Origin of the sequence: Lactiplantibacillus sp. DA1, assembly GCF_032681335.1 — a bacterium.
Lineage (GTDB): Bacteria > Bacillota > Bacilli > Lactobacillales > Lactobacillaceae > Lactiplantibacillus.
This window is the reverse complement of the sequence record NZ_JAWHTQ010000003.1, coordinates 57,672-115,342: the sequence shown is the minus strand read 5'-3', so window position 1 is coordinate 115,342 and position 57,671 is coordinate 57,672. Positions and strand designations below refer to the sequence as shown.

Genomic DNA, 57,671 nt, shown 5'->3' with positions numbered 1-57,671 from the left:
TTAAGTTTAAAGTTAGACCGGGTGACCAAGTCGTTGCCGGTCAGATGCTGGTCGAAGTGATGTCAATACTGGCACAACGTCGCCGACTATCAACAACAACAGTTGCATTGACAATCAGACATGCCGTTATACGAATTCGTGAACAATTATTGGCGGCCAGTAATCATGTTGATCCAACGGGGACGGTTATTTCAGGGATTACAACAAGTATGGCCGGTAATCACCGGGTGGCGACGATTGGGCCACCTCAACTAGATTAACTTCTTTGATAATGAGCAATCGACGTTTCTAGATACGGGGTGTGTCTAGACGTCACGCTTCGACGCAGTCCATTTATTGGATAGTAGTGGCTGAGGTGTGCGTTGTAATAACGCAGTTAGGGGCAGTGCTGGATTTTTAAATCAGTACTGGTTCACAAGGTCGTCGTACTGGTAGGTATGGCGTCGCTGATGTTATAAGGTATTAAGATAAGCAGTTTAGTGTAGCAGTAATTGGTCAGCGATTAAGTTTTGGCAGACTTATAAGCACAACTGTTACCATAAGTGAAATAATACCGGGTGGTGCCTAAATCAATAGCAGTTATTGTAATCACTTGGTAAATTGAAATTACGACGGTCAAAGGTTAGGCCAAGTTTACCAAAATGGTTGTGGGGGTATAACTATTTTGGCAATGTTTTATCGTCGCGTTAAATTAAGGTAGAATTAATTGTTTGGTTTACGAACAAATCACTTGCTTTTACTTGGCAGTCCAGTTTATTATGACGATAAATTGTGAAGGAGTGATTCGTATGGATACAACGACGTTTAATCAAACTGAATTAGCCAAATATAATGGTCAAGATGGTCAACCCGCATACGTTGCGGTTGATGGTGTCGTTTATGATGTAACGGGGGTTGCAGCATGGGCTGGCGGTAAGCATCATGGTAATCTTGCTGGGCAAGAATTAACCGCAGTTATTGATACCAAATCACCACACGGTCGTAAAGTTCTAACGGGATTGAATGTCGTTGGTCAATACGTGACTAATTAAGGTATTGAAGACTTGTTGAACAAGACCAGTCTTTTGTTAGCAGTAAGGCAATTATTAAGTAGCTACTAGTGTAAAATTAATTGTTAGCGGATCATCGTTTAAAAGCAGATGTGGCTGATAAGATGAACATACTGGACCGACATTACTGAAAGCGAATTTCAGTAATGTCGGTTTTTTGATGGTAACGATAGCGTTAGGCCAAATGATGGTATTAAGTTGTGTTTATGAAAATAAAAGTGTAAACATCGAAATACATGATTCAGTATTAGTTGTAATCAGGCTTATCGAATCAATAGTAAAAACGTACTTTGTCAAAGTGTCAGACACCCCAGTGATTGTTTATACAATTGTTTTTAGGGCTTTATTGTTTATACAGCCATATAAAATAAATTATATAAACAGTTGAATGTTCTATGTAAAAGAGTGAAAATAGAGTTGAATTAAAGGAAAGTTAATAAACTATGTTTAGGTGGGATTAACGATGGAACGTAAACGGACGCATTTTAAAATGTATAAAATTGGTCGGCGGTGGGCGTTTGCTTGTGCGGTAATTTTAACGTTAGGGACAACAACGCTTATGGCCAAGGCCGATGATGGGGCGGCTGAGGCGACAACAGACTCAAACTCAACGAGTTCAACTATAACTAAATCAGTTACAACTAAAACACAGACGTTAAAATCTTCAGCAACTAAGAGTTCCTCGCAAGCTAGCACGGATACGGCTAGTCAAAAGCAACCGGTTTTGGCTGGTAAGGATACTGAGCATTCCACGGTCATGACTAGTTCGGTTGCTAATTCGACAGTGGCTGCGGATGCCAGTGCTGATTCAAATTCGACTAAGAACGCAAGTACTACGAGTCAGGCGGATGAGACTAATGCGACTATAACGACTAACGTAAGTACAAAGTCAATTGACGCCACGAGTAATGATACTAGTTCCAAGACTACGGCTAATACGGTGGCTGGCACAGTTAGTGATCAATTAACCACTAAGCCAGCAACCGTGGATGCTGTGACTGATCAGAAAAATACCAATACAGTGACAACTCAAACGACTAATGTCAGTACATCCGCTGCAGTAGCTAAAACAACTGCGACCACAACTGATAAAATAGTTAGCCCGCAAACGGCTGCGAGGGCGTTGACACAAGTAGTAACGCAAACTAATGACGCCGTTGCCGATGGTGGTAACGTGACGGATGACTACCCTGATTTACATAACATGCTCGGTATTTCGTCCCAATTCCATATTTTTGCACGTGAAGCTGAATTACATGCACATACCAATGGCAATATTGCTGTTCAGAACTTGGTCGGCAATGTTAATTTTGGGACAAACATTATTGAAGAATTATTGGATAAAGATATTTCTTATATTCAAAATATTAGTAATATTGCTGGTAGTTCTTTTGTTTCAGCTGGTGAAACGCGGAGTAATAAAGTTATTTTTGGTGAGAATATCGATATCGATGTTTCGAATCCTAATCGGCCAATGGTCAACGGTGTCTATATCGATCATCTATTAGCATCTGAAGTTTATCAAGATAAAGCTGGCAATGTTTATATTGATTTTGATGGAGAGTTTGCTAAGTTGGAAAAGTTGAGTACAAGTCTCAGCGAACAGCCAGCTAATGTAACTTATACTAGCGATAGTTTTGAAGATATGAATCAACGGGTTATTGATGTAACCGACATGCAGCCTGATGCGAATGGTCATATTGTGATCAATCTGTCAGCAGATGTCTTAAATACGAGTACGCCTTTGACGATCAAAGGACTGTCAGCTGATGCTGATGGTCATACGGTGATTATTAATGTTGATACAGCTGGAGCAGCAACTTATCAGGTTAATTCACAAATTAAAGTTATCTATGATGATGGAACGGAACGTAACAATAAAGAAACTGAAGATTTTGGTGACAACCATTTGCTTTGGAACTTTTACGATTCAACTGCGACTGACAAGCTGGCTAGCGGTGTAATTAGCGTGGATCGTCCGTTCCAAGGGAGTATTTTAGCCCCGGCGGCAGAAATTGATGCAAACCAAAATATAGATGGCAACTTAATTGCCAATAAAGTCAATGTGCGAGCGGAAACGCACCGTTGGGATTTACAGGATAATGTCGACAACGGCAATGGTGAAGAACCTGGTGACAACGGCAATGGCGAAGAACCTGAGCCAGACTACGATAAGCCAGTACCGCCAACGATTGATGTTGAAATGCCAAGTGATGGCGGCAATGAAGAACCGGAATATGAAAAGCCAGTCCACCCAAGCATTGATATTGAAATGCCAAGCGATGGTGACGAAGCGGAACCGGAATATGAAAAGCCAGTCCACCCAAGCATTGATATTGAAATGCCAAGCGATGGTGACGAAGCGGAACTAGAATATGAAAAGCCAGTTCATCCAAGCATTGATATTGAAATGCCTGATTTTGATGATATTGAAGATGAAACCGAAGCTGAAGAGGCCGAAGAAGAATTTGAAGATGACATTGAGGATGAAATTGAAGCTGGTGTGATTCCTGATGAAGTTGTTGACCAAATCGAAGAAGAAGTCAAAAATGAAGTTACATCAGACTGGGTCACGGACGAAACAGTGACTGAATTAGAAACGGCATTTGAAGAAGTTCAAAAGGAAGCAGTCGTCGGTAATCAGATCAAGGATGAGAGCAGCCTGATTAACTTGATTGATCAAGCAATTGCGCGGGCCAAGGCTCATCACAATACGGTGTTAGTTGCACAATTACAAGCCTTACGGACTAAGGTTGCTGCTGCGTTAGGGGTTGCTCAAGGCCAATCGCTACCACAGACTGGTGAAAATACTAATCAGTTGATTAGTTTGGCGGGTATCGCATTAGCTAGCACTTTGGTGTTAGGTGCAACGATTGTCAGCCGACGGAAGCGGCAGAGTTAAGAACTAGAATAATATTTTGAAAAACTGTTGATTTGACGAGGGTAACCTAGCGAACCGACAGTTTTTTTGAACTAAAAAAGTCACTAAACCAAATTGGCCTAGTGACGCTCAATTCTATCTACTCCATGACCGACCTAATTCCTTGACCCCAAATGCGCCACTAGTTAAACGTGGTATAAATACTAACCCCCATTAGTATTTATAATAATCATTATAAAGATTTTAGCATATTAGTCAATATTTATTCGAATGTATATTGATGGTATGTTGAAATCTATTTACGGATTATTTTCGTCAACTAAGTTAATCAGCCTAAAGTTAAGTGGGCGTAGGCTAAAAATTGAATGATGTTAATGCTCATCCAGTTAATTGGGGTTAGTAATGTTTAATTACGAATTAATTCGTTGAAATTGAATTTGTTAGGAATGAAGTGCGATTCAGTGTATTCGAATTGCCGACCTTCATCATTAAAGGCGATGCTAATCATGTTACCGATACAGTTGTTATCGTCGAGCGCTAGTTGTGCTTTATCAAGTTCAGTTGCGGTTTCGACACGAAGCATTCTTTTAACAACCGCAATTTTGAGCCCGTTTTTTTTGAAATGTTGATAGATTGAGTGTTTAGCAATCGCCATAGTCAGTGTAGGCGTACGTTGTGCATTGAAATAGTTAATATCAAGAACGGCGCGAATACCATCAACGATTCGGACGCGTTGGATGGCATATACTGGAATACCGACCTCAAAGGCGGTGTGTTCACTAAGAGCTTGATCCACAATTTGCTGGTGAAAAGCAACGACCTCAGTCTGATAATCAAGATGCCGCTCTGCGTTGAGACTTTGTAGGCCGTCAAGATTATTTAAGGCCAGATTGAATTGTTGTGTTTGTGGTGTATGTTCCAGTAGGACTACGCCACGGCCCTTAACACTATAAACCAGGCCTTCTTTTGCCAGCTGAGCAATGGCTTTACGAACCGCATAGCGGCTACTATCAAATTCTGTTATTAATGCGTCTTCAATTGGAAGACGCATTTTAACGCTATATTTACCTGTTAGAATACGTTCTCTTAAAATGTCATAGATTTCATTGAATGTTTGACTACCCATTTGAATGCCTCCGACCATCATGTGATTAATTTAATTATAACAAATAATGATTGCCAAAAACTAAAATAACGAATAAATATTAATATTTATTCGAATAAAATTGACAATCGTTCTAGCAACCTTCTATAATAAAATCGAAATTAAATCGGTAATACGGGAGTAGGAGGAAACCATATGCGAGTTGAACAATGTACATTAAGTACCGCGGAACATCCTTTTCAAGTGACTGCCTATTGGTTAGACCAGATCAGTGACTTTGGGACGACGGTCGATTATCCTGTCATGATTATCTGTCCGGGCGGCGGCTTTACTTATCATTCTGGACGCGAGGAAGCGCCAATTGCTACCCGGATGATGGCTGCTGGAATGCATACGGTCATCTTAAATTATCAATTAGTTGCTGGAAATCTACTGGTCTATCCAGGGGCGTTACAGCAATTAGCTGCAACGATTGATTGGATCACCACCAAAGCGTCCGCTCACCATGTTGATTGCCAGCGGATTATTCTTGCAGGTTTTTCGGCTGGTGGACACGTGGTCGCAACTTATAATGGCGTTGCAACTCAACCTGCTTTACGAGCACGTTATCACTTAGATCGTTATCAGGGCCAGCACGCTGCTGTTGTCCTCGGTTATCCGGTAATTGACTTGACAGCTGGTTTTCCCATGACCGCCGCGGAACGGCAGCGAATTACAACCGATGACCATTTGTGGGCTGCGCAGCGGTTAGTGACGGCAGCTAGCAAGCCCGCATTTGTCTGGCAAACGGTGACGGATGAATTAGTACCACCCGTAAATTCGTTAATATATGTGCAGGCGTTGTTACAGTATCACGTTGCAACCGCGTATCATTTGTTTGGTAGCGGGATTCACGGTTTAGCGCTGGCCGATCATGTGACGCAGAAGCCTGGTAAAGCTAAATACTTGAATGAGCAAGCGGCAATCTGGCCGCAGCTCGCACTACGATGGTTACAAGAACAATCGTTATTAGCGGGTACTTTTTGACATAATCAGTGTGGCAATCAGTAGACTGACAAGCGGTCAACTGATTGCCATTTTTTGTCAACGATCCTGACACCGTTTAATTATCTGCGGTATAATAATACGAATAAGCTTATCAAGAGGGAGCGATTGAGATGGCAACGAATCAACACCTAGTCATTATTTCTTTAGATGCACTAGGGTTCCGGGATTTACGGGAACACCAAGCAGAATTACCTGTACTGAATGGTTTAATGACTGGTGGTACTTGGGTCAAGTCAGTGACGGGAATCTACCCAACGCTGACTTACCCGTCGCACACCACGATTATTACGGGGCAATATCCAAGCGTACACGGTATTGTCAACAATACTAAGTTACAGCCGACTCGGCGATCACCAGATTGGTACTGGTACCAAAAGGATATCCAAGTTCCGACATTATATGATTTGGCGCGCAAGCAAAAGTTAACAACGGCGGCCTTCTTGTGGCCAGTGACGGCCGGCAGCAAGATTACATATAACCTTGCCGAAATCTTTCCTAACCGCATTTGGACGAATCAAGTTTTGGTTTCATTGAAAGCGAGCTCACCGCTGTTCTTACTAGAAATGAACCATAAATACGGTCACTTACGCAACGGCATTAAACAACCACAGTTAGATGAATTTATTACGGCTTGTGCTGTTGATACCTTGACCCATAAAAAGCCGAACCTAACGATGATTCACTTAGTAGATATGGATAGTATGCGTCATCGCTATGGCGTGCGTTCCAATGAGGCTATGGCAGCTTTACACCGCTTAGACCGTCACGTGGGCCAGTTAATTGATGCGACTAAAGCCGCGGGGACGTTTGCAGATACCAACTTTGTCATTTTAGGTGATCATTATCAAATCAATGTTGATCATATGATTCACCTAAATACGTTATTTGCTCAACAGGGGTGGTTAACGCCACGCCAAGATCAGACGTTTGAAGATGACTGGTCCGTGATGGCGAAGACGGCGGATGGGTCAACGTACATTTATACTCGTCCAGGATTTGATCAGTTAGATGAACTAAAGACTTTGATCAGTCAAGTGGAAGGCGTTGAAACCATTATTACCGGTGATGCAGCTGCTTTACGTGGTGCTGATCCAACTTGTGCGCTGATGGTTGAAGCGAAGGAAGGCTATTACTTTACTGATGAAAGTCGGCGGCCAGCAGTGGTTGAGCCTGTTCATCCAGCAACACTCGGTCAACCGGACCGCTATCATGGTGTCCATGGTTATGATCCAACTAAGCCTGACTACCAGACAACGCTGTTATTCAATGGGCCAGCGGTCAAAGCTGGTGGAACAATTGAAACGGCCAATTTAGTCGATGAAGCACCAACCTTTGCTCGACTACTCGGATTGAACTTCGATGAGCCCATGCCAGGACAATGCCTCGATGAGATTTTTAAGGCCTAGATAAAAAGAGAGAAAGGAAAAGCGGGCGGACTGAAGTATCACTCATCATATGGTTAGTGATTATTCCGCCTCTGGTTACGATCAGAGGTTCCCGCGAAGTAACTTAATGAAATTTAATAAACAGCAGTGGGGTTGGATCTTTTACGATTGGGCCAACTCGGGCTATGGCATTATTGTCACAACGGCGGTGCTACCCGTTTACTTTAAGGCAGTTGCCCAAAGTAGCGGTGTGACGCCGGCTAATGCAACAGCTTACTGGGGTTATGCCAATAGTATTGGAACCTTGCTAGTTTCGATTTTGGCGCCCGTCCTAGGTGCACTAGCAGATTATCCCCATGCCAAGAAACGTATGCTCAACATCTTTTCGATACTTGGAATGGTGATGACGCTAGGGCTGAGTGTTGCCCCGACTAGTGCCTGGAAGTGGCTATTAGGTATTTATATTTTATCAATTATCGGTTATTCCGGTGGTAATCTGTTTTATGACAGTTTTCTGACTGACGTGGCACCAAACGATCAGATGGATCGATTGTCGTCATATGGTTATGGGTTTGGCTATCTCGGTGGTGTCTTGGCGTTTATCTTATTCTTGGTCTTACAATTAACCAGTGGTTTTGGTCAATTATCAAGCTATGGGGTCGCGCGGTGGAGTTTTGTCTTAGCCGCTGCGTGGTGGATTATCTTTTACATTCCTTTGTTGAAAAACGTTCACCAAAAGTACGCGTTAGCACCCAGTGCGCATCCGGTGCGTTCAAGTTTTCAACGGGTATGGTCGACTTTGAAACACATCCGGAATTATCGCGCTGCGGCGTGGTTCTTGGTGGCGTACTTCTTCTACATTGATGGAGTCGACACGATCTTTACAATGGCAACTTCGATTGGGATGGATATGGGAATTACGACGACCACGTTGATGATTGTCTTGCTGGTTGTTCAGCTAGTCGCGTTTCCGTTTTCACTACTTTACGGGTGGTTAGCGAATAAAACGTCGACCCGGACGGGCATCTTGCTTGGCATTATTATTTACTTAGGTATCTGCTTGTACGCGTTGCGGTTGAATAGTACGACGGATTTTTGGATTTTAGCCATACTAGTTGGAACCAGTCAGGGCGGGATTCAAGCGCTCAGTCGTTCGTACTTCGGTCGTTTGATTCCTAAGACTAGTGGGAGTGAGTTTTTTGGCTTTTACAACATTCTCGGTAAGTTTTCAGCCGTGATGGGCCCCGTTCTAGTTGGAATCGTGACTCAAATGACGGGTAAATCGACGATTGGTGCCGCTTCATTGAGCATTTTGTTTGTCGTCGGGTTAGTGATCTTTTTGGCATTGCCGCATTTGAATCAGACAAAGTCGGTTTAATTAAATACTAAGCAAAAATGACATTGAAACTTTTCAATGTCATTTTTTATACATACTGTTGGATCGTTGACCATATGATTATGGCTACTGTCTTTGTTGTAACTTTGGGTTATTGGTTGTGTTTACTTACGATTAGACTTTCACAATTTGAAAACTAAATAATACCTTCCTAGTGATTGCGGTTATTTGTTTTTGACCTTAAAGACTGCCGCGTTAATTAACATGATGAGAGCAAAATAAGTATCGTTGGTAAGTTTTGATTCAGTTCGGTTAATTAGCAAGGCATTTTAAAACTAAATTGCCTGTTCATTACTGGCGACTAATTATGCCAGGTATGAGAACAGGCTTTCGTTGTTAAAAATGATCATGATGAGGGCTTGATTGTCGATAAGTTTGGGCTTGCTTAGTGCGAACGTTACGAATTGCAAATAACGTATTATCAATCCGCGGGTGATGATGTGCTTCTAAGGCGACAACTTCATCAAGTAATTGATTGCCAGTTTGCCAGTCGCCAAAGTAGAGGGCCCAGATGCCCGACCAGAATTGCTGGCTCAAACGGCCATCCCAATTTAACTGATGACTGTCGATGGCAGCGAACTTTGTTTGCAGTTTTTTGGCCGATTGAAAATCATGAAAGTTCAATTCTCCTTGGAATAAAGAGCCATAAAAATCAAGTAAGTCATTGCTAACGTGAAAGGGATCACCCCAAGCCGTTTGATAACGGGCACAATTGGCCTCCATATGAGTCGTTAGTGGCGCTAATGCGGCTAGGCCGTCGACGGTAGTAATGATTGGAATCAAGACGGGTACCAATTTTAGTTCCTGCAAGGTCCAAGTCTTGGCTTGACGAAGATGGTCAAAAGCAGGCTGGGTTGCGGTTGTGACGCCGATTGAACGATGGTCATAGGATAGCAACAGAATACTGGCGTAGCTGGCAATAAGTTGTTCGTAGGCGTGGGGACTGTGTTGATGGTTGCGAATCCAGGCTGCTAGGACGGGAAAATTCTGTGTTTCGTAAGCGTGACGAATGGTCCAAAAGGCTTGGTCGTACGACGATGGCTGATAATTCTGGTGTATGAATCGTAACTCATCAGCTGAAATGGCCAAGTTATCCAGAATTGCAAAGAGCTTGCTGGCGCCAATATCGTTGGCGCCGCTTTCGAAGCGCGAAGCAAATGAACGTGAGATAATGCCGCTGTACACTTCTTTTTGGGTCAAGCCCTTCGTTAACCGAATCTGATGAATGGTTTCTCCGATTGTTGTCATCGCATTCTCCTTAATGTGGCATATATGCAACCTACTTACTAATTGTATCACGGTATTTGAGGGTAAGCTAAGGTCATTATCTTGATGGGAGATGGGTTAATGCGTGTTCTTTTAAAGAATCGGACACTTCAAACGATTGCTAGCGCGAACTTCTTCACAACGTTGGGTGTGAGCTTGTTCAATATCATTTTACTGACGTATGCTAAAGATTTTCCTGATCCACATTGGTTTGTTTCGATAGTTTCAATTGTGACGGTCGTTCCTTACGTGTTCGGGGGCTTGACAGGCCGATTAGCCGACCAGACACGTCGGAAGACTAACTGGCTGATTAGCACCAAGCTCATTCAGGCAGGGCTATATCTTGTGTTGGCCCTAATTATCAATCGACGAACTGCCAGTATCTTTTACACGGTCGTAGCGATTAACTTCATTTCAGACTTGCTGGGGCGCTATGGTGGCAACATCTTGACAATCGTTATTCAAGACCGTGTTACGCCTGATGATCGCCAACAAGTGATGGGAATTAATACGAGTGTCAGTACGATCATTGAACCATTAGGGCAGACGTTGGGCGTACTAATTATTGCATGGTGGCAGAATTACGCGCTAGCCGGAGTCGTTAACGCGCTGACCTTTATTTTAGCGGCAATTTGTTTATTGGTGGGGCGTTCAGCAATCCGCACGACACCCAAAGTGGCTGTTCAACCACGACATGATCGGGTCTGGCCCGTGATTCAACGGGTGATGATGACAACGACTGGGATGGGAGCGGTGAGTTATCTGGGAATTCTGATGATTTTAAACGTGGCGACGATGAGCAGTGATGCAATATTGAACTTGATGTTTATTGACTTGGCCCCCCGCATGCACGTGAGTTATTCAGCAGCGATTTTAATGGTCAACGTGATTTTTGTTGCTGGAAGTGTGTTAGGTGGCATCACTAAAAATACTTGGTTTGATCGGTTCTCATTGTTTCAATTGTTGCTAGCGGCGATTTTAGCACCAATGGTAACGTATCTGATCTTATTGGTATTGCCGCGGCTGCTCCTGATTCTTGGGGGCATGTTTGCGGTTGGGTTCATGAGTGGCAAACTAAATCCGAAGATGTTCGCCATTATGATGCCACAAATTGATCCACACTTAACGGGTACGGTTTTTGGAACCATCAGTTCGATTGTGACGTTGGCCGCACCAGTTGGTAGCGTTGGTATTGTCTTACTATATAACTTAGTTGGTGCAACGGCGGCGTGTTCACTAGTGATTGGTATGAGTGCGCTGGCGTTGATTTGGGCAGTGATGGCGCATCATGGTGATAGTATGCCTTTGAATAAAAATATTTAAAAAACATACAAAATTGGTATATGTATATAGGCGAAAGGTGAGACTGCTCATTAAAGAAATAGTATTCTAAAATGCTTTTTGAGTAGCGTTTGAAATATAAGCATGTTTCTTTAAATGATTAGTCCGTTAATGTTCAGGTCAAATTATTTAGAGATAGTGCCAAATTTTATTGATGTGGTAACTCGGGTAGGACGTGGTTCGTTGCATTCTACCTTCCTAGCATCAGCTCAGTAAAAAAAGCGTGTCCAACACTAGGTCAGTAGTTAACTGGCTTGGTGTTGGACACGCTTTTGATTAAATATTCAACTAAGACCGTTGTGATGGATTAGGTGAGTTTGAAGTGCATTAGTTAACCGCGAAACAGCGCCAAATGCGCCTTCAAGTACTTGCCCGTCACGCTAGCCGGATTTTCACTAACAACCCGTGGGGTACCAGTGGCGATAATGTTACCGCCATTGATACCGCCAGCGGGTCCCATGTCAATAACGTAATCGGCGTTAGCGATAACGTCGAGGTCGTGTTCGATAGCAATAACCGTTGCGCCCTGCTGAATCAGCTGGTCGAAGACTTTGACGAGTTGTTGAATGTCGAGCGGGTGCAAACCGACTGAGGGTTCATCGAAGACAAAGAGCGTTCCCGTTTGGCGTTTGCCGATGCGGGAGGTGAGTTTCAAGCGCTGAGCTTCACCGCCAGAGAGTGCCGGTGTACTTTCACCTAACAACAAGTAGCCTAGCCCCATATCATGCAAAATCTGGAGCGTATTAGCGATGGCGGCTTGATCTTTAAAAATCGGTAGTGCTTCGTCAACGGCGAGATCTAAAATATCCGCAATCGAATAGCCATGCCATTTAACGGTCAGGGTCTGCTGATTGTAGCGTTTGCCGTGACATTGTGGGCAGACTTCGGTGATGTCTGGCAAGTATTGCACATCTAATGAGATTTGGCCCGTACCACCACAAGTTGGGCAAGCCCCCGCAGCGACATTGTATGAAAATTGGCTAGCGGTCCAACCGTTTGCTTGTGCTACTGGGGTGGCGGCGAATAATTGGCGTAGGTGGTCGAGAATATTAGTATAAGTGGCGACCGTTGATCGCACATTTTTGCCGACGGGGACCGAATCGACGGTAACGACATGCCGAATGTGGCCGTTGTCGAAGGTCTTAACGTGAGTTGGTAGCGGTCGCTTTTGGGCTGTGGCTTGCAGTGCCGGAATCAAACTATCCAGTATGAGGGTCGTTTTACCAGCACCACTCATACCCGTGACGGTCGTGAAACGGTTCTTCGGGATGTGTGCCGTAATATCTTGAATATTAAAATGATGGGCGACTTCAATGGCGAGGGCGCCTTTTTGCCAGAGCGCATCGTCTGTCAGCACGGGACGCTCACGCAGCGTGGCAGTACCGGTGAGAAATGGGGCAATCAAGGAGTTTTTATCCTGCTTGATTGCCGCGACAGTTCCTTGGCCAACAACGGTACCGCCGTGTTTGCCAGCCCCCGGGCCAATTTCAATCACATCGTCGGCTGCACTGATAATACTAGTGTCATGGTCAACCACGACGACGGAATTCCCCTGAGCGACTAGTCCGCGGAAAGCTTTAATTAAGCCCGCCACGTTAGCGGGGTGCAGTCCCACGGAAGGTTCATCTAAAACGTATAGCACACCAGTCGTGGCACTTCGCAAGGTGCGTCCAAGTTGAATGCGTTGTAATTCACCAGTTGACAAGGTCGCACCGGGGCGACTGAGCGTGAGGTAATCGAGACCAAGTTCTTCCATGGGCTGCAGACTGAGTAACAGTTCATCGACTAGCGATCGCCCAAGATGGTGCATTTTAGTAGGGAGCCACGGGACAATCGTGGCCGCAAAGTCATGTAAGTCAGCGACGGTCATATCACTAACCGTTGCAATATTTTGGCCATTCAATTCGTAGTTAAGCAATTGCGGATTGAAGCGCGACCCGTGGCAGTCTGGACAAGTATCAAATTTATAAAAGCGATTCAGCCGAGTAATGGCCCGTTCATTTTTAGTTGTTGCCATGCTATCTTCAACGGCGGCAAAGGCATTCTCATAAACCGCGTTATCCATGTGAAAGATTTTGCCCTTAGAACTCGGAATGTTAATGGCGACGGTTTGTTTTGGGCCGTGTAGTACGCGCTGCTTATCAGCTGCACTAAGGTCTTTATACGGAATGTCAATAGGAATACCAATCTCACGCGCGACGATGGGCATAAAGTTACGACCAGGAAGGTGCCAAGAAGCGACAGCACCTTGTTCAATCGTCTGGTCTTCGTCGGCGATAATGAGCGTTGGGTCAATTTGGCGGACCTGGCCTAAGCCACCACAAGTTGGGCAGGCCCCGGCAGAGTTAAAAGCAAAATCTTCTGCGCCAGGTGCTCTGAATTCAACGCCACAAGTCGGACAAGTCACGTACCCGTCGTTTTCAGCCACATCGAGTGTTGGCGACATACGGTGACCATTGGGGCAAACTGCCGAACTGAGTCGCGAAAAGGCCAGTCGTAAGATGTTCAGGCTTTCCGACATCGTGCCGACAGTCGAACGGACACCTGGTACTTGTGGTCGTTGCCGGAGCGCGAGGGCGGATGGTAAGTATTGCACTGAATCAACGCTAGCTTTGCCGACCTGATTGATTCGTCGGCGGGTAAAGGTGGACAGTGCGTTTAAGTAACGCCGAGCCCCCTCCGCATACAGGACGCCCATTGCGAGCGATGATTTACCAGATCCACTACGACCGGTAATTGCAACGAATTCGTTAAGTGGAATATCGATATTTAAGTCTTTTAAGTTATTAACGTGTGCGCCCCGCACTTGAATGTGGGTCGGCAACGTGGTTTGTGGCATGGCTAAAACCCCTTTCGTGTCATCTTCTATGCTACAACAAAAAGGCGCCATTGCCTAAAAAAGCGGTGGCAGTATCTCGCGCCCAACGATTGAGTGAGTATGATAAACTAGGGCTAACGACTATTGGAGGGGGAGACGATGAGATGCAAAAGAAACGACGATTAAGTTGGCTGAGCGTGCTTGGGCTCTTAGCGGGATTTTGCTTGTGGTTTAGCTTATCAATGCAAGCGGCGGCCGATTATGATATCGATCAATACCGAGTAAATGTGGACATTCAACGTGATGGTAGCGCCAATGTGACGCAAGCAATGACCTATCAATTTGATGATGATTATCACGGGGTATTTAATGTTCAAGATTTGAAGGGGATTCGGGGGGCTCAGTTAGAAAGCGTCACAACGCAACTTAACAGTGGCCCAACGACGATTGCAACGGCAGGCAACACTGAGGCAAACAATACGTATCAATTAACGCAAAATGCTGATCGGATGCGCGTCAAGCTTTATCGACAAGTTCAAGATGATGATGAATTAAGGGTTGTTTATCGGTATCGACTGCAAGGTGTTGTGACTAATTATGCCGATACGGCCGAGCTTAATTGGAAAGTCATCGGTAGTGGTTGGGATGTTGCGTTGGACAACGTAAAAATTGTGATTCAACTACCAGCTAAAAATGTGAGCGCATTACAAGCTTGGACGCACGGTCCGTTGAGTGGCCAGACGAAGGTTGATCGGGCAGCTGGACGGGTCACGATGACGTTGGGGCATAATCCGGCGAACCAGTTTGTGGAAAGTCACTTACTGTTTCCAACGACAGTCACAGCTACGAATACGCGTACGAGTACGGTAAAACGGAAGGCAACGGTCCAAAAACAAGAAGCTAAGTTAGCGCAGGCGGCCAATGAAAAGCGGCGACGCAATCAATTATTGCGTCGCGGGTTGTTTGGTGTTGCCGTAGTTGTTTGGTTGCTGGTCATGATTGGCTATGCTTGGTGGTTAGCGCGGCATCCGGCCAAGCGACATCAACAGCCGATTCCCATTAACCATTCGTTTGATGTACCACCAGTAGCGCCGGCAGTCGCAGAATCGTTATGGGCGCAGAAGTCACCGAATACGGATGCTTTAACGGCCGAAATTTTACGGGCAGCTGCGAATCAAGAATTAACTATTGAGACGGTTGCTGGTAAACGAAAGCCAGATGTGCGGTTAACTCAGCTGAAACCAGTAACTAATTCATTTTTGGCGCACTGCTTTGATAAGGTGGCTGTCGACGGGCAGTTTCTGTTAACTGACCTTAAAAAATATGGTAAGCGTGATAAAGCGGGGCGGCTAGGTAAATGGTTCAGCAAGTGGCAGACCGAGGTTGACCAAGATGTCGCAGTCTATCAAGATGAAGCTAATTACCGGCTGCGTAATCAATGGCTGACGGCGGCGAATATCGTAAGTATTATGGGCGTCATTGCCACGGGTGCTGGTCTATTAGTTAGTTCGAAGGCTGTGATTTTGATGGCAGTTCCAGCGGTGGTGGTCGCGGTGGCTTTCTGGATCGGCTGGTTGATTCAACGGCGGCGGATTGCCATCAATACTGACGAAGGCTTGGAATTACGTAATCAGATCAATGGACTACGCCGCATGCTCAAGGATATTGGGCACTTTAATACGGCCCAAGTCGGTGATTTGATTTTATGGGAGCAAATTCTACCTTATGCTGCAGCGTTTGGACTGGCTGATCAAGTCACCAAGCAGTTGGCAATCGACTTTGGTACGGAAGCCCTAGCAACTGGGATGCTTGTCTATTACCCGCTCTTTTATGCGAATGGCGGCCTCGACTTTGATTTGTCTGGGGCAATCAACGATAGTTTCAGCGGTGCGTTGGATGCTTCAGGTAGCGCCAGTTCTTCATCCGGTAGCTCCGGCGGGTTCTCAGGTGGTAGTTCCGGCGGTTTTGGTGGCGGATCTGGTGGTGGTGCCTTTTGAGTAGTGTCATAAAAGGCTTGTACTTTAGTAGAATTATCGGTAGGCTAGGGGTAGTAAAGGCTTACATGAAATGGATGATTAGTAATGACAATTAAATTGATTGCAGCAGATATGGATGGGACCTTCTTAGATAACCATGGTGAATATGATCAAGTCCGCTTTGCAAAGGATTATGCAGCGCTAGCACAGCGCGGCATTCAGTTCGTGATTGCAAGTGGTCACCAGGCGATTGAATTAGCGACAACGTTTACAGACTATCCCGAAATGTGGTTGATTGGTGGCAATGGTGCAGAGTTGTGGCAACGTGCAGTGGGGTTGACCGCGACAACGTTTAGCCCCGCAGCGACGCGACAGGTACTAGCGGCGTTAGCACCGTATCCTGAATTACAAATCGCATTGTGTGGTACACATAAAGTCCATGTATTAGCGCATGCCAATCCACAATTTGTTGCTAATATGCGGGGCTATTACTATCAATTAGAGACGTGTGCGGATTTGACTATGATTACTGATCCGGTCGTTAAGTTTGATATTATCTGTCCACCAGCGATGACCGACCAATTAGTATATGAACTGACACCTAAATTAGCGGGAATCGCGGTTCCCGCTTCGGGCGGTCAGGGAAGTATGGACTTGATTCAACCAGGCATGCATAAAGGGCGTGCACTTAAGCAATTGGGGGAACGGTTAGGAATTAGTGCCGATGAGATGCTAGTCTTTGGTGATGGTACTAATGATCTTGAGATGTTTCACTATGCAACGCATGCGATTGCGATGCAAAATGCCCCGGCTAACGTACAAGCTAACGCAACGGCGATAACTGGAACCAATGCTGATAATGGCGTTTTAGCTTATATTGAGCAACATGTTTTGGCATAACTGATGGGTGGGGCTGGTACAACGGGCTGATTAGTTAAGCGCATCGTTAGTTCGTGTTGGTATTAATGAAAGTAGCGGTGATGGTAGCTTGCTTATGAAAATGATGAATCGTTTTCAGAAAGTGAGCTATGGTTTTGATTGCCAAACTGGTTGAAAGCATGCTAGAATTGAACTTATATAATTAACGACGCAGAGGTCTGGAAGGTTTGCTTAATTCCGACCTCTTTTCTATCGGACAATTTCACTTAAAAAAGAAGAGGTAATGCAATGCTCACCGTAAATAATGTTAGTATGCAGTTTTCAACACGTAAGCTTTATGAAGATGTCAATTTAAAATTCACGCCGGGAAACTGCTACGGCGTTATCGGAGCCAATGGTGCTGGTAAGTCGACGTTCTTAAAAATCTTGGAAGGTAAGTTACAGCCAACGTCCGGGACGGTCTCGATGGGACCTAACGAGCGAATGTCTAGCTTGAATCAAAATCACTTTGCTTTCGAAGATGAAGAAGTGTTAGCAACTGTTATTCGTGGTCACGAAAAGTTATACGAAATCATGACTGAAAAAGATGCGTTGTATGCCAAGCCTGATTTTAGCGATGAAGATGGGATTCGGGCCGCTGAATTAGAAGGCGAATTTGCCGAAATGGATGGCTGGAACGCGGAGTCGGAAGCGGACCAGTTGTTACAAAATTTAGGTATCGACGAATCAATGCAACACATGAAGATGAGTGAATTAACGGAACCCCAAAAAGTGAAAGTCTTATTAGGCCAAGCGCTCTTTGGTAGCCCTGATGTACTATTACTAGACGAACCGACGAACGGGTTGGACGTCCAGTCGATTAGCTGGTTGGAAGACTTTTTGGCTGGTTACGAAAAAACGGTCATTGTCGTTTCTCATGACCGGCATTTTCTAAATCAAGTTTGTACCCACATGTGTGATGTTGACTTTGGCAAGATTACACTATTTGTTGGGAATTATGATTTTTGGATGGAATCTAGCCAGTTAGCGGCCAAGTTACAAGCGAATGCCAATGCCAAGAAAGCTGACCAAATTAAAGAGTTGCAAGAATTCGTGGCGCGATTCAGTGCCAATGCTTCGAAATCTAAGCAAGCCACCTCACGGAAGAAACAATTGGAGAAAATTACGTTGGATGATATCAAACCATCATCACGTAAATATCCGTTCATTAAGTTCACGCCAGACCGTGAAATCGGTAATGACCTTGTGAAGGTCGAGAACGTCTCCAAGTCGATTGAAGGTGTCAAGATTCTTGATAACATTAGCTTTACGCTGCGTCCCAATGAAAAAACGGCGTTGATCAGCCGCAACGATTTGGCAACGACCACGCTGATGCAAATCATTGCTGGGTCGATGGAACCTGATAGTGGAACAGTGACCTGGGGACAAACGACTTCGCGGACTTATTTGCCTAAAGATATTAATGAAGAATATGCGGGCAGTGAATTGCCAATTATTGACTGGTTACGCCAGTTTGCATCGAAAGAAGAAAGTGATAATACTTTCTTGCGAGGCTTCCTAGGCAAGATGTTGTTCTCTGGTAGCGATGTTGAACGACCGGTGAATGTGCTGTCTGGTGGTGAAAAAGTACGGGGAATGTTATCAAAGATGATGCTTAGTCGGGCTAACGTCTTATTATTAGATGATCCGACCAACCATTTGGACTTGGAATCCATTACCGCACTGAATGATAGTCTGATTGATTTTAAAGGCGCCATCGTCTTTACTTCTCATGACCATGAATTTATTCAAACGATTGCCGACCACATTGTCGAAGTGAGTGCAAAAGGCGTGGTTGATCGTGGAGATACGACTTATGATGAATACTTGGCCCATGAAGCAACACAGGGCCGGGTGCAAGATCTTTACTAGTTAGTTGCTGAACCACGCGTTGTGCTAGTTACTGTTCGGGATGAATCATGATTAAAGCGTGCCAAACAGTTATGGTCAAAAGCAGCCAGCTTAGGCCCGCTGGAAACAGTTCGAGGTAGCGTAAACTTGCTTAGTTAGTGCGTCCTACGCCGACTTCCAGGCATTTCTGCCAATTGCTGGAACGCGGCGGACACAGATTTAAGCCGCAACCCACGTCTTAAATACTGGTCTTCCACTAACCAAGCAAAGGACGCTTGCTAAGTGGAATTTCACCGCTGAGCATTGGCCGAAACACCTTCCAGTCGGGACAGTATTCGAATGGCTGACAGGGATATACCCAACTTTTGCTGGATTCATCGTTGTTTTTCATAAATGGTAACTTTATCAATCAATTGTCAGACTGAAAGTGATATTGAGAGAACTCACTAATTCTGAATCAGCGTAGTAAGATTTAATCTCCCGACAAAGTGCTAATGCACCTAATGCTTTGTTTAAAGCTCAAGTATCAAAATAGTCAACGATAAATTGCGCTAAGTTCGGTGGCCGTTCATCCGCCATTCGAGCGGCTTACTGAAACGTGCTCGGTGCCACTGAAACCTGTGTTTGCTACGCCAATGGACTAATGCCAAGACCGCAGTAATCCGTTGGCCAGGCAATGCTCGGCTTCAACCCGTGACCCCTCACAGGCTTGAGACTGGAGGGGCTGGGTGACAATGCTCAGTAGCCAAATTATTCTTAGCTGGAAGTGACCTTCTTCCGGCTTAGAATAAGACTCGTATTTGAGATGACGCGGGTTGGGCGTTAGCTCAAATCGACGTCGGCTGCGTTCCAGCAATTGGCACCCAGCCCCGGAGGTCGGCATAGAACGCACACGTGCTGACGAACAACAAACCACCTAATCAGCACGCTTTAATCATGATTCATGACAAACTAACTAGTACAATGCGTCGTTGAACCATATAAATATAAACAAAATCACGTGTGAGTGTCCCCCAATCTGGTATGATTAATGCATATCAGATTGGGGGATTTTTTTATGACGCCGGAAACCGAACAATTATTACGACGTTGGTACATGGGGCAGCTCATCGTGTTATTTGGTGCGGCCTTTATCCAACTATTCACGTTTGATGGTGGCGTGTTCTTCCCAGTTGGTGGCATGCAGTTGCTGATATGGGGACTGTTAGCATGGTGGCCAGCTGCCGAGGAAGATCAAGCGCAGTGGTGGCGGTTGCGGCATGTTAATTATTATGTCCAAACAGTGCTGCAATTCACACTCTTACCGATTTTACTGGCGAATTTAGTGGCTTGGTTAAGCCAGCTGTCATGGTTAGACGAGCAGGGACTGATTGCTGTGGGGATGGCTTATTTAATAGTCGCATTCGTGCCGATAGCGGCGGTGGTCACTAAGCCGATCGAATCTGTGTTTGGCCGGATTGCGGTCCTGATTACGGCTATTTTTAGTGGTGTCGTCAGTGCGCAGCAGACTTTTCTGATTTTACCGAATCTGAAAGTACCATCAGTGTTCGAGATGGTCAGTGATACTGGTATCTTAGGCGCTCTGGGCTTTGTGATTGCCGTTGGGGTCTTACTGCGGGGATGGGGATTGACTGGCCCATCGTGGCGGTTTAATCGTCAGGCCCAAACTAGTTTAGTGGTTGGGCTGATCGTGGTGGGAACAGCTTTTAGTCTATGGAATGCCTTTAGTGCGGGTGGTTCATGGGCGACGACGTTCACACATTGGGACTTCCATCTACGGTCAGCGACTTGGAAAATGTTTTTGAGTGGGTTAGAACCGGGAATCGCTGAAGAATGGTTGTACCGTTTTGCCGTTTTGACTTTGTTATTACAAGCTTTTCGGCAGCGACGTCATCAGCTGGACTGGGCAGTGTGGCTAAGCGGTGGCCTATTTGGATTGTGGCATATTACAAATGTTTTTGCGGGCCAACCTTTGTCAGCTACGGTTGAGCAAATCATTTTTGCAGCGACGCTAGGCTGGTTTTTAGCCTCGACGTACCTGTACTCAGGTAGTATCTTGCTGCCGATGGTGATCCATGCTGCCATTGATATTTTGAGCATGATGGCATCAGGTAGCCAGACAATGGTTAAGCCGGATGCGTTCGAATGGCAGACAATCGGCGCTACCGTTATTATTTTTGTTGGCATAACGATTTATTTCTTGACCGGTTCCCGGCGACAAGTTATTCAAGCACATGTTAATCAGCGGCTTTTAGCTCAATAAAGACCCGACTGTTAAGGCCATAGTGGGCGACTTTGTTCGTTAAAGATAAATCGGGTGTCCGTAATCAGGTACGATCAAGTAATACCAGGCTAACTTTTAGCTGGTTTAGACCAGTTGTAACATTTTTGTAATCTTCGTGTTATCTAAACGCAATGCTGGCTCGCTATACTAAAGGCAAAGTTATGAAGCAATACATATACTTTGTCAGCGGATTTAGGTTGGGAGCCAGATCGATTTACTTTGTCAGGACATTATTAATAAGCAATTATTGATAGTGATAAGTAGCTCAGTTAGCTGAATCATAACGTTTGACAAGCATTTATACCTCTCGGGATGGGCTGGGTCCATGACGAGGCACATACACAATGGCAAACTTAGGGTTTGCAAGTCGATCAGAGAAAGGGACGGTTGGTTACCGTCCCTTTTATTGTGGTTAAAATTTGTGGGAATTGTATTTAGGAGGACGAAATGAGAACGCTGCATAAAACGTTAACACGGTTATTACAGGCAGACTTGATTCCGATTGCGCATGTTTCATTTAATGAGATGTATACCGGCTATAGTCGCCGTTACGACACCGTAGTTTTTGTTAAAGTTTTCGATCCGGATCGTGAACGTAAATTTAGAACTGAGCAGCAAGTGACAGCGCAACTCACACACCGGGTCTTAGCCAGTTTTCAATTAGCAAGTCACGAGTGGGTGTTGGTGTTGCGAGATTGGCAACTAACTCCTGTACCGACAACTTTGACTCCGGCGCTCGTTTACCAAATGGGTCAGGCAGTCTCCCAGTTTCACCATGCAATTCAACTTCCAACAACCCCAGATACGATGCCGGTTCTGGATTTCGATGGGATGGTGGCGCGGGTCGAACGGTTAAAGACTAGTCTCCATTATGGTGAGCTAGTGTCCGCATTACAATACTTTTTCGATCACCGGATGATGATTAGAACCGCATTAGCACAGCAACCGGTCGTGACACTGCATGGAGACATGGGCACTCGTAATTTTCGCTACCATCATGGTCGGCTAGTCCTGATTGATTTTGAACGGGCTCGCCGTGGGTATGCCCTTGAGGACTGTTTGAAATTCTTTTTTGAGGCTCTTCAGCAATCTTCAACGTTGATTCAAGCTTTTTGGGCTGGTTATGGGACAGACTTACAAATACCACCATTAGTGACACAGTGGTTATTGTTTCAATGTAGTACTGGCATATTTACGTACGTTAATCAGATTACTGACCCCCGATTTGAAGCGGTAGGAACTGCGATGCTGGCACAGGTGACTTTGCCAAATCATTGAGAGTGGAACGAAATAATTTACATTTGCCAGTAGATTATTATAATTAACGAATCAATAATAATTTGGAGATGGCAATTTGACTCAGTTTGAAACGGAACGGTTGATATTACGACCAATGACAACGGCGGATCATGATGCGTTAGCGGACATGATTTTTGATCCGCAGGTTGTCGCTTATTTACGTTATCGACGGGTTCAGAGTCCGGCCGCGTTCGAGCAACTGTTTACGACTCACTTTTTGGCAGACACGACCACTGTTTTTGGCATTGAACGCCGACGTGATCATCAACTGATTGGATTCTATGAGTTTCATGGTAGTGGTGCGACCGGTGAATTGACGTACGCTTTAAGCCCAGTTACGTGGGGACACGGCTACGTTGCGGAAGCCGGCAATTGCTTGATGCACTATGGGTTCGAAACGCTGAACTATGAGACCATCGAGGCCCACTATGCGAGTGCCAACCCTAATTCTGGCCGAGTGATGGCTAAGATGGGCATGCAAGCGGCTGGAGAATTGCATACGTTTACCAGTGATAAAGGTGAAGTGATTCACGTCATGCGGTACTTACTGACCAAAGCAACCTGGCGCCAACTCAGTGCTTGACCTGAAATGCGTTTCAGCAACTATACTAAAATTGTTGCGACAGCTTGCAACACACGCTTAGGACTTATGACCACCATTCTTTCAGCCAGAATGGTGGTTTTTAGGCTGGCGTTGTCCCTAGGCGAGCTAAAGTCAAGGACGGCTAGCTTCGGTCCGCTGGAAAAGGGGCCGGTTAATGTAAGTTTATGTGTCCACGAATGTGATTGTTGTTAGGGCGGGTTTTCGATATAGTAGACCTATGAATTGAGAGGGTGTGATCAAATGACGGCAACAATTACAATTCGACCGCTTCAGCGCGCAGAATTAACGACGTTATGGCAACTAGGTTTCAGTAATCCAGATGCGGAGTGGACGCGCTGGAATGGGCCGTATTTTCATGACCAACTACCGACCCAAACGGACTTTGAGACGATTATTGGCCCCCGTGATTGGTTAATTCAACCGCGTAACTGGGTCATCACACGGGATGGTGTGATTGTCGGCAGTGTTAATTGGCACTTTGTGGATGGGCCACTAAAGCGTTGGTTAGAGGTGGGCATTATTATTTATGATCAGGCACATTGGGGTGAACATATTGGTCGGATTGCGTTGACTAAATGGTTGACTCACTTATTCCAAGAAGAGACCACCTTACCGCACATTGGGTTAACAACTTGGTCGGGGAATACACGAATGATGCACTTAGCAGAAGCGGTGGGTTTAAAGCAGGAGGCCCGGATTCCACAAGTCCGCTACTGGCAAGGCCAGTACTATGATTCGGTTAAGTATGGCATTCTAAGGTCTGACTGGCACCCACAAAAAGATTAAAAGAAAACGTTTGTTCCCCTCACGAAAGTACGGTATGATAGAACTGTACTTAAAAAAGACGGGGTGGAAGAGAATCATGGTGAAATTAATGCGACGCGTTGGCATAGCGGGTCTCTTAAGCTTGAGCTTATTATTGGGTGGTTGTAGCTTGTTAACATCTGGCACGAATACGACGAGTTCAACGACTAGTCAGCAGTCTGAATCCAGTAATCAAACGACTAGCACGATGGGTAATACGCAGCAGACGTATCAGCAACTGGCTAAGATGACTTATCAATCGGGTAGTGCGGCGGCCATCAAAGTCAATAGTGGTAAGAGTACGTTGGCCGCAAGTCAGTGGAAAAATTCGAAGATCGATTATGGTAATTTAGATTCATTGAATCGCACAACCACGGACACGGCTTATTTGAGTAAGGCTAATTTGGGACGGTCTGAAGGACGAACGGCGCAAACCTGGAGTCCAACCGGGTGGCATAACCAACCAATTACGGTCAACGGTAAACGGGTCTATCCACAAAATCGTGGGCACTTGATTGCTTACACGTTATCCTTTAACCTGACGTCTGACGGTAAATATCGGGCCGGTGAAGATGGTAGCTTGGATAACCCGAAGAACCTGGCAACGCAGACGGCCTACTCGAATCAGAAGACGATGCAGATTTATGAAGAGCAAGTACGTACGGCGTTAGAGCAAGGTAAGAAAGTTATTTATCGGGTGACGACGGTCTTTCGGGGCAATGAGTTAATGCCTCGGGGTTACTGGTCACAAGCAATTTCAACTGACGGTAGCGTCAATTTTAATGTCTACATTTGGAATGTTGAACCCGGCGTTAGCTTTGACTATGCGACTGGTCGCGGCAAAGCGGATTCAGCGATGCAGGTCGCCGGGGCTGATAAAGTCAACAGTAGTCAGAATACGAGTGCGAGTCGCTATTCTCAATCGACGACGACTAGTAAGCAAGTTGAACGTGAGTTGGTTAAGTATGGTTACAAATATGTGAAGAAAGCGTTGAATTAAGCGTCAGGACAGTAATAAGGCTTCGTAAGATAGCCATCACTTTTGGGGATTGCCAGTGAGCAATACAACAGTTTAGACTAAATGTCCCGTTTTACGACAAAATTTTTAAACTAGGACTAGCAAAGTTAGTCTGAGCGATTATACTGTAGTTATTCGAGTTACTTAACCGCCGTTAATTTGCTGATGTTTCTGTCATTATTAACAAGTAACGCGATGTCTTAGATCATGGGGCCTTCCCAAACACCTGTGATTTTCCATACAACGGCTCCGGCTCCCAACCGGACGTTGCTATCAATCGTTTTGATTGTTAGTACTAATTACCCTTGGAAACGTCTGACTGCGTGGTCAGACGTTTTTTTGACTAAAAACGCGACATATTTAATGATTTGTCGCGTTTGTCGACATAGCCGTTTTAGTTGTTGCAAACGAAAACAAAAAGCCTTATCATTGATACATTCGAACATTAGAATATAAGAATATAGGAGGCTGCCAGCATGGTCAGTAGTGAGGAAGCACTGCAAGAATTTCGGGAAACCATTCCGATTTTTGAAGTTTTAGCCGATGAACGGCGTCAACAAATCATGATTGAACTTTCGCAACATGCGCAAGGGATGACCGTTGGAGAATTAACTGAGCGGATGCATATTTCGCAGCCGGCCGTTTCACATCAATTAAAGACATTAAAGGAACGGCACTTTGTTGCGGTTGAACATCAAGGGACCCGGAACTATTATCGGGTAACGTTTGATGCACCGCTAACGCAAGTCGAGCATTTGATTCATACACTCAAAGCTGATTTGGAATTGAAACCGTACTTGCACTGAACTGCATGAAAACCAGCAATCGTTGCACGGGGATGCAGCGGTGTTTTTATGGCAACTGCATTCTTCTATTCGAATATAAGAATAAAAAACGGGGTGATGGGTATTTCAATTCGTACGGAGCTGGATTTACAGCGGGCGATGTACCAATTGTTGGAGCAACGTTCAATCTCACAAATTACGGTTGAGCAGATTTGTAAACAAGCATTTATACATCGCAGTAGTTTTTACCGGTACTATACCGATAAGTTTGATTTGCTCAGGCAGATGGTGATGCACACGTTAGACGAATTACTAGCAGCTGAACGTACGGATACGGTTGGTTCGGCAATCATGTCGACATTTATTGGGACGCATACGCAGGTGTTGCGGCATTTATTGGTTACTAATAATGAGGGTGATAATACACGTTCACAGCAAGTAATCAACGACTGTTTTGTGACGGTTGCGCAAACGGGTGCGGACGATCGGGTCTTTGCCATGATTCGGCAGTCACAGCACCCGGACTTAACAGCTTACTTAGTCAGTGGTGTTGTGACGAGTATTGTGCAGTGGCTCAACAATGGTCATCGTGATGGTCAAGCGGCTAGTACGCAAGCAATGATTCAGGGGACGCTCGCGACGGTGTTTTCACTCGAGCAGCACACAGTTTAATTATTTGAAGGAAGGTTTCAGGTTGTGAAAATGATACGCGACGAATGGCGGTCAATTCGTCATAGCAAAATATTATGGATTTCAGTTTCAGTCATGATTTTGATCCCGTTTTTATACAGCATCTTCTTCTTGAAGTCGGTGTGGGATCCATACGGGGATACGCAAAACTTACCAGTGGCTGTCGTTAATGAAGATAAGTCAGTGAACTATCAAGGCGAAAAGTTTGCAGTTGGTAAGCAAGTTGTGACGAATTTAAAGAAAAATAACGATTTAGATTGGCACTTTGTGTCGGCTAAAAAAGCCAAGCAGGGATTGAAAGACCGGAAATATTACACGGTCGTCACAATTCCTAGCAATTTCTCAAAAAATGCCACAACGATGACGGATACCAATCCGAAAAAGATGAACTTGCATTATGAGACCAACGAATCGTTGAATTATATTGCTAAGGTCATTACCGATACTGGTGTTTCGCAAGTCAATAAGAGTATTCGGGCGCAAGTCACTAAGGCTTACGCATTAGCAATCTTCAAGCAGATTCGGACTGCCGGTAAGGGTTATCAAAAAGCCGCCGATGGGGCCACTAAGCTTAAAGATGGTGGCGTTGAACTGCAGGATGGCTTGACGACCTATACGACGGGCGTTCATACGTTGAAGAACGGGACGACTGAGTTGAATACGAAAGTGCAGCAATTACCTGCTGGGATTGCTAAGCTTGCCGATGGTGGTAGTGCGTTGAAGACCGGTCTGGATACGTTGAATAGTAAGACCGGGGCGTTAGCTAGCGGTGTCAGTCAGTTATCAGATGGTTCCGGGCAAGTTACTAGTGGGCTTGGAACGTTGAATGGCAAGACTGGTGCATTGGCTAGTGGTGTCAGTCAATTGGCAACTGGATCAGCAAAAGTAAGTAATGGTCTGACGACATTGAATGGTAAGACTGGTACGTTATCAACTGGCGTTGTTAAGCTAGCAGACGGCTCTAAGGCCTTGCAAGTAGGAATTGTAAAATATACTGGCGGTGTTTACACTGTCTCGCAAGGGTTAAGCAAATTGAATAGTCAAACCGGAGAATTGTCAAAGGCTGTGCCGCTGCTGAAAGACGGGTCCTCAACATTGAAGACTGGTGTTTCAGATTATACTGGTGCTGTTAATAAGATTGACGGCAAACTAAAGACCGCTTCTAATGGTGCTGGTATGCTTAGTCAAGGTGCAAATAAATTAAAAGAATCAACAAGTGGTTTAGAAGCACAATCAACTCAGTTGCTATCTGGAGCAACAGATGTCAATAATGCGTTAAAAGGAATTCATAGCGGTAGCAGTACAGTAACGACTGGACTCTCAGATTTGTATAGCGTGGCGACATCTGATAGTGAAAAAAAACAGATTGCAACGTTACAGTCTGGAATGACTGCGATGGCGTCAACATTGGAAGATGTTGATACACTTATTGCAAATTTAAAGGGCAATGCTAACGCAGCAAATATTTCTGCTTTAAATAGTGCGATTAATAACGATGTAGCTACTTTGACGGCATCCACGGATACTAGCAATGTAAGTGCTGAAATTAATACTAAAATTGAAAGTATTAAAGATGCACAACATTTAACGGATGCTCAAGTTAAAGCGCTTGAAGACACACTGTCCAGTGTTGGTAAAGGCAACTCGGATAGTACTGCTAAACAACAAGCAGCTACGGACTTGAATGCCAAGATGAAGCAAGTTCAGACAACACTGGGAACAGTTTCTAAAGCAACGACAGTCGATGCTAGTTTGGCACAAAGCTTTGAAAAGTTGCAAAGTGGTGTGAATACGTATATTGATTCTGTTAATCAATTAGCGGCCCAAATTCAAAAGCTTCAAGCTGGTTCTGCAAAATTAACCGATAGTCTTGAGCAGGTTCAGTCCGGAACGAGTCAACTGACTACTGGGCTAACTCAATTGGATGAGGCGGTACCAGGGCTAACCTCTGGGATTTCAAACTTATCAAGTAAGACCACAGACTTGTCTTCTGGTCTAGGACAGATTTCAGAAGGAACGACTGCGCTCAATAGTAAGTCTGCTGATCTCAATAGTGGTGCAGGCAAAATCCAAGGTGGACTAACCGCGTTAAATGGTCAGGTCCCAACTTTAGTGGGTGCTATTGCTCAGCTAAATAATGGAACCACGGAACTAAATAAAAGCTCTAGTACATTGAACAGCGGGGCAAATCAAGTGGCCGCTGGCAATCAAGCATTGAACGTGCAGGTGCCAACGCTAGTTTCTGCAATTAGCATGTTAACCGGTGGCTCAGGTCAGGTTACAAATGGGTTAGTTCAGCTCAACGGTCAGGTACCAGTTCTGGCTAGTGGTGTTCAACAACTCTTTGCCGGTTCAAGTAAGGTCACAAATGGTTTAGTAACGTTAAACGGTCAAGTACCAGTCCTAGTAAGTGGTGTCCAACAACTTGACACCGGTGCCGGTCAACTAAACAGTGGTTTACAAACCTTACAAGGTAGTACTGGTCAATTAACGAGTGGTGTCAGTCAATTAAATGACGGGGCCACCCAGCTTGACAACAACTCTGCCAAACTCCTATCTGGGACAAAGCAGATCAAGAACGGTAACAAGACACTTGCAACTTCCTTACAAGAAGGTGCGGATCAAGTTAACGCGACACCATTAAAGAACGCGAATGCGAAAATGATGGCGGCGCCAACTAAGACGTCTTATAAGGACTACACGCACGTGCCAAACTATGGTCATGCGTTAGCACCTTACGTCTTGTCACTGGCCTTGTATGTTGGGGCAATCGTCTTCAACTTCGCTTATCCAATTCGACGGATTGCGGATGACGACGGCACGCCAACACAATGGTTCTGGAGTAAAGTTGCCGTTGGTGGTCCTGTAGCACTTGCGATGGCGGTCATCGAAGCGACAGTGTTATTAGTTGCTGGTTTGAAACCAATCAGTGTACCTGAATACTACTTGACGGCAATCATGATTGCCTTAGCGTCAATGTTCCTAGTCATGTTCTTATCGATGCTATTCGATAACCCAGGACGGTTCGTCGCAATGGTTATCTTGATGCTACAACTTGGTGGTTCTGGTGGGACCTTCCCAATGGAAATTACCAACAAGTTCTTCAACGTTATTCACCCGTACTTGCCATTAACGTACTCGATTCAAGCGTTCCGGCAAGCCTTAACTGGTGGTTGGGGTAGTGGTATCTTCTGGTCATCAATCGTTGTCTTAGCAGGAATTACGATTGTGTCGCTGGGCTTACTGTGGGCTTCCATGGTCTTCCTCAAGCAACACGATATGCAAGTTCCAGCCGAGGCTGAAATTCAGATGAAAGCTGGTAAGTAATTACTGGTAATCATATTATCGCGCTTCCAAGACGAAAAACCGCGTCTTGGGGGCGCGTTTTTTTTCTCGAAAAGGGTTAAATTTTAATTTTACTGATACCATAATTCGAAGACATTACTTTTTTCTACGAGTGAGCGCAACTAATGAATAACTAGGCACATCTAATCGCGTACCAGGCTAATTGTGCGGCGATAAACCCGACTCCGATGCCATCGATTAGTAATTTAGCCGCTGCCTTCCAGGCCTTTCTTTGGATTAATCCTTGAATGCCTCCGCGTAACAATGCTTGGAAAGTTTGATAGCCAATCATGTCCAATAATTGATTTTTCATACAGGACCAAAAACTTCTAGTTTGAATACTATTTAGCTTGCCTTGGTTGAATTGCAAATTTCGCTTGTATTCATATTTCATTATCTCGTTGATATGCTGCAATTGGTTCTGGTTATTGGAACCGTATTTTGATATTAAAGCGTTCACATCTAAGTTGGTTGCTAATCCAGTCTGGGGATCATACCGAATGCTATTTGATACATCTGCTAATTCTTGAGCGATACAATCTATGGCTTGTTGTGACGATGATGTCGTATTGGCAGAAATTTTCAAAGTTATGGTAGTAGATATTAGGATACTGCTCAATAAAATAATGACCAAAGATACTGTAAATTTGTGAATGTTAGCTTGACTGGTGTAATTCATTGGATTTCCTCCTTATTCCAGCAGTGTACATTTTTGAATTGCGTATGTATAATAAGACAAAACGAAACCGGTTTCAACAGATGGGAGTAGGATATGATGGCTGTTTTTAAATCAAGTTTCAAACAAAGCATGATTGTTTTTGGAATATCAGTTATTTATTTTTTTGTTTTACATGGTGGATATGATCTTCTCACACAATACAAATATTGGTTTACAGAATACTGTGCTAATGTTTTGGGTATTTCCATTATTTATTTTGTAATGTCACTAGTTTTCAATTATGCCATCATAATATGGAAACTCTATTTTAGAAAGCATTGAGATAGTAATCTGCTTAATAGTGTGTTTATTGACGCTAGAGTACGCGAAAAGGCCCAGGTTAAAGAAAACCTGAGCCTTTTCGATGTAGATTTAAAGCATTTAAATAATTAATTTCCAAAAATGCAGCAATCAATCCACTTGCAAGACTAACGATGCTACCAGTCAATCCTAGTTTTGTCTTATTTCAAGTCGTTTAACATGCAGAACACTAACCAAAATGGCGATTGCCAACACGAATAATAGCAAGAAATCCAACTTGCTCCCCATAATCGTTCCAGTTACGGTGGAATGATGAATTTCATAGCCGGCAATTACAGCGGACATAATACTGGTCCCGATTGAACCGGCGTACTGTTGCATCATACTGAACATCGAGTTTTGATCGGATTTTTGAGGCAGAGGGACGCGGGTGCTACCATCCGAAATCGCGGTCCCAAAACCAGTATTAAAGCCGACGCGTAGTAGCGCGTAGATGACGGCCATGATGATGACGGTGAAGTAATCGGTTGTCAGCCAGAATAATAGTAAGGCGGCGCTCGCCATGATGGCACTAAATGTTAATAAGGTTGTTGGGCCTTGTTTATCGTAAATTCGACCGGCGATTGGCCCAGTGATTGCGCCGACGATTGCGCCGGGCAACATCATGAGCCCCGCCGTCATGGCCGAAGCCCCAAGGACGGTTTGGGCGAAAAGTGGCAGGACGAACGACAACCCAATATTAATGAATTGTAAACCAAAGTAATTAAATAGCCGAAGTCGCAAGATTGGCAATTTGAGAATTGAATAATCGATCAGTTGGCGCCGGCCCTTGATGGCGTACGTCACCATCGCACCAATCAGCACGAGGCTCCACAGACACCACAGACCGAAGTTCAGCGATAGCCAGCCGTGAGTTCCCGCGTTGTTAAACGTGAACAACAGACTAGTGAAGGTGATGGCTAAAAGGATTGCGCCCAGATAGTCGAACTTTTTATTACCAACACCTAAGGCCTTCCCTGAAATGTTGAATGCCCCTAAAATTGCCAGTAATGCCAGCAAAGGAACGATACCAACGAAAATTGCCCGCCATGACCAGACGCTAGTTAAAATCCCGCCATAAGTTGGTCCGAGAGCCGGGGCTAGGGACACGATGACACTAGCTAAACCGGTATAAGTTCCTAGTTGATTGCGAGGGACGTTTGTAAAAATTAGTTGGAACATCAATGGAATCGAAATCCCCGTGGCCACGGCTTGTAGAAGGCGCCCCGTCAATAATACGGGGAAGTTCGGCGCTAACCAACAAAGAATGCCTCCAAGCAGACACACGAGGGCGGCAAATAAGAATAAGGGCTTGGGGTTAAACCGCTTTAGCACATAGGCCGTGGTACTCATGACAACGGTTGTCAGTAATAGGTAGCCGGTCGTCAGCCACTGGACGGTATCTAGTGAAACCCCCATTGTTTTAATCAGTGTGGGAAAGGTCACATTCATCGACGTTTCCACGAGAATCCCGACAAATGAGAGTAAACCAACGGATAAGATTGCCAGTTTGGTTTTTAAAGTGACGGTACTTGGTTGGGACACAATCAACACTCCTTATAAAAATAATTGGCGTATTTTGGACAGCTCACCAAGCCCAATAGTCGCTGGTAAAAATCAGTGATCTGAATTTTTACGATTGAAAGGGACGATCTTAATGACCGCCCCACTAACGTCCCCAGTTTAAGCTTATTTTCAATCTGGTGCAATCACTTTGCATTCGGGATGGAACTTATCATTAAGGGGTTTGCGCGAGGTATGGTATTATAAAAAGTTGTCTAATTAAATTTTAATTAAATTATTGGAGGTGCGCTGTGAGTATATTTTTGAAATTAGGCTGGTATTTTCGGCGTGAATGGAAGTTGTACCTCGCGGGGGTGCTTGGACTAGTTTTGACTGCCATTATCGGCATTGTGCCGCCCCGGATTATTGGGGACGTCGTTGATGGGATTAATCAGCACAGCTTGACGGCGCACACGCTGACGGTCTATTTAGTTATTATTGGTGTGGCCGCCGTTGGTCAGTACCTGGCGCGTTATTTATGGCGGAATGCCATCTGGGGAGGTGCAGCCGGCCTTGAACGAACGCTGCGGGAACGACTCTTTTGGCATTTTATGAAGATGGATGCGACGTTTTATCAGCAATACCGTACCGGGGACTTGATGGCTCATGCGACCAATGATCTCACGGCGGTTGAACGGGTCGCTGGTGGTGGCATTCTCCAATTTGCGGATTCCATTATTACTGGTGGGACAACGTTGATTGCGATGATGACACTAATCGACTGGCGACTGACGCTGATTGCGGTGGTGCCTTTCCCATTATTAGCGGTCGTGTCACGGTATTTGGGTAAAAAAATTCACGTCGCGTTTCGTGCCTCCCAAGCCGCCTTTTCGCGACTGAATAATAAGGCGCAGGAGAGTATCAGTGGCATCAAAGTGATCAAAGCGCTAGGTCAGGAAAAGGCTGACGTTGCTGATTTTAATCAACAGATTGATCAGACGATTAAGATCAATCGGCATGTCAACGTACTCGACTCGCTATTTGATCCCGCGATTACCATGATTATTGCGTTATCTTACGGCGCCACAATTATTTTGGGCGGGTTGTACGTGACCCACGGTGTCATCACAATCGGTAACTTGGTCTCGTTCGTCACTTATTTGGGAATGATGGTCTGGCCGATGTTTGCGGTCGGGATGTTATTCAACACGATGGAACGGGGAAACGCCTCGTATGATCGGGTCATGGAATTATTGAATCAGCAAAGTGCCATTATTGATGCCAAACGGGGCATTGAACAGCGCCCGCATGGTGATGTTCAGTATCAAATCAAACAGTTCAATTATCCCAACGATGCAGGAACCAGTCTGAGTAACGTGGACTTTACTTTGAAGGCGGGACAGACGCTCGGAATTGTCGGGCGGGTTGGTGCTGGTAAATCAACGATTATGAAACTGATTTTGCGTGAATTTGATCAGTACGAGGGCCACATTACTTATGGTGGTCATGATATTAAGCAGTATGCGCTTGATAGTTACTTACCAGCCCTTGGTTATGTGCCCCAAGATAGTTTTCTGTTCTCAAATACGATTCGCGAAAATATTCGTTTTGCCGATCCGACTGTGGGTCAAGCCGTTGTGGAAGCGGTTGCCGCCAAGAGTGATTTGAGTGGCCAGATTGCCAGCATGCCCGCTGGTTACGATACCCAGGTTGGTGAGGAAGGTATCTCGCTATCTGGAGGGCAACGCCAACGACTAGCCATTGCGCGGGCCTTACTCATCAATCCTGAATTGCTCATCTTAGATGATGCCTTATCCGCGGTTGATGCCGAAACTGAGGCGGAAATTTTAGCTAATCTAAAGGCCGAGCGAGCAGACAAAACGACGATTATCGCGGCCCACCGGTTAAGTTCTGTGATGAACGCTGATGAAATCATTGTGTTGGACGCCGGTCACGTTGTTGAACGAGGGACCCACGCGCAATTAATGACGCAACACGGGTGGTATCAGAAGATGTTCAAACGGCAACAACTCGAAACTAAAGTGGAAGGGGCGGTGCAATAATGGCAGCACGTCAATCGGTATGGGCACGTTCCATGCCTGTTAAGGAACAACTGACGGTTATTCGACGCCTATTACCATATGCGAAACCATTCAAATGGTTCTTCATTGCAGCCATTGTCTTTTCCGGTCTGATCAGCGTGGTTAATATCTATCTACCGCGTGTATTACAGACCTTTATTGATCATTATCTCAAAACAGGACACGCCACGGTACCGGTCATGTGGTACTTTGCGGGCCTGTATTTCTTCGGCATGGTTGTGCGCGCGTTGATGCAGTTCGTTCAGAACTTCAGCAGTACGATGGGGGCGGAATACATGCTTGAAAATGTCCGCCGACAAATGTTCGCCAAGTTGCATCGGATGGGCATGCGCTACTTTGATCAGGTCCCTGGTGGCTCAATTTTGTCACGCCTGACTAACGATACGATGTCGTTTTCCAATTTTTGGGCGTTGTTCAATACGCTGTTTACCGCCTTTTTTGCGGTGATTTCGTCGTTTGTCGCGATGTATCTTACTGATGCACAGATTGCCTTGTGGCTATTGATTTTCATGCCTTTTTTGGCTGTAACGATTTGGTATTATCAACGGTATAGCTCACGGGTTTACCGGCGAATGCGGGAACGGCTCAGTGAGTTGAATACCAAGTTGAGTGAAGCAATTACTGGAATTAGTGTTATTCAGCAATTTCGACAAGAACACCGCATCAATGGTGAATTTGATCATACCAATGATGCCTACTTCAAGACCCGCCAAGCGATGATCCGGACGAACTCATTATTATTAAGTCCACTGATCGACTTGTTTTATGCGCTAGGGACGGTCATGGTTCTGGGAATCTTCGGGGTTCGTGGACTCAATGGTTATGTGGCTGCCGGGGTCGTTTACGCGTTCATCACGTACCTGAATAACTTCTATAATCCGATGACGTCGATGATGGATAATCTATCTGACTTTCAAGATGGGGTCGTCGCCGGGTCACGGGTGTTACGGGTCATGGATGACCCAACGATTGCGCCGACCCAACACGCCGATCCTACGGCTAAGATTACGCGCGGTAAGATTGAATTTCGGCACGTCACCTTTGCCTATGACGGCCAGCATCCGGTCTTAAAAGACGTTTCATTCGTGGCTGAACCGGGCCAAACGGTGGCACTAGTTGGTCAGACGGGGAGTGGAAAAACGTCGACGATTAATGTTTTGATGCGATTTTATGAGTTTCAGTCAGGAGAAGTCTTAATTGATGATCGCGACATTCGTGAGTATCCGGCTGAGGAATTGCGACAGAAGATGGGGTTGGTCTTGCAAGAACCGTTTATGTTTTATGGTGATATTAATTCCAATATTCGGATGTTTAATGACCAGATTTCAGACGAGCAAGTGCAAGCAGCGGCACGGTTTGTAAAGGCTGATGACTTCATCAATGATTTGCCTGAAAATTACCAGTCACGTGTCATTGAGCGCGGGGCTAGTTATTCCTCAGGTCAACGGCAATTGATTTCATTCGCCCGGACGATTGTAACTGATCCTAAGATTTTAATCTTGGACGAAGCCACGGCGAACGTCGATACTGAGACGGAAGAGATGATTCAGACTGGCTTGGATCGGATTCAGGAGAACCGGACAACGATTGCCATCGCGCACCGGCTGTCGACGATTCAAAATGCTGATTTAATCTTGGTCTTAAATCAGGGGCAAATCGTTGAACGCGGGTCCAACGACGAGCTATTGCAACAGCATGGTTACTACTATGATATGATTCAGTTGCAAAATTCCGCTCACGTCGATTAAAGTGTGGTATGCTCGATTTAAATTAATTGAGGTGATGCCGAATGCGTCGAAAATTATCGTTAATGGTCGTGATGACTGTTATTAGTACGCTGGTTAAAGTGGGCTGGCAATTAATCTTAGCGCGCCATCAAGCGCCTAAAAAGTTAAAAATTAAGGTAAAACTGAAATAAGCATTGTCGTAGTGTTGTCATTGACAATACTACGACTGTTTAATCAGTTAATGATAACCGACTGTTCTGGAAAAGGTCTAACTTCCAGTGCGGTCGGTTTTGTATTTGTAAATTGAATTTGAGCGGGTGGGCGAGCCAAATCGTGATGGCGCCTACAAAATCGTTTCATCGATGTCTTACTCAAAGTTAATCGCTACTAAAGTTGATTGCTACACTCCAGCAGGTCCTGGCATGGTCATGACCTGTAGTGTTTGTCCGTGTTTGGACCAGCCCCTAAAATACGGCCGCCACAGTTGTCTGTTGTCAGGCGGGTTGAAAATAATGCGCGGTAACTAATTACTGGTATTGATTCCTAAAATGACTGAATAGGAGTTATCTATACGAAATGATTATAATTAATTATTTGAACTAGGTATTGTACTCTTTCAACGAATCGCGGTTTAATAAGGGTTGTAATGAGGTAATGAAGGGAGTTGTGATGTAATGCAATATCGGCAATTAGGAACATCCGATTTGAAGGTCTCGTCAGTCGCACTTGGCTGTATGGGGTTTGGTGCGGGTACTGGGACGGATGTTAATCAGCGCTCATGGGCGGTCGGCCAAACACAGGCGGATCAAGTTCTTCAGCGCGCAATGGCACTAGGGATTTACTTTTTTGATACGGCGCCAGTCTATCAAGCGGGTGCGAGTGAACGCGTCTTAGGACAAGGTTTAAAGCAATTTCAGCGTGATCAAGTGGTGTTGGCGACTAAGTTCACGAATCGGACAACTCAAGAAATCGAAGATCATGTTAGTGGCCGCGAACACGTCTTGCGGTCACTCGATCAGAGTCTACAGAATCTACAGACGGACTATGTTGATTTATACATTTACCATATCTGGGACTGGTTAACGCCGATGGCAGATATCATGGCGGGCCTAAACGAAGCCGTTCAGGCCGGAAAAGCTCGCTATATTGGGATTTCTAACGCTTATGCTTGGCAAATTGCACAGATTAACGCGCTTGCTGCACGCAACGACTATCCGCAGTTTGTCTCGATTCAGAGTCATTATAATTTGATTTATCGAGAAGACGAACGGGAATTGTTCAGTTTTGCCCATGAGAACGGTTTGGCAACGACACCGTATAGTCCGTTGGCCAGTGGTCGCTTGGCACATCCCTTTGGCACCCAGACGACTCGGCGTAAGCAGGATACGTTTGCTGATACGAAATATCAAGCAACTAGCGAGCTGGATAAACCGATTATTGACCGCGTTGAAGAATTGGCGCATCAACACCATGTCTCAATGGCGGCCATTAATCTCGCTTGGTTGCAGCAACGAGTGACGGCGCCAATTGTTGGTGCGACTAAGCAACATCATTTGGATGCCGTAGCCGAGGCGGTTGATTTACAGTTAACCGCACCAGAAATCCAATACCTAGAAGAACTCTATCAACCTCATGATCTAGAAGGGGTGATGGCGCTCAACCGCTCGCGGACTAATAATTGGAACCAGTATGCCGGGCAGTAGGTGGACAAGTTAGTTGACTTAGAGTGCAGTTAAGGGAATACACTAGGAATATCGTGGGTAAACAAACCTATGTTTCATAATAAAGGAGTTATTGAAGTTAAATTGAAAACAATCACACAACAGTATTTAACGGGCGAACGGGCCCTCTTTAAGGCTCATGACCTTGAAATTAATAACACAACGTTTGCGGATGGTGAATCACCACTGAAGGAAAGTCGCAATGTCACGTTGAAACAGCCAATCTTTAAGTGGAAATATCCCTTGTGGTACAGTCAACACGTGACTGTGGATCAAGGTTTGTTTGAGACAATGTCTCGCTCTGGCATCTGGTACACCAAGGATATTACGATTACGAATAGTACGCTACAGGCACCTAAGCTATTTCGGCGGGCCAGCCAAGTTAAGTTAGCGCACGTTCACTTTTCAGATGCGGAAGAAACGTTATGGAACTGCCAAGATATTACGTTGAATGATGTTCAAGCAGCTGGTGATTATTTTGGAATGAATAGCCAGAATATTCGCATTGATGGTTTCAACCTCGTTGGTAATTACGCCTTTGATGGTGCTAAGAACGTTGAAATTCATCATGCAACGTTGATGACTAAGGATGCGCTGTGGAATTGTGAAAATGTTACCGTTTATGATTCACAAATCATTGGTGAATACCTGGGCTGGAATTCGAAGAATATTCGGTTCGTCAACTGTACGATTGAGAGTGATCAGGGCCTGTGTTACATGGATAATGTCAAGTTGGAAAACTGTACGTTACTCAATACGGACTTAGCTTTTGAATATTGTCGTAACATTGACGCTGACGTGGTTTCAACGATTGATAGCGTTAAAAATCCGCTTAGTGGTCGGATTCATGCGCAAGCCATTGGTGAAATCATCATGGATGATCCTGAAGTAGATCCTCATCAGACCCTGATTAGTGTTGACCATGAAAGCCGTGCGCCTCATGCCGTTTGATTTTGAGACCGTGCTTAATCGGCGGCACACGAATGCCGTTAAGTGGGACGTCGCGGATAATGAGTTGCCGATGTGGGTCGCTGACATGGACTTTGAAACGGCACCAGTTATCAAGCAAGCGTTGATAAAACGCGCCCAGTTTGGCGTCTTCGGTTACGAAGAAGTCCCCACGGCTTACTATGAAGCCGTGGCAGACTGGTGGGCAACGGAACACAACTTCCGTCCGCAAATTGAGTGGTTGATGTTCTGCACCGGCGTCGTTCCGGCGATTTCATCAATTGTTCGTAAAATGACAGCGGCTGGCGATAACGTGTTAGTTCAGGCTCCGGTTTATAATATCTTCTATCATTCAATTGAAAACAATGGCCGGCATACCTTGAGTAGTGACTTAGTGGCACGTGGCGCGTCGTACGCGATTGATTGGGACGATTTGACGACGAAACTAGCCGATCCGTTGACCACGATGATGATTTTGTGCAATCCGCAGAATCCAATCGGCATCGTCTGGTCACGTGCGACGTTGCAACGCCTTGGCGAGCTGTGCTTGAAATACCATGTGCTAGTCGTTGCCGATGAGATTCATTGTGACTTGACCCTTAACGGTCACACGTACACGCCATTCTCATCATTGACTGCGCCAGTAGCACATAACAGTATCAGCTGTGTCTCGCCAAGTAAGACTTTCAACGTGGCGGCCTTACACGCGGCAACGTTGATTATCCCCGATGCACACGTCCGCGCATTAGTGAGCCGGGGTATCAACAATGATGAATTGGCTGAACCCAATTCGTTTGCGATTCCAGCCAGCATTGCGGCCTATACTGAAGGCCATGACTGGGTAGCCGCGTTGCGAACCAAACTAGCCGCCAATCAACGTCAAGTTCAGACTTACTTGACTGCTGAATTGCCGCAAGTTAAGCTGGTGGAAGCCCAAGCGACGTATCTATTATGGTTGGACGTGAGTCAAGTGACAACCGACAGTGCGGCTTTGGCTGCTTTTATTCGCCAACGAACCGGGTTGTTTTTATCAGCGGGCGATGTTTACCGTGGTGATGGCAACCGCTTCTTGCGACTGAATGTGGCTTGTCCAACGATTACCCTGACGGATGGATTGGCACGATTAAAAGCTGGTATTACGGCTTACCAACAAGTTCAAGCATAGTTGACGCGTATGGGGTGCAATTCCATAATGATTTCGCTATCATTAAGATAAGCTGGTTTGGTCTAGATGACCGCTGACAGTCCGTGATAACGGACCAGATAAGTCGGTTAATTCAAACCATTATTAAAAGATGAGGTGGAGGATAGTTATGGAAATTGGAATTATTGGTGCCGGTACGGTCGGCACAGTATTAGCCAAGACCTTTGCGCGCGGTGATCATCAAATCAAATTAAGTCGGCACAGTGGTGCGGCTAGTTTAGCAACACGGCGCGCCGAGTTTGCTGGCAATGTGGCTTTTGTAGAAGTTGCTGAAGCCTTACAACAACCGTTAGTCATTCTTGCGGTGCCGTTTGAACAGGCGCCGGCAGTATTAGCGCAGGTCGCCGATTATAAGCAACGGATCGTGGTGGACGTGACGAACCAGTTTACGGCTGACTTTAAGAAAATTAAGACGGCCCCGTTGACTGGAAGTGAAGTCATTGCTCGTGCAGCTAACAATGCCCGGGTCATTAAAGCCTTCAATACGATTCCACCGGAGTTTATGGATGGGCACGTTGATGGGCCTGGAAAGCGGGTCTTGTTCTATGCGGGCGATGACGTTGCTGCCAAGAAAGAATTCGCTGCGCTCGTCCGGCCGTTGAATTTCCGCCCCGTTAACTTGGGCAAGCTTCGGCATGGCGGCAGTGTCATGCAAGTTGGCGGTGGACTAGGTAACACACACTTTGTTCAGATTGAAGAATAGTGGATTGTAAAAAGGGGTTCACTTTTGAACCAAAATAGCTAGTGCTGACCTTGTAAGAAAAGGTGTGGCTAGTGTCACTTTGATTGGGGCGTGCGGCGGGCATCAATTGACAGGTGTTCCTGCCAATCGTCGCCGCGTGGTTAAATTTGAATCGTGTTAGGGTCATGCAGCCTAATTCTTACTGTGTCGTAACTGTAAGAATGGGGCTGCATGGCTTTTTTAATTGAGGTTAATTATTGTTTTTGCGTTTAAGCTGTTAATAACAGTTTTTGCAGTTGCTTAAAGTTATCCACAGTGTAAGTTGGGGCAATGGTTGTGTCGTTATGCACATGCTGTGGATTGTACCAGATACTAGGTAACTGGACGGCGGCCGCCCCCGCAATGTCTGAACGTAAGCTGTCACCAATCATGACGGTATTCATGGCATTCATGTCTGGGTATTGGTCATGAATAGCGCTGAAAAAGTATGGGTTCGGCTTGGCATAACCGATACTTTCAGAGATGAAGATATGGTCAAAATAGGGCGTCATATGGGCACCTGCTAAGCGACTGAGCTGGGTGTGTTTGATACCGTTAGTGCCGACGAGTAAGGTCAGGCCAGCATTGGTCAGTGTGCGCAAAAGTTCGTGGGCGCCGGGAATTACTTGGTAACTGTGCGCTAATAATTGGTCGTATTCTTGTTGAACCGTAGGACCGTCAACGGTGATGCCCAGTGTGCCTAGAAAGACTTGAAATCGTTGGTCTAATAGGCTGTCACGATCGGCCCCTTGTTCGATTTGCTGCCAAACAGTTTCGTTATAGTCCTGATACTTATTTTCTGCACGGCGAATATCAGTGACGCCATGATGCTGAAAGACGGTCGCGAGGTTGGCAGCTTCAGCGCGGTCAAAGTCAAGGATGGTATTATCGAGATCAAAAATTGCGTATTGCATGGAACCACTACTTTCAATAGGTTTATTTAAACCATCATACAGCAATTTTGAACGGTGTGGTATGCTTAAAGTATCATACTTAAAAGGAAGTTAAACATGGAAATCGATAATGACCCAGCGTATCAACAGATGATCAATGGTGAATTGTACTTGGAATCACCAATCTTACAGCAACGTCGGCGAGACGTGCGGACGAAGTTAATGCAATATAATCAGATTGCTGATAATGATGACCGGAATACTAAGATGAAAAGTCTCCTACGTTCAGCCGGTGACCGGTTCTTCGTTGAACCGACCTTTGAATTTAGTTATGGCGTCAACATTCGTATCGGTAATCATTTTTATGCGAACCATGGGGTCACGTTATGTGATGAAGGGCTGATTACGATCGGTAATGATTGCAAATTCGGTCCTAAAGTTGGCTTGTACACGCCTGCTCATCCACTAGACCCAACTGTGCGGCGGACTGAAGCGGAACGGACTGCGCCGATTACGATTGGTAATGATGTTTGGATTGGTGGTAGTGCCGTGATCTTACCCGGAGTGACGTTGGGCAACAACGTGATTGTTGGTGCTGGTGCTGTCGTAACACATTCATTTCCAGATAACGTCATCGTAGTCGGTAATCCGGCGCGTGTCTTGAAACAAAATGCACCGCAGTCATAATTGACAATTACGCCTAAATTGATGAAAATAAGGGTGTAGTCAGATTATCAGAGAATGGGGAGTGGAGCCATATGTCAGAGATGAGTCCTAAGGAATTTAAGCATATCTTAGTTGGTGTTGATGATTCGGATGACGCGCAGTTAGCGTTTCGGTACGCCATTAACCGGGCCAAGAGTGACGGTGCTAAGTTAACCATCGTTTCAATTTTGGAACAGGATAATATGAACGTGTATGAAGCGATGAGCAAAGATTTTGTTCATGGCCAACGCAAGGATCTGGAAGAACACGTCCAACAGTATCAGAAGTTGGCCCGTGACTTCGGGGTGACGGAAGTGAACGCGGTTGTCGATGAAGGTGACCCTGGTGAAACCATCGTTAAGACGGTGATTCCAGCGTTGAAGCCCGACCTACTAGTCATTGGTTCAGTTGCAAAAAAAGGGGTACGTAAGTATTTTGGATCGCAAGCCGCATATATGGCAAAACACGCACCGATTTCAGTACTAGTGATTCGGTAGTGATAAGAGAAGAAATTTTGATTGATAAGGCCCTCCGATTACGGGGGCCTTTTTTGTTTGCCAGCTGTATGTTTTAAAATGATAGTTGTTTCATCCTTGATGACGATTCTACTCAAGTTAACATTAAACAAGTCTTAGAGTCCGTTTGTCCGGCCAAGTTTTTATGCTAAAATAGTTGAATAATCTAAAAAAACTAACGGAGAATTAACCATGAAATCAATCACCTTACACTTAGTCGTTGCTGGAGCAACGTACTTTAATCAACTTGACCGGTTCCAGGGTTGGAGCGGCACGCCGTTGACGGCGACTGGCGAACAAGCGACGGCCAAGGTTGCGCAGCAGTTGGCGTCGACAACGTTTGATACCGCCTTCGCTAGTGATACGAGTCGGGCGATTCAGACTGCGCGCATTATCTTAGATTCACGAGCACAACCCGTTAAGTTGCGAACGGTAGTCGCGTTACGTGCGCCATTCTATGGTGGCTTTGAAGGAACTGAACGTGCGGCGGTTTGGTCAGGCTTTGCGACTAAGTTGGGTTATCAGAGCGTAGCCGCTTTTGCCGCGGATCAGACCCCCAGTGAGCTACAGACATTGTTGCATGATCACGATGCGGATGGACTGGCGGAAAGTGGTCAGGAGTTCTGGGATCGCTACCAGAAGGGGTTACAACAGGTTATGGCGGCAACGCCTGATCATGGTCAGGTCTTGTTGATTGTGGACGGCGCAACGTTGCGAATGATGCATTACGTCGCAACTGGTCGTGCGGCAACGAGACAGGCATTGGCACCAAGTGTGGTGACAACGATGGTTTACACTGGGGATAAGTTGACTGTACCGGTCACGGAATAAGTTATCCACTGTGGACAACTAGCGGCTTGCGGTTTGTGCAAAAGTGCGCTACTGTGAAAATTGAGTTTAAAATTTAAACGAGGGGTTTTTAAAATGCAAGTTAATGTTATTACGAGTATGGTAGCGGGCCAAGAGACGGTTGCAACTGCGGATGTGCAAGCTTTCATGGCTGCCATGGAAAAACAATTGGGCGCAGATTTCAACTTCACGTTAGATACGGATTACGGTCATAGCTTGACGGATCATAGTGCGGACGTTTACCTAGTTTATTTTGGCTCCCAAGCGAACTTATCCCCAGAACAACGGTCTCAAATGATTATCTTCTATTCTGATGAAGATGTCGCCAACTTAACAATCGGACGTTTTGTGGATATGTTACAACAGTTGAACAAACAGTAGTCACTGAGTTAATCACAAGTTAGGAAGTGGCACCATGCAATTACTAATTTTAGGTGTTATTGCAATTGTTATCTTTATCTTAGAAGAGTACCTGTTTACGGCTAGTCGCTACTTTTGGGTCGGCGGTATCGTTCCGGTTTTATGGACGGCTTTTTTGGCGTACCTTGTCGTGGTCAATGCCATGAACTTAACGGTGCGCGAGTATGCTTTAGCAATTATTGCAGTCATCATTCCTTATGTTTGTTGGGGTAACGGCTATCAACGGCATCAAAGGGGGCAGTCATGAAAATTCAACCGCTAGCGGCAGCTCAAATTCCACGGGATTTACTGTTATTAGCCGATCCATCTTGGGCACAGGTCACAGCGTACTTATCGACAGGCCAATGTTATGGTTATCAACAAGATGGACAAGTGGTGGGGGTTGTCGTGTTAACAACGCTCACAACCGGGGTGTGGGAAGTTAAAAATATTGCGGTGGCGCCCGCCTATCAACATCGCGGCATTGCTAAGGCCCTACTAGCAACGGCGATTGCAGTCTGCCAAGCAGCGCCAACCTGTGATGAACTGCAAATTGGCACTGGTAATTCATCGTTGCGGCAACTAGCGATTTATCAACACGCTGGTTTTGAGATGATTGCGGTGTGGGTCAACTTTTTTGTGGATAACTATCCAGACCCGATCTATGAAGCTGGCTTGCAGTGTAAAAGTATGGTGCGATTGAGTATGTCAACAACCAGGGAGGTGGCACAACGTGTGGAAAACGAGTCATTTACTAATTAGTTGGTTTTACGGTGCAATCGCCGTCTTCATTATCATGTTTTTTACGGCCCGTCAGGAAGTCAATCGGATCGTGTTAGAATTGAATCCGTTCGTCATTTACAGTATTATTTGTGCGCTCGTGCTGTTTCCAATTGTGAAGTATCGTTGGCCGCGGGTGTTTCGAGTCTGGCGTAAACAACCCAAGGAAACACCGTCAACGCGACCAGACGATGAGCAAATCATTCAGGACTCTGGCCGACCATGGTCAGTAGCGGCCAAGCGGACAAAGCCCAAACCTGTTCCAACCGCATTAACGCCGCAAGTCGAGGCTAAGAGTGACTTCATGGATGGCTTTATCAACTTCTTTAAGAATATTTTGATGGCAGTGATTTTGGTTCCTTTAAGCCCAATTATTTGTGGGTATTTTGGGGTCCAGGATTGGCGTCAGCGCCAAAAATAGTCGGAGCTGATAATCTGTTCAGAAAGCTGATCAAATCAATTGAAGACTTATGCAGATACTGTGGATAACGGCATTAAGTTATTAACTGTGGATAAAAGTCTGGTTAACAAATAAACGAATCAACAAGTTGTTCATAACTTTGTTGATTCGTTTATTTGTTAATTTTGAAAATGATTGATGTATTGTTGCCGGTTCTGCCACGGCCAAGCCTTAACAACGCCAATGACTTTGTTTTGGGAGACAAATCCCCAATTACGGCTATCATTAGAGACGCTCCGGTGATCACCAAGGACAAAGTAACTGCCTTTAGGGACCCGGTTGTTGGTAACGGTGACCTGCCAAGCTGGCTGATTATGGCTCAAACTGGTTAATGTCCAGCCGGTAAATTGGCTGTGGGCGTTGGCCATATAAGACCCAGTTGTGAGTTGATAATGATTAGGCTGATAAGTTTGCTTGACTAGCTTATTGTTGACGTATAGTTTACCAGCATGTGTATAACGGACTTTATCGCCACCAACTGCTACGACTCGCTTGACGTAAACGGCGTTGTGGTCAGCTTGGGCGGCATCGACGCCGTATGCGTAGAAGACGATGACACTACCACGTTTGATGGTACTAGTTTTGACGGCGACCACGTGTTGATTGTTTTGCAAGTTTGGTTGCATGGAATTACCATCCACTTTTACTACTGTGAACCAGAATTGGCGAATCAAAAGTGCGATAATCAGACCAATTATGATGGGGAGTAGCCAACTAAGGACAACTTTTACTTTGGTGGTCATTGATTAGACTCCTTATTATTTAAATAATATTTTCAGTATAACAAAAAAGCAAGTCGCAGTTAACGATTTGCTGATAAGGTGTTCAAATCTTAAGGTTGGTAGTTATTAATATATTGTTTGCGGTTCTGCCATGGCCATGCTTTGACGACCCCAATCATCTTGCTCTTAGGAACGAGCCCCCAGTAACGGCCATCGTTAGAGACGCTCCGGTGATCACCAAGGACAAAGTAGTAACCCTTCGGCACCGTATTGTTGGTCACGGACTTGGCCCAGCCTTGATCATGGCTCAAACTATTGAGTGTCCAACCAGTGAACTTGCTGTGACTATTAGCCATGAAGGACCCAGTCGTTTGTTGATACTTATTTTTGAGATAGGTTTGCTTGACTAATTTGTTGTTCACGTAAAGTTTACCGGAACTTGTGTAGCGGATCGTATCCCCAGGCATCCCAATGACCCGCTTAACATAAACGGCGTTTTTGTCGGTCTGGTTCGGATCGAGTCCGTAGGCGTTGAAGACGACGACGGAACCTGCTTTGATTTTGCTAGTCTTAAAAGCTACGACGCGTTCGTTATTTTGTAAATTCGGTTGCATCGAAGTCCCATCGACTTTGACCATAGTAAACCAGAACTGACGAATCAGTAGGGCGATGATCAAGCCAATCGCAATCGGAACCACCCAGCTCATAATGCTTTTAAATGTTTTCAATGGTTAAAACTCCCTTAATTGTGTGTATACCTCTCATTATAAACGATAATGATTTTTTCGCAGTATAAAAAAGCTTAAAAGTTCAACGATACTCAAAATGGGGGCGATTGCTTTCGAGAATGCGTGTTCATGGTGACAATTGCGTGCTATGCTGGTGAAAGTGAAATGCGATTGATGGGAGGAACTGGGAGTATGAAAACACAGAAAGAACGAATGCTGGCGGGTGAGTTGTACGTTGCTGATGATCCAGAATTAGGACGTGAAAATCATCGTGCCAAACAGTTAGTACGGGAATTTAATCAAACAACCGAAGCCCAACCAGAAGAACGGCAACGATTGTTAACGGCAATGTTCAACAAAATTGGTGACGGGGGCTATATCGAACCGCCATTTCATACCGACTATGGGAGCAACACGACGATTGGCAAGCACTTCTACGCCAATTACGATGCGATTTTTGTTGATGTGGGGCGGATAACGATTGGTGATAACGTCTTTATGGGACCGCGGGTCGGCTTGTATACGGCGGGTCACCCCATTGACGCCGCCATTCGTGCTGAACAACTTGAATATGGTTGGCCAATTACGATTGGACACGATGTTTGGTTTGGGGGCAACGTGGTCGTTAATCCGGGTGTCACGATTGGGAGTAATGTCGTGATTGGGTCTGGTTCTGTGGTTACTCATGATATCCCGGATAACGTGGTTGCGGTCGGCAATCCTTGCCATGTCTTACGAGAAATCACCACCGCCGACCATGAATATTGGGCTCGGCAACGGGCCGCCTATTTTGCTGATCGTGATGATGATTGATAGAAATTAATGGTACTGTGTTCATGTCATTGAAGTTTGGATTAGAAATAAGGCCGCGATATTTTTAATAATAGACATTACACCCCCTCAGCCTTAAAATTAACTTAGAAAAAGGATAAGAAAGAGGCGGTAAGCGCAATGCTAAAAGATGATCAGATCGTGTGGGCAATTCACCAAATGGAAGCAGACATCGGACCAGTGGGACCTTCCCTGGACTCGCGGACGCCGTTTCAGTATTTGATTTCAGTAATTCTGAGCGCTCAGGCGACCGACGTCTCGGTTAACAAGGTGACGCCGGTGCTGTTTGAGAAGTATCCAGAACCAAAGGACTTGATGGCTGCCGATGTTGCGGATGTGGAAGCAATTATCAAGAGCGTCGGATTATTTCATAATAAGGCCCGCAACATCATTAAAACGGCGCGCATTGTCCATGAAGAATTAGCCGATGTCGTGCCTACCGATCGTAAAGGCATCATGGCGTTACCAGGTGCGGGCCGCAAAACTGCCAACGTGGTATTGAGTGACGTTTTTGAACAACCGACGTTTGCTGTCGATACACACGTCTCGGCAATCTCGAAACGCTTGCACTTTGTCGCTCAGACCGCGACGCCGTTACAAGTTGAACAAAAAATCGTGAGTGTGTTGGCACCGGCAGAATTACATCAAGCCCATCACACGATGATTGAATATGGGCGGAAGTATTCGATGAAGTTGACGCCAGACAAAGAAGTTTGTCAATTGATCATTGACTGTGACAAGTTGAATGAGGAAAATGAAGCGTTGATCTAGTAGCGTGGGGCGACAGCGAGCATGTTTTAGCCATTGGTAGAACTGCTTGTAAGTCTTGCTAGACGTGTAATCAAAGCCAGGGTACGCTAAACAACCTCTTTTCCGACAGGCCGAAATTGGCTGCCCTTGACCTTAACTGGCAGTCCTATTTTTAACATAATTACGTACTGACGCGAGCATTAAGACGAGTGGTGGTCTTGATGTTCGCGTTTTTTAGTTTGTTCACGGTCGTGTTTTTCGATGCGTCTGAAAAATAGGCTATTCAGAAAGTAAGTAAAACCGAACATAAAAACAATTAGCATTAAAACAGTCGCAATGGCTTGGGCAATCATAGTTGGACCTCCTCGGATAACGGGTGATAACACTGGAATTATCAGTGTCAGTGACTGTTGTCATTGTACGAGCAATGCGAGGAAAAATGCAAGCGGTGGCTTAAATGCTAACCGTGAATCTTGAAAATACGGTATGATAATAGTAACCGATTACATATAGGAGGCTAAATTATGGCATACATCGAAGTGCAGCAGGCAACGCGCCAGTTTAAAAATGGTGAGCAGGTCACCGTTGCTAATCGTGATATTTCATTTGAAGTTGACCAGGGCGCGGTCGTTGTGATTTTAGGCCCAAGTGGTGCGGGTAAGTCCACGTTACTCAATATTTTAGGTGGCATGGACAGCCCTACGAGCGGCCGTGTACTGGTGGATGGTGTGGACATTGCGCAATTCAACTCACGGCAATTAACGACCTATCGCCGGCAAGCGGTCGGGTTCGTTTTTCAATTCTACAACCTGGTTCCGAACTTGACGGCGCGTGAAAATGTCGAGTTGGCGTCACAAATCACCAAGGATGCCCGCGATGTTGACGAGACGTTAGCCTTAGTGGGGCTGACGCACCGAGCGGATAACTTTCCCGCCCAATTGTCCGGTGGCGAACAACAGCGGGTCGCAATTGCGCGGGCAGTTGCCAAAAATCCCAAATTATTACTCTGTGATGAACCTACTGGTGCGCTCGACTATCAGACGGGAAAGCAAGTCTTACAGGTGATTCAAGATGCAGCTAAGCAGACGCAGACAACGGCCATTATTGTGACGCATAATAGTGCGATTGCGAAGTTGGGTGACCAAGTCATTCGTATCAATGATGCTCAAGTGCAGTCGGTTGAGCATAATGCTCATCCAACGCCTTTGGCTGAGATTGAATGGTAGGTGCAGCGATGACAGCAGCTTATTTTAAAACAATTATGCGTGAGATTTGGTCATCGAAAGCCCGTTTTGCTTCAATATTACTGATCATTTTCTTAGGGGTGGCTTTTTATACGGGAATTCGGGCGACTGGTCCGGATATGTCGCAGGCGGCTAATGATTATTATGCGAAGCAAAAACTAGCGACTAATAGTGTCCAGTCGACATTGGGACTGACTAAGGCCGATACACGAGTACTGAATCAGCACCGCTCACAGCTCACTTACCAAGCGACACGCTACGTTGATGTTAATCAGTTGAACAATAGTCAAGTTGTGCGGGTGATGGCGTTACCGACAACCCAACGACTGAATCGGTTACGGATCGTTAAGGGACGGTTACCGCGGCATGCCAATGAGATCGTGTTAGACGCGCAAGCACAGCGATTGCAGCCGAAGCTAAAAGTCGGTTCAACGTATCGAATTAGCAGTACGGCTAAGCGCAATGCACAGTTCACGCGGCAAACATTCAAGGTCGTAGGGTTTGTCAATTCACCAACATATGTTGAAAATACGAATCGAGGCGTCACCAACGTTGGCAAAGGGACTTTGGACTACTTGGTCTATGTTCGCCCGCAGGTGATTAGGTCCAGTGTGATAACGCGCATTGACGTGCAATTCAAGAATTTGCGGGGCGTCACCCCCTACACGGCGAAGTATCGGCGCTTAAATCGCGAGAACACCGCGCAACTCAAACGCTGGTTAAAACCACAAGCGCGTAAGCGGCAGCAGGCATTACAAGCCCAGGCCCAGGCTAAGCTGAAACCATTGCAGCAGGCGACCCAGCAACTTGCGAGTCAAGTGCCAGCGGGAACGGCACAACTAGTCAAGTTACAAAGTCAGTTGAAGCGCGCGCAGGCCCAGGTCGCGGCCATCACAATGCCGACTTATTTGTACACTGACCGTACGGATAATCCGGGTTACACAGAATATCACGAAAATACGCAACGAGTCGTGGCACTGTCGACTGTCTTTCCGCTGTTCTTTATTGCGATTGCCGCGTTAATTTGTCTAACGACGATGACGCGGATGGTTGAAGAATTGCGGCTACAGATGGGGACGTTAAAGGCCCTCGGGTATACGAATACCGCGGTTGGTAGCGAGTTTATGATTTATGGTGGTTTAGCCGCGCTGATTGGGACCGCGCTAGGCGTCCTGTTCGGCGTCAATTTCTTCCCGCGGTTTATCGCGCAGGCCTATGGCAGTATGTATAATTTGCCCGCCATCAACGTTCAATACATTTGGATGGACATTGGTATCGCCTTAGCCATTGCGTTGTTGTGCACGTTAGGGACGGCACTGGTCGTGCTCCGTGTGGATTTAAACAGTTTACCGGCGCAGCTCTTACAACCGCGAGCACCTAAGGCTGGTAAGACCTTGTTATTGGAACGCTGGCGGTGGTTGTGGCGCCATCTCAGCTTTAATCATAAAATTACGATTCGTAATCTGTTTCGTTACAAACAACGGTTGTTGATGACCGTGCTCGGTATTGCGGGCTGCATGGCAATGATGATTACGGGGTTTGGCTTAAAGGATTCCATTGGTGATATTAGCGTCAAGCAATTTAACGAATTGTGGCACTACGATGCAGTGGTGACGCGTAGTGGGAACGAAACGGACCAACAACGGCAAGCACTCAGTCGTGGTCAACTTTACCAGGCTAGTTTGAAATTACAGGCCAAGCAGGTGACGGTCAAACAGTCCGGGGTAGCAGAACAGACGGCTACGCTCGGTATCCCGGCACCCCACCAATCGCTAAGCAAGTTCGTGGTATTACGGCACCGACAAAGTCATCAGGCCATTCATATCGGTAATCGCGGTGCGGTCATCGATGAAAAATTAGCTAAGTTATATGGCGTTCAGGCGGGCGATGATTTAACGATCAAGTTGGCTGGGCAAACGGCTAAGCGGATTCACATCAGTGCGGTGGCTGAAAATTACGTCAATCATTTTATCTATATGAGTCCGACTTATTATCGACGTGTCTTCAAGCAGGCACCAGTATATAACACGAACTATGTCCGGTTTAAGCAGGCAACGAAAAAGCAAGAAAATGCTTATGCGGACCGGCTATTGAAACAGGCGGGGATTCAGAACGTGACACTGATGAGTACAGAGAAAGCCACTAATTTTAAAATGCTGGATAGCATGAACTTAGTCGTCTTGATCTTTGTCATCTCGGCGGGGGCACTAGCGCTAGTAGTGCTCTATAACTTAACGAATATTAATGTTTCTGAACGAATTCGGGAATTGTCAACGATCAAAGTGTTAGGGTTTTACGACGGCGAAGTGACGATGTACATCTTCCGTGAAAATCTGATATTGACGGTTTTAGGCATTATTGCCGGTTGTTTCTTGGGCAACTGGTTGCACGCATATATCTTGCAAACGGCTGAAACGAACGCGTTAATGTTTTCACCAACGATTCATCCGTTGAGTTACGTTTACGCGGCATTATTGACCCTGGCCTTTAGTTTATTAGTCATGGGAATGATGCATCGTAAGTTAAAGCGAGTCAATATGCTGGATGCACTGAAATCTGTCGATTAAACGTGTCTGACAACGGCCAATGGTAGCCGAAGTGGTATAATTAAATTGATTGGAACAGTTTAATTAAGGATGACTAGGGGATGAATGGCATGGCAGAAACGGCACAGTTAGAAGCTGCTGTACAGGCATTAAGCGATATTGTAAAAATGAATACGGTAAATAACCATGAGCAATTGGTGGCGGATTATTTGGTCACACTTTTAAAACAACATGGTATTGAAGCACAATCAATCGAGTACGCTCCCGGGCGGGTGAACTTGGTGGCCGAAATTGGTGATGGTCACGGTCCAGTCGTCGCGTTGGATGGCCATGAAGATACGGTGGCGTTGGGTGATGCAGATAAATGGCACACGGACCCGTTGGCAGCAACTATTAAGGATAATCGGTTGTATGGTCGCGGTGTGACGGACATGAAGGCTGGACTAATGGCTGAAGTTTTCGCGATGATTGCCTTGCACGATCAGGACATCCCACTCCATGGCACGGTGCGGTTACTCGCAACTGTGGGAGAAGAAGTCGACCACTTAGGCGCTGAACAATTGACGGAACTCGGTTACGCCGATGATATTCAAACGTTAATCTGTGCGGAACCAAGCGGTGCGGACAAACAACTTTTACTGACTAAGTCGATTCAAGCCATGTTAGGTGTTGACGGCGACACGGCGCAACGGATGGCGGACGCGAATCCGACGACCGAACAACACTTTATCGAATTAGCGCATAAGGGTTCACTGACTTATACGATTAAAGCACAAGGGGTGGCGGCCCACAGCTCGATGCCAACGATTGGTCAAAATGCCATCGATATGTTGATGACTTACTATCAGAAGCAAACCGCCTATTTTGACAGTTTCAAGACTATCGTTAATCCCGTATTGGGTCCAACCGTGCCCGTCGTAACGTTAATCAGTGGTGGTGAACAGATCAATACCGTCCCAGCCAGTGCCGAAATGTCAGTTAAAATTCGGACAATTCCAGAATTACGGAATGACCGCTTGATTAAGGATTTGGAAGCCATCATTGCTGAATGCAATGCCGATGGTGCCAACTTAACGATGGACATCGCAAGTTCGTTCTATCCAGTGCATACGCCGGAAGATAGCCAGTTGGTCCAGTTGGCGAAGCAGGTTGGGGAACAAGTCTTACAACAACGGCTCCCGTACTTTGGCGCTCCTGGTGGGACGGACGCATCGTCTTATATTGTGAAGAGTCCCGATATGCAAGTGATCGTCTTCGGACCCGGCAATATTACGGCGCATCAGGTTAATGAATACGTTGATTTAGATATGTATGGGCGTTTCATCGAGATTTATCAAAAAATGATTACGGAATTGCTGGCTTAACGGAAACGTTAATAATCGTGAATTAAATTATGCCAAAAATGCTTTCAAAAAAAGTAATAGTCGTTTCAAGAATTGATTCTTGAAATGACTATTACTTTTTTTGAGCAAGGCGACTGAACCTCGGTGTATCTAACTTAATAATGATTGTGGTGACGGTTGTGCGTTATTCAGGTTATTCGTGATGCCCAAACCGTTGCAAGTAACTTGCAAAATCTTCGTGATCCTGGGTAATACCAGCTTCCTTTTCTTCATACCAATTAATTTTGTCGTTGAGAATCTGTAGGTGATGTTGGACCTCGTTGAACTGGACGAGAAAGTCTGCTTTAACGTGCTTGAGCAGTGCCAATCGCTGGGGAATCGTGTCGTCGCCGGCTGCGCGCCAGGTAACGTATTGTTGCAATTCGCTAATACTCATACCCGTTCCTTTAAGATGTAATAAGAATTTGACCCAGTTAATATCGGCGGTCTCATAATAGCGCCGGCCATTGTCTAAGCGATGTGGTTCAATCAAGCCCGCTTTTTCGTAGTAGCGTAGCGTGGGAGCGCTGAGACCAACGGCTTTAGCGAAGTCACCGATCGAATAACGTTCAGTGGTGGTAGTTGTCAATGTGAAAATCTCCTTTGTTCAAGCTTTTATTTGAAGTAACTTTAGCAATAACAATACCACGAAATCCTATTTTAGCAAGTTTAAACTTTATTGTTGACTTAAAGTGTACTTTAAGTTGTAAGCTGTATTCATCGATAAGTTAACAAGCAAATAATTAAGGAGTGTTTTTATTATGACAACAACTAATAATAGTGGTTTATTTGGTTTAGGTGTGAAGAATGAGGCTTACCAACAATACTTTATTGGTCAAAGTTACCTGAACGCCTTAGCCGGTGATGACCAGGTTGACGTGAATGTTTCCAACGTGACGTTTGAACCCGGCTGTCGGAATAATTGGCATATCCATCATAATGGCTACCAAATCTTATTGGTAACGAGTGGTGAAGGTTGGTATCAAGAGGCTGGTAAACCAGCCCAGTTAATGCATCCCGGCGACGTGGTCACAATTCATCCTGGTGTGAAGCATTGGCATGGTGCAACTAAGGATAGTTGGTTTGCCCACATCGCGATTACTAAGGGGACTAGCGAATGGCTCGAACCAGTTGACGATGAAGCCTACGCAAAATTATAAACGTTAAAGCAGTGATTGAAGGAGGAAGTTATTATGGCAGTTAAACAAACCGCAGGACGCGACAATTTAGGCAAATTAGCACCACAATTTGCCGCATTAAATGATGATGTGTTATTTGGTGAAGTCTGGTCACGCGAAAGCGCACTAAGTTTACATGATCGGAGTATGATTACGATTGCATGCTTAATGACCAGTGGTGATTTTCCACAATTAAAGGCGCATTTTAAGATGGGCAAGGATCATGGGATTTCAAAGGATGAAGCCGTTGAAATGGTTACCCACCTGGCCTTCTATGCGGGGTGGCCTAAGGCGTGGTCAGCAATGGCACTGATTAAAGAAGTTTACGGTGAATAGGAGGAGCAGTTAGATGACAGTTAAAAACAAAGTCGTTGTGATTACGGGAGCCTCGTCCGGAATTGGGGCGACGACCGCTAAGCAATTAGCCAGTAATGGTGCTAAAGTCGTATTGGGCGCACGGCGTGAAGAACGCCTGGCCGCTTTAGTTGATGAAATCAAGGTAGCCGGTGGACAAGCGGCCTATCAGGTGACGGATGTAACGAAGTCAGCCGATGTACAAGCACTAGTTAAGCTAGCCCAAACGCAATTCGGTGGGCTTGACGTGATTTTCAATAATGCCGGGATTATGCCGACATCGCCAATCAGTGCCTTGCACACGGATGAATGGGACCAGATGATTGATATTAACATCAAAGGCGTCTTGAACGGGGTGGCAGCGGTCATGCCAATCTTTACTGCTCAAAAATCTGGTCAGATTATTACGACATCTTCAGTGGCTGGAATTAAGTCCTTTGCTGGCTCCGGCGTGTACGGTGCCACGAAGTTTGCGGTTCGTAATTTGATGGAAGTTATTCGAATGGAAAGTGCCCAAGAAGGCACCAATATTCGAACGGTCAGCTTATATCCAGCGGCCATTAATACGGAATTACTGCACACGATTACGGATAAAACGGCCAAACAGAATATGACTGATTTTTATCAACAAGTGGGAATCAGTCCAACTGCCGTTGCGAACGTGGTTAACTTTGCCATTGACCAACCAGAGGATGTTAACGTTAATGAATTTACGATTTATCCGACGAAGCAGGCCTAACTTGATTTAGCGAGTATTACTAGAAAGCTTGATATGAATAATTATATATCAGGGTTAATTAACGGTTGCTCTGAGTCAAGTAGACAGTTCCAGTCATTAAAATCGTAATGTCGTTTTTAGTAAGGTATGAAGCTGAAATCACTTCGAGTTCATGCCAGTAGTGCTTCTTAGTTGGTTACATTGCTTTTTGAGCTAGAACAGCTAGTACACGCATATTTGTGTTTGGTTCTAATACCGTATTTTTTAGCTTTTGAGTACATGTGCTGACTGAATGACTCTGCCTTGGCTAACTAGAATAGTGGGAAAAGGCGTTTTTCTATGATTAATCATAGAAAAACGCCTCCAGAAGAACTAAAATTCGATTTTGTCTTAATTATAATAACGCTTAGCTATGGTTCAGGCCAAATGCTCCAATCTTGTCCACCGCCCCCACCATCGTCACCAAAACCTACTGGAACTTCCTCTCTTAAAGAGCTAGCAGGCAATTCTTTTGTAATAGTTGTGGATGGATTTACAGTAGGTGTATCGGATGCCTCAGCTTTTGTACCGGCTACTATTACTAGACTACCAACTAATAAGGATAAGCCCATGATTGAGGTTGAAATTAATAATTTCATTTTATCTCCACCTTTCGATAATACTATAAAAGCCAAGTAAAATGAGAACAGGACCTGAAATAATCAAAATTAGGCCCTGTAAGAAAAAAGAAAGTTCTCCTGACATTAGTTCATCTCTGGCCTCACTTTCTAAAAGTGCACGATCTCGATAGACAATTGAATCGATACTGCTTCTGTGCTCATAGGAGGCTTTTTCATTTTCTTGAATTTCTTTCTTAAATTCTCGTGTGCTTGGAGAATTTAAGATAAAGTGCGCTTCTTTCAGATTGGTAAGTCTATAATTTAACAATGGATAGGAAAATAAATACGACAGTGTGAATATTATATTGGGGATATTCCATCGAAATACAAATGTACCTGTTGAGGGTGCCGTGACCAGATACATTAATATAATATAAAATATCAAGACTCGTAAATAACTATAGATAAACGATTTCATCAATTTCATTTGGTAGCATCTTCTACTTATTAAGTATTTACGAAACGTATAATAGGCCCTTAAAATTTGGTGGTCAATCTTTTTCCTAAAAAAAAGCAAGTTCGGACTCATTATGAATTAACGCGACTTTTAAAATAGGGTATCTAAGTGGCAGTTACTCAATACGAAGGCAAGCTAAGGGTTAATATTTATCTGTTGTTACCGGCCACTTGAGCTAGTTGACGATAAGTTGGAAATTTCGAAAATTTGAATTCAAAAAATACAAGCACCCGGTTTAGCGCATAATGGCGTTGCTAGACCGGGTGCTTGCTGTTGTTATAAATATTCAACTAGTGGGCCTACTTCAACCGTAAGCCGCGCTTTAAGTTGCCCCAGAAACCGAGTTCATCCGTTTGTAACATTAGCCCACCATAGATTCGGCCGATGTAGATCATACTTCCAATGATTGTTGCAATGAGAATCAGGAGTGACACGATTGCAGCGGGCATCGTTGCCATGCCGTTAATGAGGCGCAATGGCATGAAGTATGATGAGAAAAACGGAATATATGAGAAAATCTTAACGAAGAGATTGTCGGGTGTGTTCTGAAAGGCTAGGGCCATGAAAAATGCTAGCATACTCAGATAGATGACCGGTTGTGCGGCCTTGCTAGCATCTGCGACCCGAGTCACCAAAGCACCACAGAAGGCCGACGCTACGGTGTAGAGTAGTACGGCTAGTAATGCGAATAATAA

The 57,671-nt window shown here is 45.3% G+C and carries 52 protein-coding genes (2 of these 52 cut by a window edge); 40 read left to right on the top strand and 12 right to left on the bottom strand.

All coding sequences use genetic code 11. The features are described 5' to 3' along the window. The 3 genes from RXV91_RS05585 to RXV91_RS05575 all read left to right on the top strand — a co-directional run. Positions 1–260, top strand: partial view of a PTS glucose transporter subunit IIA gene (locus RXV91_RS05585; protein WP_316439047.1) — the final stretch only. It extends 274 nt beyond the left edge of the window; the window shows 260 of its 534 coding nt (coding positions 275–534); its start codon lies beyond the left edge, outside the window; it ends in the stop codon at positions 258–260. 528 nt (positions 261–788) lie between these two features. Then, positions 789–1,031, top strand: coding sequence for a cytochrome b5 domain-containing protein (locus RXV91_RS05580; RefSeq protein ID WP_316439046.1), 243 nt, complete (start codon positions 789–791; stop codon positions 1,029–1,031). A gap of 481 nt (positions 1,032–1,512) precedes the next feature. After that, positions 1,513–3,951 carry a collagen-binding domain-containing protein gene (locus RXV91_RS05575; RefSeq protein ID WP_316439045.1) on the top strand — a complete coding sequence of 813 codons (2,439 nt, stop codon included), beginning with the start codon at positions 1,513–1,515 and terminating at the stop codon, positions 3,949–3,951. A 385-nt stretch (positions 3,952–4,336) separates the two neighbouring features. Here RXV91_RS05575 and RXV91_RS05570 read toward each other — a convergent pair whose 3' ends face one another. Continuing rightward, positions 4,337–5,056: a UTRA domain-containing protein gene (locus RXV91_RS05570; RefSeq protein ID WP_316439044.1), complete on the bottom strand. Its 720-nt coding sequence runs from the start codon at positions 5,054–5,056 to the stop codon at positions 4,337–4,339. Between the two features lie 174 nt (positions 5,057–5,230). Here RXV91_RS05570 and RXV91_RS05565 point away from each other — a divergent pair, with 174 nt between their 5' ends. The 3 genes from RXV91_RS05565 to RXV91_RS05555 all read left to right on the top strand — a co-directional run bounded on the left by RXV91_RS05565 (position 5,231) and on the right by RXV91_RS05555 (position 8,845). Next, positions 5,231–6,061 (top strand): alpha/beta hydrolase, encoded by an 831-nt coding sequence (locus RXV91_RS05565; protein ID WP_316439043.1) that lies wholly within the window; start codon positions 5,231–5,233, stop codon positions 6,059–6,061. Between the two features lie 131 nt (positions 6,062–6,192). Then, positions 6,193–7,488, top strand: a complete 1,296-nt coding sequence (locus RXV91_RS05560) for an ectonucleotide pyrophosphatase/phosphodiesterase (RefSeq protein ID WP_316439042.1) — start codon at positions 6,193–6,195, stop codon at positions 7,486–7,488. Positions 7,489–7,594: 106 nt separating this feature from the next. Then, positions 7,595–8,845: an MFS transporter gene (locus RXV91_RS05555; protein WP_003644782.1), complete on the top strand. Its 1,251-nt coding sequence runs from the start codon at positions 7,595–7,597 to the stop codon at positions 8,843–8,845. A 354-nt stretch (positions 8,846–9,199) separates the two neighbouring features. On the opposite strand, the gene RXV91_RS05550 is transcribed toward RXV91_RS05555, so the two are convergent. Beyond that, complete coding sequence (locus RXV91_RS05550; RefSeq protein ID WP_316439041.1) at positions 9,200–10,111, bottom strand: helix-turn-helix transcriptional regulator; 912 nt, start codon at positions 10,109–10,111, stop codon at positions 9,200–9,202. Positions 10,112–10,210: 99 nt separating this feature from the next. Here RXV91_RS05550 and RXV91_RS05545 point away from each other — a divergent pair, with 99 nt between their 5' ends. Further along, positions 10,211–11,452 (top strand): MFS transporter, encoded by a 1,242-nt coding sequence (locus tag RXV91_RS05545; protein WP_316439040.1) that lies wholly within the window; start codon positions 10,211–10,213, stop codon positions 11,450–11,452. Positions 11,453–11,801: 349 nt separating this feature from the next. On the opposite strand, the gene RXV91_RS05540 is transcribed toward RXV91_RS05545, so the two are convergent. Further along, positions 11,802–14,309, bottom strand: a complete 2,508-nt coding sequence (locus tag RXV91_RS05540) for an excinuclease ABC subunit UvrA (protein ID WP_316439039.1) — start codon at positions 14,307–14,309, stop codon at positions 11,802–11,804. A 143-nt stretch (positions 14,310–14,452) separates the two neighbouring features. On the opposite strand from RXV91_RS05540, the gene RXV91_RS05535 reads away from it, so the two are divergent. The 11 genes from RXV91_RS05535 to RXV91_RS05485 all read left to right on the top strand — a co-directional run bounded on the left by RXV91_RS05535 (position 14,453) and on the right by RXV91_RS05485 (position 29,844). Further along, a complete protein-coding gene (locus RXV91_RS05535) occupies positions 14,453–16,285 on the top strand; it encodes a DUF2207 domain-containing protein (protein WP_316439038.1) in 1,833 nt (610 codons plus the stop codon). Positions 16,286–16,369: 84 nt separating this feature from the next. Beyond that, positions 16,370–17,164, top strand: a complete 795-nt coding sequence (locus RXV91_RS05530; RefSeq protein ID WP_316439037.1) for a Cof-type HAD-IIB family hydrolase — start codon at positions 16,370–16,372, stop codon at positions 17,162–17,164. A gap of 267 nt (positions 17,165–17,431) precedes the next feature. Next, the gene (locus RXV91_RS05525; RefSeq protein WP_316439036.1) at positions 17,432–19,054 is read left to right on the top strand and encodes an ATP-binding cassette domain-containing protein; all 1,623 of its coding nucleotides are present in this window, start codon (positions 17,432–17,434) and stop codon (positions 19,052–19,054) included. A 1,036-nt stretch (positions 19,055–20,090) separates the two neighbouring features. Continuing rightward, entirely contained in the window at positions 20,091–21,296 is a 1,206-nt protein-coding gene (locus RXV91_RS05520; protein ID WP_316439035.1) for a CPBP family intramembrane glutamic endopeptidase, read from the top strand. Between the two features lie 468 nt (positions 21,297–21,764). Next, a complete protein-coding gene (locus RXV91_RS05515) occupies positions 21,765–22,595 on the top strand; it encodes a phosphotransferase (RefSeq protein ID WP_316439034.1) in 831 nt (276 codons plus the stop codon). A gap of 76 nt (positions 22,596–22,671) precedes the next feature. Continuing rightward, entirely contained in the window at positions 22,672–23,199 is a 528-nt protein-coding gene (locus RXV91_RS05510) for a GNAT family N-acetyltransferase (RefSeq protein ID WP_316439033.1), read from the top strand. A gap of 261 nt (positions 23,200–23,460) precedes the next feature. Further along, on the top strand, positions 23,461–24,006 hold the full coding sequence (locus RXV91_RS05505; RefSeq protein WP_316439032.1) for a GNAT family protein: 546 nt from the start codon (positions 23,461–23,463) through the stop codon (positions 24,004–24,006). Positions 24,007–24,082: 76 nt separating this feature from the next. Further along, entirely contained in the window at positions 24,083–25,024 is a 942-nt protein-coding gene (locus RXV91_RS05500) for a DNA/RNA non-specific endonuclease (RefSeq protein ID WP_316439031.1), read from the top strand. A 494-nt stretch (positions 25,025–25,518) separates the two neighbouring features. Next, positions 25,519–25,848 (top strand): helix-turn-helix transcriptional regulator, encoded by a 330-nt coding sequence (locus RXV91_RS05495; RefSeq protein ID WP_003642181.1) that lies wholly within the window; start codon positions 25,519–25,521, stop codon positions 25,846–25,848. 48 nt (positions 25,849–25,896) lie between these two features. Further along, complete coding sequence (locus tag RXV91_RS05490; protein WP_316439030.1) at positions 25,897–26,499, top strand: TetR/AcrR family transcriptional regulator; 603 nt, start codon at positions 25,897–25,899, stop codon at positions 26,497–26,499. Positions 26,500–26,523: 24 nt separating this feature from the next. Then, positions 26,524–29,844 carry a YhgE/Pip family protein gene (locus RXV91_RS05485; protein WP_316439029.1) on the top strand — a complete coding sequence of 1,107 codons (3,321 nt, stop codon included), beginning with the start codon at positions 26,524–26,526 and terminating at the stop codon, positions 29,842–29,844. A 151-nt stretch (positions 29,845–29,995) separates the two neighbouring features. Here the strand turns inward: RXV91_RS05485 and RXV91_RS05480 are convergent, their stop codons facing one another. Both RXV91_RS05480 and RXV91_RS05475 read right to left on the bottom strand, forming a co-directional pair. Continuing rightward, positions 29,996–30,541 (bottom strand): hypothetical protein, encoded by a 546-nt coding sequence (locus RXV91_RS05480; RefSeq protein ID WP_316439028.1) that lies wholly within the window; start codon positions 30,539–30,541, stop codon positions 29,996–29,998. A gap of 489 nt (positions 30,542–31,030) precedes the next feature. Further along, positions 31,031–32,425: an MFS transporter gene (locus tag RXV91_RS05475; protein ID WP_316439027.1), complete on the bottom strand. Its 1,395-nt coding sequence runs from the start codon at positions 32,423–32,425 to the stop codon at positions 31,031–31,033. 269 nt (positions 32,426–32,694) lie between these two features. Here RXV91_RS05475 and RXV91_RS05470 point away from each other — a divergent pair, with 269 nt between their 5' ends. The 7 genes from RXV91_RS05470 (at position 32,695) to RXV91_RS05440 (ending at position 40,788) form a co-directional block, all read left to right on the top strand. After that, on the top strand, positions 32,695–34,446 hold the full coding sequence (locus tag RXV91_RS05470; protein WP_316439026.1) for an ABC transporter transmembrane domain-containing protein: 1,752 nt from the start codon (positions 32,695–32,697) through the stop codon (positions 34,444–34,446). Next, on the top strand, positions 34,446–36,233 hold the full coding sequence (locus RXV91_RS05465; protein ID WP_022638329.1) for an ABC transporter ATP-binding protein: 1,788 nt from the start codon (positions 34,446–34,448) through the stop codon (positions 36,231–36,233). Before RXV91_RS05470 ends, RXV91_RS05465 begins: the two co-directional genes overlap by 1 nt. Positions 36,234–36,274: 41 nt before the next feature. Next, positions 36,275–36,403, top strand: coding sequence for a hypothetical protein (locus RXV91_RS05460; RefSeq protein WP_003642173.1), 129 nt, complete (start codon positions 36,275–36,277; stop codon positions 36,401–36,403). A 483-nt stretch (positions 36,404–36,886) separates the two neighbouring features. Continuing rightward, a complete protein-coding gene (locus RXV91_RS05455) occupies positions 36,887–37,915 on the top strand; it encodes an aldo/keto reductase (protein ID WP_316439025.1) in 1,029 nt (342 codons plus the stop codon). Between the two features lie 102 nt (positions 37,916–38,017). Continuing rightward, positions 38,018–38,884 (top strand): DUF3737 family protein, encoded by an 867-nt coding sequence (locus RXV91_RS05450; protein ID WP_316439024.1) that lies wholly within the window; start codon positions 38,018–38,020, stop codon positions 38,882–38,884. Continuing rightward, a complete protein-coding gene (locus RXV91_RS05445) occupies positions 38,874–40,046 on the top strand; it encodes a MalY/PatB family protein (RefSeq protein ID WP_316439023.1) in 1,173 nt (390 codons plus the stop codon). Before RXV91_RS05450 ends, RXV91_RS05445 begins: the two co-directional genes overlap by 11 nt. A 148-nt stretch (positions 40,047–40,194) precedes the next feature. Further along, on the top strand, positions 40,195–40,788 hold the full coding sequence (locus RXV91_RS05440; RefSeq protein ID WP_316439022.1) for an NAD(P)-binding domain-containing protein: 594 nt from the start codon (positions 40,195–40,197) through the stop codon (positions 40,786–40,788). Positions 40,789–41,036: 248 nt separating this feature from the next. Here RXV91_RS05440 and RXV91_RS05435 read toward each other — a convergent pair whose 3' ends face one another. Beyond that, positions 41,037–41,720: a YjjG family noncanonical pyrimidine nucleotidase gene (locus tag RXV91_RS05435; RefSeq protein WP_316439021.1), complete on the bottom strand. Its 684-nt coding sequence runs from the start codon at positions 41,718–41,720 to the stop codon at positions 41,037–41,039. A gap of 96 nt (positions 41,721–41,816) precedes the next feature. Between RXV91_RS05435 and RXV91_RS05430 the strand changes: the two genes are divergently transcribed. The 7 genes from RXV91_RS05430 (at position 41,817) to RXV91_RS05400 (ending at position 45,368) form a co-directional block, all read left to right on the top strand. Beyond that, on the top strand, positions 41,817–42,386 hold the full coding sequence (locus RXV91_RS05430; RefSeq protein WP_003644841.1) for a sugar O-acetyltransferase: 570 nt from the start codon (positions 41,817–41,819) through the stop codon (positions 42,384–42,386). Between the two features lie 71 nt (positions 42,387–42,457). Further along, positions 42,458–42,901 carry a universal stress protein gene (locus RXV91_RS05425; RefSeq protein ID WP_316439020.1) on the top strand — a complete coding sequence of 148 codons (444 nt, stop codon included), beginning with the start codon at positions 42,458–42,460 and terminating at the stop codon, positions 42,899–42,901. Between the two features lie 210 nt (positions 42,902–43,111). Continuing rightward, positions 43,112–43,750 carry a phosphoglycerate mutase family protein gene (locus RXV91_RS05420; protein ID WP_316439019.1) on the top strand — a complete coding sequence of 213 codons (639 nt, stop codon included), beginning with the start codon at positions 43,112–43,114 and terminating at the stop codon, positions 43,748–43,750. A 93-nt stretch (positions 43,751–43,843) separates the two neighbouring features. Further along, positions 43,844–44,149, top strand: a complete 306-nt coding sequence (locus RXV91_RS05415; RefSeq protein WP_316439018.1) for a hypothetical protein — start codon at positions 43,844–43,846, stop codon at positions 44,147–44,149. A 34-nt stretch (positions 44,150–44,183) separates the two neighbouring features. Then, positions 44,184–44,435, top strand: coding sequence for a hypothetical protein (locus tag RXV91_RS05410; protein ID WP_316439017.1), 252 nt, complete (start codon positions 44,184–44,186; stop codon positions 44,433–44,435). Next, positions 44,432–44,929: a GNAT family N-acetyltransferase gene (locus RXV91_RS05405; protein WP_316439016.1), complete on the top strand. Its 498-nt coding sequence runs from the start codon at positions 44,432–44,434 to the stop codon at positions 44,927–44,929. Before RXV91_RS05410 ends, RXV91_RS05405 begins: the two co-directional genes overlap by 4 nt. Next, positions 44,901–45,368, top strand: coding sequence for a hypothetical protein (locus tag RXV91_RS05400; protein ID WP_316439015.1), 468 nt, complete (start codon positions 44,901–44,903; stop codon positions 45,366–45,368). The genes RXV91_RS05405 and RXV91_RS05400 overlap by 29 nt, the downstream gene beginning before the upstream one ends. Before the next feature lie 158 nt (positions 45,369–45,526). On the opposite strand, the gene lepB (RXV91_RS05395) is transcribed toward RXV91_RS05400, so the two are convergent. Further along, positions 45,527–46,150, bottom strand: a complete 624-nt coding sequence (lepB, locus tag RXV91_RS05395) for a signal peptidase I (protein ID WP_316439014.1) — start codon at positions 46,148–46,150, stop codon at positions 45,527–45,529. Between the two features lie 89 nt (positions 46,151–46,239). Next, the gene (gene lepB, locus RXV91_RS05390) at positions 46,240–46,857 is read right to left on the bottom strand and encodes a signal peptidase I (RefSeq protein WP_316439013.1); all 618 of its coding nucleotides are present in this window, start codon (positions 46,855–46,857) and stop codon (positions 46,240–46,242) included. A gap of 192 nt (positions 46,858–47,049) precedes the next feature. On the opposite strand from lepB (RXV91_RS05390), the gene RXV91_RS05385 reads away from it, so the two are divergent. Together RXV91_RS05385 and nth are read left to right on the top strand one after the other, a co-directional pair. Beyond that, positions 47,050–47,670: a sugar O-acetyltransferase gene (locus tag RXV91_RS05385; RefSeq protein ID WP_316439306.1), complete on the top strand. Its 621-nt coding sequence runs from the start codon at positions 47,050–47,052 to the stop codon at positions 47,668–47,670. Between the two features lie 138 nt (positions 47,671–47,808). Beyond that, positions 47,809–48,459 (top strand): endonuclease III, encoded by a 651-nt coding sequence (gene nth / locus RXV91_RS05380; protein ID WP_003642136.1) that lies wholly within the window; start codon positions 47,809–47,811, stop codon positions 48,457–48,459. A 179-nt stretch (positions 48,460–48,638) separates the two neighbouring features. On the opposite strand, the gene RXV91_RS05375 is transcribed toward nth, so the two are convergent. Then, positions 48,639–48,791 carry a hypothetical protein gene (locus RXV91_RS05375; RefSeq protein ID WP_003642135.1) on the bottom strand — a complete coding sequence of 51 codons (153 nt, stop codon included), beginning with the start codon at positions 48,789–48,791 and terminating at the stop codon, positions 48,639–48,641. A gap of 171 nt (positions 48,792–48,962) precedes the next feature. On the opposite strand from RXV91_RS05375, the gene RXV91_RS05370 reads away from it, so the two are divergent. The 3 genes from RXV91_RS05370 to RXV91_RS05360 all read left to right on the top strand — a co-directional run bounded on the left by RXV91_RS05370 (position 48,963) and on the right by RXV91_RS05360 (position 53,592). Continuing rightward, positions 48,963–49,664, top strand: a complete 702-nt coding sequence (locus tag RXV91_RS05370; RefSeq protein ID WP_316439012.1) for an ABC transporter ATP-binding protein — start codon at positions 48,963–48,965, stop codon at positions 49,662–49,664. Further along, positions 49,658–52,249 carry an FtsX-like permease family protein gene (locus RXV91_RS05365; RefSeq protein WP_316439011.1) on the top strand — a complete coding sequence of 864 codons (2,592 nt, stop codon included), beginning with the start codon at positions 49,658–49,660 and terminating at the stop codon, positions 52,247–52,249. The genes RXV91_RS05370 and RXV91_RS05365 overlap by 7 nt, the downstream gene beginning before the upstream one ends. A gap of 80 nt (positions 52,250–52,329) precedes the next feature. Next, entirely contained in the window at positions 52,330–53,592 is a 1,263-nt protein-coding gene (locus RXV91_RS05360; RefSeq protein ID WP_316439010.1) for an ArgE/DapE family deacylase, read from the top strand. A gap of 172 nt (positions 53,593–53,764) precedes the next feature. On the opposite strand, the gene RXV91_RS05355 is transcribed toward RXV91_RS05360, so the two are convergent. Beyond that, positions 53,765–54,199, bottom strand: a complete 435-nt coding sequence (locus RXV91_RS05355) for a MerR family transcriptional regulator (protein ID WP_316439009.1) — start codon at positions 54,197–54,199, stop codon at positions 53,765–53,767. A 172-nt stretch (positions 54,200–54,371) separates the two neighbouring features. Here RXV91_RS05355 and RXV91_RS05350 point away from each other — a divergent pair, with 172 nt between their 5' ends. Genes RXV91_RS05350 through RXV91_RS05340 form a run of 3 tightly spaced genes read left to right on the top strand, consistent with a single transcriptional unit; the run spans position 54,372 to position 55,881 of the window. Then, positions 54,372–54,770: a cupin domain-containing protein gene (locus tag RXV91_RS05350; RefSeq protein ID WP_316439008.1), complete on the top strand. Its 399-nt coding sequence runs from the start codon at positions 54,372–54,374 to the stop codon at positions 54,768–54,770. A gap of 33 nt (positions 54,771–54,803) precedes the next feature. Beyond that, a complete protein-coding gene (locus RXV91_RS05345; protein WP_316439007.1) occupies positions 54,804–55,124 on the top strand; it encodes a carboxymuconolactone decarboxylase family protein in 321 nt (106 codons plus the stop codon). Between the two features lie 13 nt (positions 55,125–55,137). Further along, positions 55,138–55,881: an SDR family oxidoreductase gene (locus RXV91_RS05340; RefSeq protein ID WP_316439006.1), complete on the top strand. Its 744-nt coding sequence runs from the start codon at positions 55,138–55,140 to the stop codon at positions 55,879–55,881. A 389-nt stretch (positions 55,882–56,270) separates the two neighbouring features. On the opposite strand, the gene RXV91_RS05335 is transcribed toward RXV91_RS05340, so the two are convergent. Together RXV91_RS05335 and RXV91_RS05330 are read right to left on the bottom strand one after the other, a co-directional pair. Further along, positions 56,271–56,498 (bottom strand): hypothetical protein, encoded by a 228-nt coding sequence (locus RXV91_RS05335; protein WP_316439005.1) that lies wholly within the window; start codon positions 56,496–56,498, stop codon positions 56,271–56,273. A gap of 777 nt (positions 56,499–57,275) precedes the next feature. After that, positions 57,276–57,671 carry the final stretch of an ABC transporter permease gene (locus RXV91_RS05330; protein WP_316439004.1) on the bottom strand. It continues 822 nt past the right edge of the window, so only the last 396 of its 1,218 coding nucleotides appear in the window; the start codon falls outside the window, past its right edge; the stop codon is at positions 57,276–57,278.

Coding starts and splice junctions, on each gene's coding strand:
- RXV91_RS05580 (WP_316439046.1), top strand. CDS start 789: ATGGATACAACGACGTTTAATCAAACTGAATTAGCCAAATATAATGGT.
- RXV91_RS05575 (WP_316439045.1), top strand. CDS start 1,513: ATGGAACGTAAACGGACGCATTTTAAAATGTATAAAATTGGTCGGCGG.
- RXV91_RS05570 (WP_316439044.1), bottom strand. CDS start 5,056: ATGGGTAGTCAAACATTCAATGAAATCTATGACATTTTAAGAGAACGT.
- RXV91_RS05565 (WP_316439043.1), top strand. CDS start 5,231: ATGCGAGTTGAACAATGTACATTAAGTACCGCGGAACATCCTTTTCAA.
- RXV91_RS05560 (WP_316439042.1), top strand. CDS start 6,193: ATGGCAACGAATCAACACCTAGTCATTATTTCTTTAGATGCACTAGGG.
- RXV91_RS05555 (WP_003644782.1), top strand. CDS start 7,595: ATGAAATTTAATAAACAGCAGTGGGGTTGGATCTTTTACGATTGGGCC.
- RXV91_RS05550 (WP_316439041.1), bottom strand. CDS start 10,111: ATGACAACAATCGGAGAAACCATTCATCAGATTCGGTTAACGAAGGGC.
- RXV91_RS05545 (WP_316439040.1), top strand. CDS start 10,211: ATGCGTGTTCTTTTAAAGAATCGGACACTTCAAACGATTGCTAGCGCG.
- RXV91_RS05540 (WP_316439039.1), bottom strand. CDS start 14,309: ATGCCACAAACCACGTTGCCGACCCACATTCAAGTGCGGGGCGCACAC.
- RXV91_RS05535 (WP_316439038.1), top strand. CDS start 14,453: ATGCAAAAGAAACGACGATTAAGTTGGCTGAGCGTGCTTGGGCTCTTA.
- RXV91_RS05530 (WP_316439037.1), top strand. CDS start 16,370: ATGACAATTAAATTGATTGCAGCAGATATGGATGGGACCTTCTTAGAT.
- RXV91_RS05525 (WP_316439036.1), top strand. CDS start 17,432: ATGCTCACCGTAAATAATGTTAGTATGCAGTTTTCAACACGTAAGCTT.
- RXV91_RS05520 (WP_316439035.1), top strand. CDS start 20,091: ATGACGCCGGAAACCGAACAATTATTACGACGTTGGTACATGGGGCAG.
- RXV91_RS05515 (WP_316439034.1), top strand. CDS start 21,765: ATGAGAACGCTGCATAAAACGTTAACACGGTTATTACAGGCAGACTTG.
- RXV91_RS05505 (WP_316439032.1), top strand. CDS start 23,461: ATGACGGCAACAATTACAATTCGACCGCTTCAGCGCGCAGAATTAACG.
- RXV91_RS05500 (WP_316439031.1), top strand. CDS start 24,083: ATGGTGAAATTAATGCGACGCGTTGGCATAGCGGGTCTCTTAAGCTTG.
- RXV91_RS05495 (WP_003642181.1), top strand. CDS start 25,519: ATGGTCAGTAGTGAGGAAGCACTGCAAGAATTTCGGGAAACCATTCCG.
- RXV91_RS05490 (WP_316439030.1), top strand. CDS start 25,897: ATGGCAACTGCATTCTTCTATTCGAATATAAGAATAAAAAACGGGGTG.
- RXV91_RS05480 (WP_316439028.1), bottom strand. CDS start 30,541: ATGAATTACACCAGTCAAGCTAACATTCACAAATTTACAGTATCTTTG.
- RXV91_RS05465 (WP_022638329.1), top strand. CDS start 34,446: ATGGCAGCACGTCAATCGGTATGGGCACGTTCCATGCCTGTTAAGGAA.
- RXV91_RS05460 (WP_003642173.1), top strand. CDS start 36,275: ATGCGTCGAAAATTATCGTTAATGGTCGTGATGACTGTTATTAGTACG.
- RXV91_RS05455 (WP_316439025.1), top strand. CDS start 36,887: ATGCAATATCGGCAATTAGGAACATCCGATTTGAAGGTCTCGTCAGTC.
- RXV91_RS05445 (WP_316439023.1), top strand. CDS start 38,874: ATGCCGTTTGATTTTGAGACCGTGCTTAATCGGCGGCACACGAATGCC.
- RXV91_RS05440 (WP_316439022.1), top strand. CDS start 40,195: ATGGAAATTGGAATTATTGGTGCCGGTACGGTCGGCACAGTATTAGCC.
- RXV91_RS05435 (WP_316439021.1), bottom strand. CDS start 41,720: ATGCAATACGCAATTTTTGATCTCGATAATACCATCCTTGACTTTGAC.
- RXV91_RS05430 (WP_003644841.1), top strand. CDS start 41,817: ATGGAAATCGATAATGACCCAGCGTATCAACAGATGATCAATGGTGAA.
- RXV91_RS05425 (WP_316439020.1), top strand. CDS start 42,458: ATGTCAGAGATGAGTCCTAAGGAATTTAAGCATATCTTAGTTGGTGTT.
- RXV91_RS05420 (WP_316439019.1), top strand. CDS start 43,112: ATGAAATCAATCACCTTACACTTAGTCGTTGCTGGAGCAACGTACTTT.
- RXV91_RS05415 (WP_316439018.1), top strand. CDS start 43,844: ATGCAAGTTAATGTTATTACGAGTATGGTAGCGGGCCAAGAGACGGTT.
- RXV91_RS05410 (WP_316439017.1), top strand. CDS start 44,184: ATGCAATTACTAATTTTAGGTGTTATTGCAATTGTTATCTTTATCTTA.
- RXV91_RS05405 (WP_316439016.1), top strand. CDS start 44,432: ATGAAAATTCAACCGCTAGCGGCAGCTCAAATTCCACGGGATTTACTG.
- lepB (WP_316439014.1), bottom strand. CDS start 46,150: ATGACCACCAAAGTAAAAGTTGTCCTTAGTTGGCTACTCCCCATCATA.
- RXV91_RS05385 (WP_316439306.1), top strand. CDS start 47,050: ATGAAAACACAGAAAGAACGAATGCTGGCGGGTGAGTTGTACGTTGCT.
- nth (WP_003642136.1), top strand. CDS start 47,809: ATGCTAAAAGATGATCAGATCGTGTGGGCAATTCACCAAATGGAAGCA.
- RXV91_RS05375 (WP_003642135.1), bottom strand. CDS start 48,791: ATGATTGCCCAAGCCATTGCGACTGTTTTAATGCTAATTGTTTTTATG.
- RXV91_RS05370 (WP_316439012.1), top strand. CDS start 48,963: ATGGCATACATCGAAGTGCAGCAGGCAACGCGCCAGTTTAAAAATGGT.
- RXV91_RS05365 (WP_316439011.1), top strand. CDS start 49,658: ATGGTAGGTGCAGCGATGACAGCAGCTTATTTTAAAACAATTATGCGT.
- RXV91_RS05360 (WP_316439010.1), top strand. CDS start 52,330: ATGAATGGCATGGCAGAAACGGCACAGTTAGAAGCTGCTGTACAGGCA.
- RXV91_RS05350 (WP_316439008.1), top strand. CDS start 54,372: ATGACAACAACTAATAATAGTGGTTTATTTGGTTTAGGTGTGAAGAAT.
- RXV91_RS05345 (WP_316439007.1), top strand. CDS start 54,804: ATGGCAGTTAAACAAACCGCAGGACGCGACAATTTAGGCAAATTAGCA.
- RXV91_RS05340 (WP_316439006.1), top strand. CDS start 55,138: ATGACAGTTAAAAACAAAGTCGTTGTGATTACGGGAGCCTCGTCCGGA.
- RXV91_RS05335 (WP_316439005.1), bottom strand. CDS start 56,498: ATGAAATTATTAATTTCAACCTCAATCATGGGCTTATCCTTATTAGTT.